This window comes from Brevibacillus sp. NSP2.1 (genome assembly GCF_000470975.2).
Classification (GTDB): domain Bacteria; phylum Bacillota; class Bacilli; order Brevibacillales; family Brevibacillaceae; genus Brevibacillus; species Brevibacillus agri.
Window position 1 is genome coordinate 4,642,444 of the sequence record NZ_CP048274.1, and the last position, 53,954, is coordinate 4,696,397.

Here is a 53,954-nt window from a genome sequence, read left to right on the forward strand (position 1 = left end):
ATCAGGACAAGCCTCTGTAAAAAGCAGAGAACCACACCAGGAAAACCATCAAGAAAGATGGTTTTTCTTTGTTTTTCAGCCCAAAAGGAGGGTGGATGATGCGCACCATTCTGTTTGATTTTGACGGAACCGTCGCCGATACGCTCCCGCTCATCTTCACGGCTTTTCGCTCGACTTTTCAGCGCTTTTTGCAGGAGCATTACACAGACGAGCAAATCGTCGCGCTGTTCGGGCCGACGGAGACAGGCATTTTGCAAAACAGGCTGCCCGCACACGAGCATGCCGCGGCACTGGATCATTTTTTTGCCATCTACACGAGCGAGCATGCCCGGGTGCAAAACCCCGGGGAAATCGCCCGCATGCTGGAGCAGTTGCACGCGGCTGGAGTCCAGATGGGAATCGTCACGGGAAAAGGACGGAGAAGCGCAGATATTTCCTTGCGCGAGTGGGGACTGGAAACGTATTTTTCCGTCGTGATTACAGGCGATGACGTGAGCCAGCCAAAGCCGCACCCGGAAGGCATTTTTACTGCGCTGAAAGAGCTTGGCGCAACGGCCGGGGAGACGATTTTTGTAGGCGACAGCGATGCCGACATCGTGGCCGGGCGTGCGGCAGGGCTTACGACGGTCGGGGTCGATTGGCTGCCCGTCACGCAAAAGGCCGGAAGCTTCGATCCGGAGCCGGACTACCGCTTTTCCGACGCACAGGTTTTTGCCGACTGGGTGCTCGGCCGCTAAGTTTTTCGCACAGGCAAAAAGGGAGTGCCCTCTTTTTCACGCGAGGGGCACTCCCTTGTTTTCGGTTCAAGCGTATGCGTTACCAGAACCGCCTAGTACGCCCGCCCGAACCAGACCGTATGCTTCGCCTCTTTGCCGCAGCAAATGCAGGCTGCTTTTTGGGCAGGCGGATCGAACGGAATGTTGCGGGAGGTAAATTTGGTTTCTTCCTTGACCTTGGCTTCGCAAGCGTCGTCTCCGCACCAGCCGGCCAGCACCCAGCCGCTTGGGCGGTTCTCGCTCTCGCAGTTGGCGATGTGCGCAGCCAACTGCTCCATCGTGTCGACGTCGAGATGAGAATGAGCTTCCCGGAAGGCCAGCGCTTTTTGGAACATGTTTTGCTGGATGTCTTCGAGCAGCTTCGCAATCGTCTGGGCAATTCCCGCCAGCGGCACGGTCACTTTTTCGCCCGTATCGCGGCGGGCCAGGATCGCCTGACCGTTTTCCACGTCGCGCGGCCCAAGCTCCAGGCGCAGCGGCACCCCGCGCATTTCCCATTCGTTGAACTTCCAGCCCGGCGTCTCTTCGCGCAAGTCGGCACGCACGCGAACCCCTGCCGCTTTGATCTCGTCGAAAAGCGGATCGAACGCCTCCATCACTTTTTCCCGCAGCTTCATCGGACCTACCGGAATCATGATGACTTGCGTAGGCGCCATCCGTGGCGGCAGCGCCAGGCCGCGGTCGTCGCCGTGCACCATAATCATCGAGCCGATGAGCCGCGTCGAGCTGCCCCACGAGGTCGTATGCACGTACTTGAACTGATTGTCGCGGTCCAAAAACTTGATCTCGAAGCCGCGCGCAAACTTGTCGCCCAAATAGTGCGAGGTACCTGCCTGCACGGCTTTTCCGTCCTTCATCATCGCTTCGATCGAGTACGTGTCAACCGCACCCGCGAAGCGCTCGCTCGGCGTCTTTTGCCCTTTCCATACCGGAATCGCCAGCTCCTGCTCGACTACTTCGCGATAAATTTCGAGCATCTGCATCGTTTCCTGGCGCGCCTCTTCTTCTGTCGCATGGGCGGTGTGGCCTTCCTGCCAGAGAAATTCCGATGTGCGCAAAAACGGCATCGTGCGCTTTTCCCAGCGGAACACGTTGGCCCACTGGTTAATCAGGATCGGCAAGTCGCGGTAGCTCTGAATCCACTGGCTGTACATGTGGCCGATGATCGTCTCCGAGGTCGGGCGCAGGGCGAGCTTTTCCTCCAACTGTTCGCCGCCCGCTTCGGTCACCCATGGCAGTTCTGGGTTGAAGCCCTCGATGTGCTCTTTTTCTTTTTGGAAAAACGACTCGGGAATCAGCATCGGGAAGTAGGCATTGCGATGTCCGGTTTCCTTGAACCGTTTGTCCATCGCCTCCTGAATCCGCTCCCACAGCTCGAAGCCGTCGGGCTTGAAGACGATGCAGCCGCGCACCGGGGTGTAGTCCATCAAGTCCGCCTTTTTGATCGCATCAATGTACCAGCGCGAAAAATCTTCCGACTGCGGTGTAATTTCTTTTACAAACGCTTTGTCCTCTTTCATCCTTCTACGCTCCTTTTTTATTCGCATGAAATGCAAAAAATCCCCCATCCCAAAAGGGACGGAGGATTGACTTCCGCGGTACCACCCTGATTGACCATGGCTTTTGCCACAGTCCTCTTTTCCAACCCGATAACGGCGGGGCGACCGGACCAGCTCGTCGCTGGCGGCTTCAGGATGGGGTGCAGGTATGCCTCGTATCAGCCTTCCAGACTAGGGCCGACTCTCTGGAACAAGGGAAATAGCTGCGGGTCCTTTCATAGCCTTTTTACAAAAACGGTTCGTTTAAGAACATATCTTAGCAAGTCGAAAGGCCGATGTCAATTTGTGGTACGCAGGGCCAGGCGAGCGCCCAGCTTGGCGTAAACAGGATAGGCGACCAAGGCGAGCACGACGCCTTTGAAAATGTTGAACGGCACAATGCCGACCAAGACGAGGGACCAGACGCTCGTCGCATTGAACATCGCGAGCAGCTCTGCCATCGGCATATGGTAGAGCACAGCGTAAGCCGGGAGCAGGACGTATGCGTTGGCGACAGCCATGACGACTGTCATCAGCAATGTTCCGAGCGCAAGCCCTGTCAGAAAACCTTTTTTGCCCTGGCCGCTGCGTTGCAGCAGGATAGCCGGCAAAATGAAGCTGGCGCCGGCAATCACATTGGCAATCTCGCCGATCACCAGTCCGTCTGCATTTTTAAACAGAAAGTGCAATGTATTTTTCAAAACTTCGATGATGATTCCGGCCACCGGACCGTACATAAGCCCGCCGATCAACGCTGGCAGCGTGCTGAAATCAAGCTTCAGAAAGCTCGGCATCAGCGGAACGGGAACCTCCAAAAATTGCAGGATAAAGGCAACGGCGGCCAGCATCGGAATCGTCACGATCCGCTGGGTTGCTCTGCGCGAAGAATGCAAGGCTGTTTCTTTCATGTGTACCATCTCCTCTTTGTTCTCCTTCTTTGAGGAATGGCAACAGTGGTCGTGCTACACGTGTTGCTACTCATACGCTTTGCCTGCGGAAACGCAAAAATACCCTGAGAAAGATTCTCAGGGCAGATTACAGGCGTATGACAAAGCATGTGCAGGAAACAGGTTCGCGAAACAAAAGGTGCTGATTTTGCATGCCCCTTTTGCAGCTTTTCCCGTTTGCACAGGCAAACAAGCACGTGCAGAAAACGTACTGTCGTCATCCTTCTCCCATCCAGACTGTACTGTCGGCTCTGGAATCTCACCAGATCCTGCACTCCGTCGCTTGCTGACAAGCTGGGGAGGCTCGCGGGCTTAACGTGCTCGTGGCACGCTCACCGCCGGTCGGGAATTGCACCCTGCCCCGAAGGAATTGTGTAGTTGTCTATTGCATATTATACTGCGCTTTTTTGATTTGACAATAGAGGAAACGGCTAAATCGACAATTTTTTATTGTTTTCCGATGAATTTAATAGGATATGCTCCTGGTCGCTTTGATCGGGTTGGTAGTTACCTTGACCAAAAAGAAATAGACCGCCCTTGAGTCCCAACTCCAGCGGTCTATTCTTCCAGAAATTTTGAGCCGAACCCCTTGAGGGAAGCTTCCATTGTACAGACCGCTCCGGTTGCCGCCGGACGGTCTTTTTTTCGCTTGTTACCTCTAATGTTACCATAACGAGCCGCAAATAAAAATATACATTCGGCCCCTCCAGCATCGAATCACGCCGCGACTGCTACGAACCCGCTCCCCGATATTTGCTGACTCCCCAGTTCCACACAAACAGGCCGAGGCCAAAGAAAACGACAGCCACGAGCGGAGTAAACGCCGCGTAGGTGTACCAGACTTCTTTGCGCAAAAAGTAGGCAGCCGGGTAGACGCCGACGAAGGCAAACGGCAGTACATAGGTCAGCACGAAGCGGATCGCTTTGTTGTACACATCCACCGGATAGCGGCCGTACTGCTGAATGTTGTAGATCATCGGGGCGATTCCCGTCCGCGAATCAGAGAAAAAGCTGACCGCCGCAATCGCTGTGTACACGCCGCCGTAGATGAGAGCGCCGCTTACGACCAGCCCGATGAAGATCAGCGGGTCGTACCAGTAAAACGACAGGTCGAGCTGGATCGCCGCATAGCCCATAATAATCAGGCCCGTGATGATGCCGAAAATGCGGTCCGGCGCAATCGATTCCAGACAAACCTGCGCCAGATTGTGAATCGGCCTGGTCAGGATGCGATCCATTTCGCCCCGGATAATGTAGCGCTCGTTGAAGTCCCAAAAGCCGAAAAACATCGAGAACAGCGCATACGGCACCAAAAAGAACCCGTAAATGAAAATGATTTCGTCCCGCGTCCAGTCTTTCATCATCGGAACGTGCGTGAACACGACGATAATGAACACGAGGTTAATCAACTCGGAAACGAGATTGGACACAAGCTCCCCGAGAAAGTCAGCCCGATAGGCAAGCCTCGTTTTGAAATACTGGCCCAGGTAGTCGGCAAAAATGCCGATAATATGTTTCACGTTTTGCATCGTCTACCCTCCTTGCACGACCAGCCGATTTCGGGCCATACGCCACAAAACCAGGATGGGGACCAGAATGACAACCATCCAGATCGCCTGAAAGCCGATCAATTCCCAGGCCCGTCCAGGGGTAATCGCTCCGGTGAAAATCAGACTCGGATAGTAGTTGACGGCCTGAAACGGCAGAAAGCCCATGACGGTCTGCGCCCAGCCCGGAAAAAAGCTGATCGGCAGCACGAGGCCGGACATCAGATCGACGACGACCCGCTTCGCCCGCATCATCCCGTCGTTGCGGAACAGGAAAAACGTGAACAGACCCGTCAGCAGGTTAATCTGCGTATTAATGAGAAAAGCGAACATCAGACTGAGCAGGTACAGCCCCCAGCCGGTCGCGGTCGCCGGGAAGTGAAAGGGAATAATCAGGCTGATGAGAAAAATCCCCGGCCCCGCGAAAAACAGAAAGCGGAAAATCCCTTCCCCGAACGCCTGCGCCGTTTTCACCGACAAGTAGTTGTAGGGACGGATCATTTCGATGGCGACCTTGCCCTCGCGAACGTCCTGGGCGATCTCCGTGTCAATGTTGTTAAAGTAAAAAGCGCGCGACATCCAGGCGATCGCCACGTAGGAGGTCATCTGCTCGACCGATAGCCCGCCAAGCTGCTGCTGGTCGCCGTAGATGGCGCCCCACAAAAAGTAGTAGGCCCCGATGTTGATCGCGTAAATGATGATGCCGCTGTAGTAGTTCACCCGGTAGGCGAGCATGGTCAAAAACCGCATGCGGATCAGTTCCATGTAGAGCCTATGCATGGTCCCGCACCTCTGTATCTACCTGGTAAATGTTGCGGACGATGTCCTCTGTGCTCGTCTCCATAATTTTCACGTCGCTGACCTCGAACGACGACATAACCGTGGACAGGACGAACGGCAGCATTTCCTGGCTTTGCGGCACCTTGACGCTCAGGGTGAAGTCGTTTTCCTGCGTGACTTCGCACGGCATTTCGCCGAGTGTCTGGCGCAGTTCGGCTGCGGAGGTGCGCTTTTTCATCTGGAAGGAAATCTCTGTGCCATTGCCCCACTTTTCCTTCAGGTCGCTGAGCAGGCCGTCGAAGATCAGCTTGCCTTTGTCCATGACCAGCACCCGTTTACAGAGCGCCTCGATGTCGGAAACGTCGTGCGTGGTCAGCAGGATGGTCATGTTTTCCGTCTCGTTCAGATTGCGCAAAAACTCGCGGATTTTTTGCTTCACCAGCACGTCCAGCCCGACTGTCGGCTCGTCGAGGAACAACAGCCGCGGCTTGTGGATCAAGGAAGCCGCTACCTCGCAGCGCATCCGCTGGCCGAGGCTCAGCTTGCGCACCGGCTGGCTGACGAACGGGCTGATTTCCAGCTCCTCGATCAAGCGCGCGAGCCACTTTTCGCCCTCTGTCTCGTCGACCTTGTAGACGCTTTTTAGCAGGCGAAACGACTCCAACGGGGACAAATCCCACCAAAGCTGTGAGCGCTGCCCGAAGACGACGCCGATGGAGCGCACGTATTCCTCGCGCTGTTTGAACGGGACGTAGCCGTTGATGACGATCTCGCCGTCGCTCGGGGTCAAAATGCCCGTCAGCATCTTGATGGTCGTCGATTTCCCGGCGCCGTTTTCCCCGATCAGGGCGAACATCTCGCCCTCTTCCACGGTGAAAGAAAGGTCATTCACCGCTTTGACTGTCTTGTACTCGCGGCTGAACAAGTCACGAAAAGCACCCCCGAGGCCGGATCTGGCCTGGTGGATGCGGAACTCCTTTTGCAAATGCTTCACTTGGATCATGGAAAACCGTCCTTTTTGGCTTGCTTCAAATAACAACTGTTAGTGTATACGAGCATGTGAAAATGTGCAAAAGGCAAACTGTAGCAAACTATCAGCGCAAAAACAGGACAATCCCTGTCTTGTCGTCCGACTTTTTGAAGCGGGGGTAGCGAATGCATTCCGGGTCGCTGTTTTCCAGCGCAATCAGTTCATCTGCATAGCGCTGCAGTCCTTTGCGGAAGATCGGCAGCGCCGTTTCCTCCCAGCCTGGCTCGTCACCGCCAAAAGCAGCCGGCATGAAAAGTCCATCGGTTGCCAGCACCAGCGCTTTTACCCCCGCCCGGTTAACCCTTCCATACTCCACAAAATCCGCGCAGGCGGGATCGCCGTTCAAAACACCGTAGCCTCCTGGTTCATTCGCCTGGTAGCGGTTATGAATCAGGATCTCCATACATCGCTCGCGCAACTCGGCGCGGGTGGACAGCCCCTCGCGAATCCCTGCTTCCCAGCTTGCCAGTGCCTGTTGCTCCAGCAAGCGGACTTGCGGGTAGGTCAGCGGCCGCACCGCATCGTCCTCGTAGACGGCAAAAATCATACAGTCTCCGCTCTGGGCGTATTCGAGGCAGTTGTCTTTCACGCGGACGACCGCGCACGCCGCTCCCCACAGCGCTTCTTTTTTCGCCAGATCGACGCCGCCTTCGCGCATCTGCTCGCGCAATTGCTCGTTTACGCGCGCCAGGTAATCGGGCAAAACCGCATCGTGGGGCATCGCCTCAAGCTGCCTTTTCACCAACTCTGCCGCAATCGCTCCTCCGGTTTGCCCGGCCCGGTTTTCGTACGGAACCAGCGACGACACGCCGTCAATCACCGCGTACACCTGCCCGGTCTGGGAAATCACATAGGCGTCCTCATTGGTATTGCCGCTTCCTTTGATGGAGATGCACTCAAGTTTCATGGTGAACTACCGCCTTTTATGTGTAGTGATTTGCTTGAAAATTGTATCATTTTTCCTTTTTTCCAGCTATAGCTCCCCATCCATATTCAGGTGTCTTTGGCTGTGTTAAGATAATGAAGGACTTTTTCGAAAAGAAAAGAGGGAAAAACGCATGAAACGTGAACGATCCGCGCTGCTGCACGAACAAGCCATGGATGTCATTCTCGGTGGGGTAAACAGCCCTTCCCGTTCTTTCAAGGCCGTAGGCGGGGGAGCGCCCGTGACGATGGAGCGTGCCCAGGGCGCGTATTTCTGGGACGTGGACGGCAACCGATATATTGACTATTTGGCGGCGTATGGCCCGATCATTACAGGCCACGCCCATCCGCATGTAACCAAAGCGATCTGCGAAGCGGCGGCGAACGGCACGCTGTACGGGACGCCGACTCCGTGGGAAGTAACTTTTGCCAACATGATCCGCGAAGCGATCCCGTCGATGGAGCGCATCCGCTTCAACAACTCCGGTACGGAATCCGTCATGACGTGCATTCGCGTGGCTCGTGCCTACACCGGACGCGTGAAAATCATCAAATTCGCGGGCTGCTACCACGGGCACTCCGATCTCGTGCTCGTCGCGGCAGGCTCTGGACCTTCCACGCTGGGCATCCCGGACAGCGCCGGCATTCCGCAAAGCATCGCCAACGAAGTGATTACCGTTCCGTTCAACGACATCGGCGCGTTTGCCGAAGCGATGAGCAAGTGGGGTAGCGAAACAGCGTGCGTGCTGGTCGAGCCGATCGTCGGCAACTTCGGTATCGTCACGCCGGAGCCAGGCTTTTTGGAAGAAGTAAACCGCATCGCGCACGAAGCAGGTGCGCTCGTTGTGTACGACGAGGTTATTACCGCATTCCGCTTCTGCTACGGCGGGGCGCAAAACTTGCTGGGTGTAACACCTGACCTGACCGCGCTCGGAAAAATCATCGGCGGCGGCTTGCCGATTGGCGCGTATGGCGGACGCCGCGATATTATGGAGCAGGTCGCGCCGCTCGGTCCAGCCTACCAGGCAGGGACAATGGCGGGCAATCCCGCTTCCATCCGCGCCGGAATCGCTTGCCTGGAAGTGCTGAAGCAGCCTGGCGTGTATGATGAGTTCGAGCGACTCGGTGCGCTTTTGGAAAAAGGCATTCGCGACGCGGCGAGCAAGCACGGCGTCACCATTCAGCTCAACCGCGTCAAAGGAGCTATGGCGGTTTACTTTACGGACGAGCCAGTCCGCGACTACGATGCCGCGCAAAAAGCCGATGGCGAGCTGTTCGCCCGCTTCTTCCGCCTCCTTTTGGACGAAGGCATCTGCCTCGCGCCTTCCAAATACGAGGCGTGGTTCATCACCACCGCTCACACGGAGGACGACATCCGGGAAACGATTGCGGCTGTCGACCGCGCCTTCGCCCAGTTGAACGCGTAGCTTGGCGAAAAATGTGTGCGCCTGACGGCAAGACAAGCATTGCCAAGCCCGCTCCCCTGCTTTTTGGAGATACTAACGACTGCACGAGAGTATCATCGCGAGGAGGCGATCTAGGTGTCAAAAGGCGAAAAGACGTACCCGCAAGCTCCGGAAAAGACGCTGGATTCCAAAGCGAGCAGCAAGATGCTCGAAGTCGTCGGCTTCCAAAATCCGCGCAAGACCGAGCATCACAAAACGCAAAACCACGATCGCTAGGCGTGCCAGGCAGACACATTCCCGCCAGAGGATGTGTCTGCTTGTTTTATGCTTTTGCCCGTTTGGTCCAGCACATATAAGTCGACGATGATATTGTCAAGATTGGTCAGAGATTGTACAATAAAAATAGTGAAACTGCCATGACACTTATTCGTATACATGGATATGGGACAAAATGTGTAAGGAACTGCTATTGTGCATATTTCGTAGATAAAAACGAGGAGTGAGTGCTCAATGTTTTTTCACCCGATGGATTTTCTGATTCTCATTGCATTCGGACTGTCGCTCTGGGCTCAATTCCGCGTAAAGGGAACCTTTAACAAGTACGCGGAGGTCCCTACTTCCTCCGGCCTTACCGGGGCGGAAGCGGCGCGGCGGATGCTCGATGCAAACGGCTTGACCAACGTTCCGGTCGAACATATTCCGGGCACGCTGACCGACCACTACGATCCGATGTCCCGTGTGGTTCGCCTGTCTGATCCTGTCTACTTCGGCAACTCCATCGCATCGTTGTCCGTTGCTTGTCACGAAGTCGGCCATGCCATCCAGCACAAAGTATCGTATCCGATGCTGGTAGCGCGCCACCGCATTTTCCCGGTGGTCAACCTGGTATCCGGTGTTGCGCCGCTCTTGCTGCTCGCTGGCTTCTTTTTCAAAATGACGGGTCTGCTGTTGATCGGGATTATTTTCTTCTCCGGCGCTGTTGCCTTCCAGCTCATCACGCTGCCAGTCGAGTTTAACGCGAGCAGCCGTGCCAAAGAGCTGATGCTGAAAATGGGCTTCATCCGCAACGAGGAAGAACGCGGAGCGAGCAAGGTGCTCGGCGCCGCCGCTCTGACCTACGTGGCAGCCGCTCTGATCTCTGTTCTCGAGCTTGCCAAGTACATCATGATCTTCAGAAGCTCCGACGACTAATCGCAGGTACAAAAAAACGTTTACTACGACAGACACAAGGTACAGCCTCTTCCACAGCGGGAGGCTGTACCTTTTTATGTGGACTTGCGTTACAATGGGACGGGAGGTTTTGTACATGCGCATCGGGATTATCGGATTAGGAAGTATGGGGCAAATGCTTGTGAAGTCGTTTTGCAAAAGCGAAGCGATCCAGCCGGAAAACGTGCTCGTCTTCAACCGGACGCAAGCAAAGGCAGACAAGCTGCAAGCGGAATACGGCGTGACCGTCGCGGCGACCGCGCAAGCGCTATGCGAGCAGGCGGAGCTGATTTTCCTCTGCACGAAGCCGCTCGACGTCTTGCCTGTTTTACGCGGGCTGTCGGTTGCTGCCGACAAGCATATCGTCTCGGTCGCTGCCGGGGTCAGTATCGCGGATGTGGAAACCGTCCACGCCGGGCCAGTCAGCAAAGTGATTCCGACCGTCACTTCCTCGGAGCTGCACGGGGTATCGCTGCTGACAAACAGCGGCAAAGTGAGCGCCGAACAGCGCGAGCATCTGCTTACTCTGCTGTCTGCCATCGGCACGGTACAGGTGGTTACCGATGCCGAAATCGAGACGGCGACGATTTTGAGCAGCAGTGCGCCGGGACTGATCGCGGGGATTCTCGATTCTTTCGCCCAGGCGGCTGTTCGCAAAACGCCGGAGCTGGGGATTGAGGCAGCCCGCAGCATCCTCGTGGAGACGATGCTGGGAACGGCTTTGCTTTTGAAAAACGAACAGCTTGGCTTCGACCAACTGATCGAGCGCGTCGCTACCAAAGGCGGAATTACCGAGGAAGGGCTGCGCGTCCTCGACAAAACCTTGCCGGGCGGCTTTGACGAGCTGTTTGCCATGACATCGTCCAAGCACGCCGCGCTGAAGGAGCTTGTACAAAAACAGGTCGGAGAACACAGCGACGAAAAGGAGTAATCAGACATGATCGTAGGTTGGATTGGCTTGGGCAATATGGGCGTACCGATGGCGGGCAATCTGCTGGCGGCAGGCTATGACGTGAGCGTCTGGAACCGCACCCCGGACAAGGCGGCTCCGCTGGTCGCCCTCGGTGCGAAGCAGGTGGCGTCCCTGCCCCGGCTCGTAGAGGAATGCGACGTACTGTTTACGATGGTCAGCGACGACGAGGCGGTAAAAGCGATCTACACGGGAGCAGACGGCGTGCTGTCCGCGCGTGTATCCGGCAAGCTGGCGATTGACATGAGCACGATTGCGCCGGAGACGTCCCGTTTTCTGGCGGAGCAGGCGAAAAAAGCCGGGCTGCGTTTTCTCGACGCCCCGGTCTCAGGCAGTGTCGGTCCGGCTAAAGAAGCTCAGCTCGTCATCATGGTTGGCGGCGAAAAAGCGGACTACGACGAAGCGAAGCCGCTCTTGGACAAGCTCGGCAAGGCCGCCATTTACCTGGGACCAAACGGCGCAGGCACCTCTGCCAAGCTGGCGATCAATCTCCTGCTCGGCATCACCGTTCAGGGCGTCTCGGAAACGCTGCTGTTCGCCCGCTCGCTCGGGATTGAGACGGAGCAAATGCTGGAGATTATTTCGCAAAGCGCTGTAGGCACTCCGCTGATTCGCGGCAAAGCGGCCTCGATTCTCGCAGACGACTATCCTGCGGCTTTTGCCTTGAAGCATATGGCCAAAGACCTGCGCCTGGCCCGCGAGGCTGGCGTGTCTACGCCGCTGGCGGAATCGGCGCAGGCAACCTATCGTCAAGCGCTGGAGGAAGGGCTGGGCGAGCTGGATCTGATGGCGATTCTGCGTCATCTGCAAGGCCCTTCCCTTACCAAATAGCCAAGCAAACGAAAAAACCGGAGTCGCTCCGGTCTTTTTTGTACAGATAAGAATTTGTAAGATTCTTATCCACTAAGGCTACGCCAAAGACTTGGCGCAGCCACGTTTTCTAACATCCAGCCGCTACAGCCTGGCCTTCAGCCATGCGTTGAGTTGTTGGGCCTCGGCCACGGCCCGCGCGTCTGCGAGCACATCCCCCGGCTTGTTGCCTTCGCCAATGATGTAGCCCGCATATGGCATCTCGACAAAGGAAAAGACGTACTGGAACTGCTGAATCAGCGGCAGCCCTTTCAGCCGCGGCTGGTCGCCGCCCGTCGCGATGACGTAGGCTTGTTTTTGTCCGAGCGATTCCTTGAACGCATAGCGTTTGTCGCGCAAACTTTGCGACCAGCGATCGACGTAGTTTTTCATATGGCCGGACATGCCGTACCAGTAAATCGGCGTGGCGAAAATCAAAAAGTCATGGGCGAGCACCGCTTCCGTGACCTCGTCGTAGTCGTCTGCCACCGCCGTAAAGCCGCCTTCCGCATGCCGCTGATCGTGAATCGGGAGAATGTTTTTTCCCGCAGGCGAATGCTGGTGTGTTCGATCATTGTAGCAAAAAACCCTCCAGCTTTCGCCAGAGGGTATCGCCTTTTAAAAAGTTTGCCCCTGCTCCTGCTCACCTGCATGCGCGGGCCACTTTTGCCACAGCCGCCATGCCAAGCCAACTGCCACCGCCAGCAACAGACCAGAGAGCAAATAAACGGCACGCGTGCCGAGCCACTGGGCCAAAGCTCCCATCACCAGCGAGGACAGCCCGAAAACAAGCGCGTCGAGCGTGCCTTTTGCAGACAAGACGTACGGCAATGCCGCTTGCTCTGTCTCCTGCTGCAACATCGTCTGCTTGCTCACCAGCGCAATCTCCAGAAACGGACCAAGCGCAAAGGAAAACAGCAAAGCCGCCAAAGGGTAAGGCGTGCTGCCAAACAGCAAGGTCATGAGCGCGGAACCGCTAACTCCCGCCACCAGCCAGCGCGGCAACTGCCGGTTCATCCGCCCGGCGTACTTCAAAAGCAAAGTGCCGCCGATGATCGAGCCAAGCAGGTAGCCCGCATTGATGTATCCCCACCACTCTTCGCCCTGCCCCAGCACTTCCAGGACATAAGGCAACAAAATCGCCGCGATCCAGACTGCGCCCGCGATGCCCATGACGACATCCAGCGCCACCAGTTGCCGCAGTAGCGGCACATTGCGGATCGTTTTCCAGCCCGTAAGCCAATCTCCCTGCGGCTGCTGGGGAGAGACACGCAAGCCCGCTTCGCCTTCGGCATTAGCCAGCTTGGGCTTGACTCCCAGCATGGCGAGCGTTGCCAAGACGTAGGCGGCCACTGTGCCCCAGAGAACGGTGCTCGCTCCCAGCCAGGCCACGAGCAAGCCCCCTGCCGCCCATCCGGCAAAATGAACCGTCTGATCGGAAGTCGCGAGCAGGCCGTTTGCTCGCATCAGCTCTTGGCGGAGCACAAGCTGCGGCACCAGCGCATTGCGCGCCGGGTTTGCCCAGCCGTCCATGAAGGCGATCATCGCCCCGAGACTGTAGAGCAGCCAGAGCCATTGCGTCCCCGTCTCCCTGTCCACGCAAACAGCCGCTGCCGCCAGCAATGCCGTTTTCAGCGCTTGCGACAAGACGAGCATGCGCGAAAGCGTCCATCTGCGAAAAAAGAGCGGCGCGGTCAAGCCGCTGACAGACTGCGCCGACAAAATCACTACGGGCACAAACGCCGTGTACATCACCGAGCCGGACGCCGCGTAGATGACCGAAATGAACGCCACAATGTAAAAAACATCCCCCAGATTGGCCAATGTCTGACCCGCCCAGAGGCAAACGAATCGTCTATGCCACACGATGCACAACCTCCTGTCGGTTCAGGACCGTTCCCGACGTCCTGACGGAATATGCAATTATTCCTGCCGACTTTTCATCACAATGGAGGTGCACCTCTTTTCGTCAACTATGTTTTATTCTATTCCAGATTCTGTAGACTGTACAGATTTGTTGCGGAAAAAGCTGTAGTACACCCAGCCCGCGTTGATGAACAAAAAAGCGCTCGTCATGAAAAACACGCCGTTGATGCTCACGTACCCGGCCATAAAGCCGCCGATCATCGGCCCGAGCATGCTCCCGATGCTGACGAAGCTGTTGTTGTAGCCGTAGACGCGGCTGACCATATGCGCAGGGGTTGCGCGGCGCAGCAGCGCGTTGACAGAAGGCAGCAAGCCGCCGAGCGACAGCCCGAGCAAAAAGCGCAGGACCACCAGTTGCCACACCGTCCAGACCAGCCCTTGCGGAATGAACAGGAAGGCCGCCGCGAGCAAGGCGAACAACAGCACTTTTTGCGAGCCGAACCGATCTCCCAGCCGTCCCAACTGCGGAGAAGCGAACACGTTGGCAATCCCCATCGCCGCCTGGACAATTCCCGCCCACAGCGCTACCTTCGCCCCTTCCGAGCTGACCAACTGCGAGATGTAGATCGGCAAGACAGGCACGATGCTGAACAGCGCAAACTGGATCATCACGGTTACAAAAAAGAGCGCCGGCAGCTCTTTGGACGAAAAGATCATCTGAAAATCTTCCTTCAGGCTGGAGCGGTCCTTTTTTTCTGGTGGAACAAACGTCTCTTTTACCGTAAACGTAATGACCAAAGTAGCGAGCAAAAGCAGGCTGCCTGTCACCACGAAGATCATCCGAAAGCCGATCTGATTCGCCAGCACACCGCCAAAAAGCGGTCCCATGATCGTGCCCGCCGTAATAAACGATTGCAGTAACCCCTGCGCCCAGCCGATCCGTTCTTTCGGCACAGACGAAGCTACGAGCGCCGTGCTGGCCGGAATGATCCCGCCCACAAGCCCGTTAATCAGCCGCAGCGCCAAAAGCTGCCACAAGCTTCCGGCAAAGCCCGTCAGCGCAACCGTGATCGACATGAAGTAGCCGGAGCGCAAAATCATGATCTTGCGCCCGTGCTTGTCAGCCAGATTGCCCCAGATCGGGGACACCAGCCCTGCGGTCAAAAAGTTGGCCCCAAAAATGATCCCCGCCCACGCCGTTACCTGGTGCGGATCGTCAATTCCGAAGTCTTGCTGAATGTAGAGCGGCAAAAACGGCATAATCATGCTCATAGCGACCATGACGACAAACAGCGATCCACATAGCACGTATAAATTGCGTCGCCATATCTCCATCTAACTCCCTCCATTCCCCCCTGGTCAATCAATCACTTTGCGCCTGTCTCAGACGCTGTTCCAAAATCCTGGACGCTCCACAGGCTATGGTACACTCCTTTTTGCGCAAGCAGCTCCTCGTGCTTGCCTTGCTCGACAATTTGCCCCTCGCGCATGACCACGATCTTGTCCGCATGCGTGATCGTAGACAGGCGATGCGCCACGATCAGCGTCGTCCGGCCTTTGGTCAGGCGAGCCAGCGACTCCTGAATCATGTGCTCCGACTCCAGATCAAGGGCAGAGGTCGCCTCGTCCAAAATGAGAATGCCCGGATTGCGCAAGAAAACCCGCGCGATGGCAATTCGCTGCTTTTGACCCCCGGACAGCTTCACGCCGCGCTCGCCCAGCTCGGTGTCGTAGCCTTGGGGCAGCTCGCTGATAAAATCATGCGCGTTGGCCGCGCGCGCCGCTTCCTCGACAGCCTGCTGATCCGCCGCCGGATTCCCCATCAGGATATTGATTTTGGCAGATTCACTAAACAAAATATTATCCTGCTGCACCAAGCCGATATGATGGCGCAAGTTTTGCTGCTTCAGCTCGCGAATGTCGATGCCATCTATCGTAATCCGCCCTTCTGTCACATCCCAAAAACGCGGCAACAGGCTAATCAGAGACGATTTTCCGCCGCCGGACATCCCGACGATCGCCACGGTCTCGCCTGGTTTAATTGTCAGGTTCACGTCCTGCAAAACGAGCGGCCCGTCTTCCCGGTAGCGGAACGAAACGTGCTCAAAGCGAATTTCTCCCCGGATGCGCCCCGTCGCAGGATCAACAGGCAGCTCGCTCGCGTGGGGACTGTCCACGATGTCGTAGGACTCGTCGAGAAACTCGAACATCCGGTCCATCGAGGCGATCGCTTGCGTCAAAACGGTGCTGGAGTTGACCAGACGCCGCAACGGCGTGTACAGACGCTCCAAATAGGCGTAAAACGCCACCAGCGTCCCTACGCTCATGCTGCCGCCGATCACCTGATAGCCCGCGTAGGCGATGACGAAAAGCGGCCCGATATCGGTGACCGTATTGACGACAGAAAACGTCCGCGCGTTCCAGCGCGTATGCTCCAGCGCCTTGTCCAGAAACTGGTTGTTTTCCTTGGCAAATCCTTTGCTCTCGTGGCTCTCCAGCGCAAAGCTGCGGATCAGCGCCATGCCGTTCACGCGCTCGTACAAATAGCCTTGCAGCCGGGCCAGCGCGGCAGAGCGCTCCCTCGTCAACTGGCGCAGTTTTTTGTAAAAGTATTTGACGGAAAAACTGTACAACGGAAAGACGACGATAGCGACAAGCGTCAGCTCGACGTCCATGGAAAACATAATCAACAGCGTCAGGCCGATCGTAATCAGATCGAGCCACAAATTCATCAGGCCCGTCTCCACAAAGCTTTTCGTGGACTCCACGTCGTTAATGACCCGGGAAATGACCTCGCCCGTCTTCGTGTTGTTGTAGTAGCGCATCGAGAGCCGCTGCAAATGGGCATAAAGCTGATTGCGAATGTCAAACAAAATTTTGCTGGACACCCACTGCGCGTAATATTGGCGAATGTACTCGACAGGCGCACGCACCACCGTAAACACCAAAAACGCGGCGAGCATCAGCCAGAACAGTTGCGTCAGCTTTTCCTCGCGGGGAATCGGGCTTGGCAGCAGATCGTCAATCACGTATTTGATGAGAAGCGGCAGAGCAAGCGGAATGGAAAATTTGATGATGCCTATGAATATGGTCCCCAATATTTGTTTCCAATAGGGCATGACATATGCCAAATAGCGGCGTATGCTCAACCAGCATACCTCCCTTACATAGAAACTTGGCTGTGCCCGATTCGTTCAGGCACAGCCAAATTTGCACGTATGTGATCGTGCTTCGCCTTTTTCAAGTTTAGGACAGTACAAGGAAATCCCTCCCCCGGATTTACGGGAAAGGGATTATTCCTCATCGTCTCGCACTAAAAGATACCGCTCGTACCAGCGTTGAACAAAGCCGTTCTGAAAAGGGCCGCGGCGCGCGCTTACCCAGTCCAGCACTTCTCGCAGCGCTGTCTGTACTTTTTCCACGACAAACGGAGGGTAGTTCATCTGTTTGCTGTGCAACAGAAACTCCTCTTCATCGAGAATCGAATACGTCATGTCGGGAAACACCTTTACATCGAGATCATAGTCTATGTAGCTAAGAAGCTGACCCTTCATGCTGAAGGGCGAACCAATGTTGCAGTAATAGTAGATGCCGTCGTCGCGAATCATAGCAATGGTATTGAACCACTGGCCCCGACCAAAAGTACAAATGGCCGGCTCACGCGTGCGCCACTCCCGCCCGTCTGCTTCTGTCACCTTGACCCGATCGTTTCCCCCAATCACCACCGCATCACTGGTGTGAATCAGCGTGGATTTGTCCCATATGCGGTGCAGCGAATGATCGTGTTTATAGCTTTCAATGCGGATATTGGAGCCCGGAGTTGGTGACATGACTCTCCCCTTTCTTCTCTTCTCTATTTGAATGGGGACAAGCCTCCTTTAGGAAGAGAGCTTTTTGGAAAGCGTAACAAATTTTTGTACTTCGTAGCCAAGCGAAAGGTAAAACGGAAGGACTTCCGGATTCGCCTGATTGACCATAATCAGGACGTTGTTGACGCCTCGTTGTTTGAAGCGCTTTTCGATGGCAGACACGAGTTCGCGGCCAATGCCGGAACCTTGCATCTCGGGGAGAACAGCCAGCCGGTAAAAATAGGCGCGCGCTCCGTCGATCGTGCCGACCACGACCCCAACAACTCTGCCGTCTTTTTCCGCAACCATAACCAAATCGCTGTCCCATGCCAACTGTTGGGCCAAATCGTTCAACGACTCCGTGTCCGATTGGTCCAAACCCGTCTGTTGCCAGATACTTGTGATAGCCGAATAGTCACCGAGCCGAAACGGACGAATCAGCATACGTTGCCTCCTTCGTAACCTTCTTCCTCTATTGTACAACACATGGACAACTTTGTCTTGTGTAGTGAGACGTCAAAGTCGCCAACTCCTGGTCACCGCAAAAGCACAAACTAGGTCAAAAGGGAAATGCCGCCGTCGACAATCAAGGTTTGTCCGCGCACCATCCAGGCCTTGTCCGAAACCAAAAACATCACGGCATTCGCCAGGTCTTCCGGCTCTACAATCCGCCCTGCCGGCGTGCGTTGCGCGGAGCTGCCGAGCAGTTCTTCGCGATTCGGGAAGTGCTTGAGCGCATCGGTGTCCACAGCGCCGCCGGAAACTGCATTGACAACGATATTGTGCGGTGCCAGCTCGACAGCCAGGTAGCGCGTGATCGCTTCTACAGCCGCTTTGGATACGCCAACCGCCGTATAGTTGTCCAGCACGCGGATGGAGCCAAGGCTGGAGAGGCTGACGATCTTCCCGCCATTGCCGCCTTTAATCATTAGTTTTGCCGCTTCTTGCGCACAGAACAACAGCGCTTTGCTGTTAATTTCCATCGTCCAGTCCCAATGGCTCTCTTCCAGTTCCATCAACGGGCGCAAAACGCCGGAAGCCGCGTTGTTGATCAACACGTCCAGACGACCAAATTCCTGGTCGATCTCCGCGAACAGTTCCTTGATTTTCGCTACGTCACCTACGTTTGCTTTGACCAGGTGCACGCGCGCTCCTTTTGCTTCCAGCTCAGCAGCCGCTTCGCGCGCTGCGGAACGGTTGCGCAAATAGTTCAAGACCAGATCGTAGCCCTGTTCGGCCAACTGCAGCGCAATCGCCTTACCGATGCCGCGCGTCCCGCCAGTCACCAATGCCACTTTTTTTGTCGTATTCATAAAAGCAATGCCCCCTACTCACCAACTATTAACAGCAGGTACTAATAAGTCAAAATCACTTTTTCATTATACAACTCCACTCCTGCTTTTGCTACCGCGAGCAAAAATCTCCTCTGACTAAAGCCATGCCGCAAACAGCCATACTAAACACGCCAAAAGCCAGCCGAGCGGCTACAGACAAAGGAGGAACGAAGCGATGTACATAGGACGCGACTTGTCCGAGTTGACCATGGTCCCGCTGGCACAGTGGGAACTCAACGAGCTGTTGCACTACCACGATTCGTTTTCGCAGCTCGCCCCTTATTTGAGTGCAGAGGGCGCTTCGCTGCATGTAAAAGTGATTCGCGAGCTGGAATCACGCGGTCCGGTCGGCGGCGACAGCGGAGGCTGGGATCATGCTTCCAAGCCGATTTACGACTGATCGCACTTCGCAAAAAAAACCGGCTGCCAAACAGACGAGGCTGTCTGCTGCACCGGGTTTTTGCTTTTAAATCTTGAATTTGCCGATCTGCTCCTGGAGATCTTCTGCCAATCGCTCCAGTGACATTGCGGAGGACGCGATCTCTTCCATGGAAGCGAGCTGCTCCTCTGCTGCTGCGGATACGCTCTGCGTGCCGTCCGAAGCTTTCAAGGTCACATCGGAAATATGGTTGATTAGCTCGACGACCAACTGGGTCTGCTCGGAAATATCTTGCGAAGCCTGGGAGACTCGGCCAATTTTCAGCGCCACATCATCGACCGCAGACTGGATTTGCTCAAACGAACGCCCAGCCTCGTACACTTTGTCAATCCCTTCCGTCACTTCCCGCTTGCTCTTTTCCATGACGTCAACGGCATTGTCTGTCTCCTGCTGGATCGCCGCAATCAAATGGCTGATCTGCTCGGCCGACGCCGATGACTGCTCGGCCAGCTTTCGCACCTCGTCTGCTACTACCGCAAATCCGCGGCCGGACTCGCCCGCCCGCGCCGCTTCGATGGCTGCGTTCAACGCGAGCAAATTGGTCTGGCTAGCAATGGCGGTAATGACATCGACAATTTTGCCGATTTCTTGCGAGCGCACTCCGAGATTGTCCACGACTTTTGCCAGACTCAGGATTGATTCGCTGGAGGCGGTCATTTGCTGCACTGCCGATTGGACGGAGCGGTTTCCTTCCGCCGCAACGGTTGCAGTCTGCTTTGCCGTGTCGGACACTTCCGCCGTGTAGTTGGCGATTTGGCTGATCCGCTGCGACATTTGCTCGACGGCTGCGGTACTCTTTTGCGTATGCGATACTTGCTGCTCTGTGCCTGTCGCCATGTCCTGCATCGTCGTCGCGATCTGCTCGGTCGCCTTGCTCGTCTGGTCTGCGCTTGCCGAGAGTTCCTCTGCGGATGCCGCCAGTTGCTGGACAGAATCGTTTACGGAGTAAAGCAAGGAACGGAGCGATTCAGCCATATGGTTGAATGTTTTCGCCAGCACGCCCAACTCGTCGTCGCTTTTGACTTCCACCTGCTGGGTCACGTCGCCCTGGCTCATTTTTTCCGCCGCATCTGTCAACTGTTGCAGCGGACGCAGCAACGAGCGCAAAATGCTGTACACGATTCCCGCTCCAATGACGATCGTAATCGCGACGACCAGCAATGTTCTGTAAAAGATCGGGCTGGCCGCAACCTCTGCTTCGGTGCGGTACATGACGCCCATCAGTTTCCAGCCTGTTTGCTCGTTGGTGACAAAAGTCGCCTTCGCGTCATTTCCTTCATCCGTAAAGCCAAACTTCCCTTCGGTTTGGGCGTAAAGGTCTTCCACCCACGGCTGTGTCGCGTCAGCGCCTGGCGTTCCGGTCGGATGGATGAGCAGCTTGCGGTTTGCATCGAAAATAGACATGTATCCTTTGCTGCCGATTTTCGCTTGTTTCACGGTTTCGTTGAGCGCGGTCAACTGAATGTCGATTCCAAGCACGCCCGAACGGTCAGACAAAGCTTTGGCCAAACCTACAACTACATTCCCTGTAATTGCATCAATGTACGGGTCCGTAATGATCGTCTTGTCAGGCTCGGCCATTGCCGCCTGGTACCAGGGGCGTTTGCGCGGATCGTAATCGGCAGACAGCTTGGCGTCTGTCGCCGTCAGCATCTTGCCATTTTCCTCGCCGATGTAGACCTCGCCAATGTCCGGATGCAGTTTGTGGAAGGTTTGCAGCTTTTTACGGGCAGAGCTTCTCATCTGCTCCGTCAGTTCTTCTTTCCCGATCTCGGAAGCGATCAGCTCCAAATCGCGGGATTGCGCCTCCAGTGTACGGTCCAACAGCTCGTCCACCAAGCGAACGTTCTCGGCGGCCGTCATCAACAGTTGTTCCTCCAGCCGATCCTTGGCACTCTGATAAGAGAGCAAACCAAGAGTGAGCACGGGAACAATCAAGATGAGGGAGAACGAAGCAATCAGCTTGGCTCGAACGGTCAATCTTGGCATTTTCATCCGACTTCATCACCTTTTCGCATAGTCTCGTTGTCTGATATACTTACCCGCTATATCAAGCTGGCTAAACCAATAATCGCACATCCTTTTACTTTTTATTATATTTTATTATTTTCAGAATTAACTTTCTTCAGAATTTAGGTAAAAAGTGCTTTACAACAAGAAAAAAATGCCATATTCTAAGGTTACGTTTTACGACACTACTACTCGAAGGAAGGAGGCTGCAACATGATGACTGTACTCGCTTTTGCACCTGCATTCACTGATCGTCTAATCGTTGCCAAAACTGCATATAACAGCGCCTCCTGGACCGACGAATTGTAGATGGATTCGTATCTTCAGCATTCTCATTCGTCAATTACCAGACCATGGGCGTTGTAGCTTGTGGTCTTTCGTTTGCTTTGTGACGCCAAGAGACCGCAGGCATTAGCCCGTGGTCTTTTTCTTGGCGACAACCATCCATTTTCTTCCATATTGAGAGGAGGTGATTTGACATGGTACTGAACTTCTTGCTGTTCACTGTCAAGATCGAGCGCAAACAAGTGAAACCCGAAGAGCGCATGGCCGCTTACGCCCGCGCCCGCTATCTGGAGGAACGCGCCGAGGCGCACGCTTTTGAAGCCGCACAATTTGTTAGCCGCATCTAATTTTTGGTTTTGCATTTTACATTGGGAGGGATTTTGTATGAAAAACAGACAAAGACGTCAGATGATGAGATTTACAGGAGTCAAAGCGATAGACGGCGGCTGACTGCACTACACACCAGGGATGGGAGGTGGACCTTCATGTACATTCCAATGATTTTCTTCACCATTATTATTGAGAAGCGGAAATTGACCCCTGAGCAGCGCGAAACACGGTATTTGCAGCAAAAAGCGATCGCTGAGTGGGAAGAGCGGAAGCATCAGATTGCGATGCAGTTTCCGGAATTTCTCTACCGATAAGACAAACAAGCACATTCAGGAAGATCATGCCCGTTACGGCGTGATCTTCTTTTTTTGCCGATTGGCGACACAGGCGTGACGGACAGACCGCGCAGCAGCCACAACTGCAACAACGAAAAAAGCTGCCGAGAGAACCCTCGACAGCTTTTTGCCAGTGAGCAGCTTATTTGCTTTTTTGCCCGAGCAGCTCGCGGATTTTGTGGTGGGCCATCGGGAACGTGTACGCATCCAGCTCGCTCCAGGCGGCAAAACGCGCATGGCCCGGCAACTCGCCCCCCTCGATCCAGTCACAGGACCAGACCTGCATGTTCCACTGCAAATGGGAAAAAACGTGCTGCACCGCGCCGAGCGGCTCCAGAACCTCGATGTCGATTCCGAATCGTTCGCTGATTCCACGCGCGAGCGCCTCTCTTTTGGCGGCATCCTTTTGCTGCTCCGTCTCCACCATGGGAAACTCCCACATGCCTGCCAACAGCCCTTGATCGGGGCGTTTGTTAATCAGCACCTTGCCGTCGCGTTCGATGATCGCCACTTGCAGATCGACAGGGCGTGGCGGTTTCGCTTTGCCCTTGATTGGCAACTCCTCCTGCACACCCTCCTGCCGCGCCATACAGTAATCAAACACCGGACAGGTCAGGCACTGCGGCGTGCGCGGCAGGCAGACCATCGCCCCCAGCTCCATCAGCGCCTGGTTAAAATCGCCTGCCCGGCCTTCCGGGATCACCTGGCGCACGAGATGCTCGATCTTGATGCGGGTAGCGGGCTTCGCGATGTCATCCGTCAAGTACAGCAGCCGGGAAAAAACGCGCATGACGTTCCCGTCGACAGCAGGCTCCGGCTTTTCGTAGGCAATGCTTAAAATCGCCCCCGCCGTGTACGGCCCTACGCCTTTCAAAGTGGCGATCTCCTCCGGCGTGTCCGGCACGACTCCTCCGTAGCGGGCCGTCACCTCGCGCGCTGCCGCCTGCAGATTGCGAGCGCGGGAATAGTAGCCAAGTCCTTCCCATGCTTTTAACACTTCGTCTTCTGGTGCATTTGCCAAATCGACAACCGTCGGAAATTTTTCCATGAAATTCGCATAATAAGGCTTAACGGTCTCTACTCTTGTCTGCTGCAGCATGATTTCCGACACCCACACCCGATACGGATCGCGGTTGATCCGCCACGGCAGATCCCGCTTTTGCGAGTCGTACCAGGCAAGTAAATCGTGCGAAAAGCCGAAGACGTGAAATTCCTCCGGGAGAGTGTACCGCAAGCCGGTTTCTTTTTTCCTTGCCATTTCTTCGTCGTCTGCTCCTTCTATTGTGGTAACGCGGCCGGACGAAACGCCCAAACGTGCAGCTTGTCCGCTCCGCCCGCTACACAGTCGCAAAACGCGCGGTCTGCCAAGCGGTGTGCCTTGATCTGTTCGTATTCGTGCACAGTCTCAACTTCAAAGGCTTCGACAAACAAGCCCGGCTGATCCAGTCCTTCCATACAGCGGTACTGGCGCGCGCCCAACGCCTCCATGCTCTCAGCCATGGATGCGAGCAGCCGCAGAGCCTGATCGCGTTTTTCCGATTGCAGCTTGTATTCGATAAACACGGTTAGCATGCGACATGTCCCTCCTTGATCTATTCATCATACCCTTTTTGCAAAAGCGGGAACAAGCTCACAATTTTTTTCAGCGGAGGAGGGAATTATGTCGCCTCACACGCTATAATAAACAATAACAACAGCCTGGAAGGAAAGGAGGAAGACAACGATTCCATGGATACTGCCACACACTTTGCCATGGGCTTCGGATTGGCCGGGCTCGCCTACCTCGATCCTGTCGTAGCTTCTTCTCCCTCGCTTGCGGCTGCCGTTATGATCGGCACGGTCATCGGTTCGCAAGCACCCGATCTGGATGGGTTGGTCCGCCTCCGCGGCACGGCTGCCTATATACGCAACCATCGGGGCGTTTCTCACTCTGTACCGGCCTTGTTTTTATGGACAGGAGCCATTTTTGGGCTCATTCAGGCATTGATGCCACAGACCTCCTGGCTGCATCTGCTGGGCTGGATCTTTCTGGCCGTCTGCCTGCACGTCTTCGTCGATTTGTTCAATTCCTATGGCACAAAGGGCTTGTATCCGTTTCGCGACAAATGGGTCGCCCTCAACGCCATTTTCATTTTTGACCCGTTCATTTTTGCCGCTCATCTCGTCGGCTTCATGCTCTGGGCAGCGGGCGCTCACCCTGGGCGAAGCTTTCTCTTGATTTACCTCGTGATCGCCGTGTACTACTACTGGCGCTGCCAGGTGCAAAAGCGGACGACAGAGCTTGTTCGCGCGCGCATCGGCAAGCCTGGCATGTACACGATCATCCCTACCCTTTCCTGGACGCACTGGACGTTTGTCGCCAAAACCGAGCAGCACTGGTACGTGGGCGAAGTGCACTCCGGCGACGTGGCGATTTTGGACACTTTCTCCATCAAGCCTGAAAACGAAGTGATCGCCGCTGCCAAAAAAAGCTTCAAGGTCCAGTCCTTCCTCGCCTTCACGCACCACGTTCACGTAGAAACGAAGGAACGCCCCTTCGGCTACGAGGTAAAATGGATTGACCTGCGCTACCGCTCCCGTTTTCAAGGAAAAAGCCACTACATGTTCGTCGCCGTTGTCCATCTCGACTACGAATTGAATATCCGGGACTCCTTCGTCGGCTGGATTCACCGCGGAGAGGAACAGCTCGCCAAAAAGCTCGACTCCAAGCGCCAGCTCGGGTAGCCCGCAAGACAAGACCGCCAACCGCTCTTTTGGGAAAAGGGCGGTTTTTTTGCATCTGACCTGCTCAACTTGATGAAAATTGCACCTTTTTCCCAAGTCAAAAACCGACTACGATCAGGCTACACCCAAAAAACGTTGAGCTGTCAGACGGGAGGACTTTACATGATACCGATTCGCTATTCCAAACGCACGATTACGGACCAGGAACAGATCGCACAGTTTTTGCAGCAGGCCAAGGTCGGCCATCTCGGGCTGTCCAATGAGCGCGAGCCGTATGTGTTGCCGCTCAATTTCGCCTGGTGGAACGGCTGTATTTACTTTCACGGCGCGGACTCCGGTCGCAAGGTCGAGATGATAAACGCCAACAGCCGGGTATGCTTCAGCGTCTGCGAAGAGTACGGCACGATTGCCTCGCCTGTGCCTGCCCATGTGGATACGGCGTACATGAGCGTCTTTTTGGCGGGGACGATTGAACGCGTGCAGGAGCCATCCGAAATGCGCGAGGCGATGCAGGCGCTGCTGGACAAATACGTGCCGGGCTACTTTTCCGAGCCGCTGCCTTTGCAACATGTGCTCAAATACCGCTCGTCCGTGGGCAGCGCGACCGCCATCTTCCGCATCACGCCGGAGACGCTTACAGCCAAGGGCAATCCGCTGGCCGAAGAAAAGCAATTTTATCCGGGGCGAAAAGTGGAGATGGACGTGTAGCACGGCTGAAAGCATAAGCAAAGCAAAACGACACGCCCCTTTTCGTGGGAACGTGTCGTTTTCGCTTCGGTGGTCACCTGACAAGCCAGACGCCTGCTTTAGCGGTTGTACGGAGCAGACATGCCTGTAGTAATCGCGAGCCGGTTCCAGCTATTGATCGTGTTGATCGCCATAATCAGCGCGACGTACTGGCTCTCGTCAAAATGCTTTCGCACTTGCTCGTAGATGGCATCGGAAACGCCATTTTGCGCGATCTGCGTCACCGCCTCGGTCAAGGCCAGAACCGCACGTTCCGCATCGGTATAGACAGCGGCTTCGCGCCAGGCGTTCAGCAGGTAAATGCGCTGCTCCGTCTCGCCGAGCTTGCGCGCATCCTGCGTATGCATATCCAGACAAAAGGCGCAGCCGTTGATTTGCGAAGCGCGAATTTTAATCAGCTCGACCAGCTTCTTGTCGAGCCCGCTCTCGTTCACGAATTTTTCAAGCTGCAGCATGGCTTGGTACGCCTGGGGGTTGGCTTGGTGGTAGTTGAATCTCGCTTGCATGTTCATCTTCCCTCTCCACTCGAATTTGACCTTTCAGTCTCAAAGACGAGCGACCTCCCCCGTTTGTGACCGATTGCCGCCATTTATTTTTTGCAGATGCGCCAATTTGTCCGGATTGACGATCAGGTACATCCGTTCGATCCGGTCTTCCTGCTGGTTCAGACTGATCTGTACGATTATTTTCAGCTCGCCTTGCGAAAAGACCGCGATGCCATCCTGCCCATTGATGGAGCGAATTTCCATCGCGGAATGATTCGCCCATCTCGGCCAGATGCCCAGCCAGAACGACGCCACCCGTCTGCCGGAAAAATCGGGCGCAGTGTGCACCAATAGCTTTTCACGTGCCGGATCTCGTTGAGGTCTGCCCCGGCCAGCGCCGCAAACGTTTCCTGCACGATGTCCTCTGCCTCTGCCGCAGAGCCCGTCATCCGGTAGGCGAGCGAAAACAGCAAGCCCTTGTACTCCATGTAAACTTGCTCGATGCTCGCACTCATTTATTTGGCATGACCAAATTGCCAGATCGTATGGCTCAGGCTGCCGTAGCGAAAGCTCATGTGCAGCCGCTGCGCCGCCCGCTCGTCGTCTGCTGCTCCCATCGCGTAAACGAGCGGCACAAAATGCTCGCTGCCGTAGACCGGGACCGCTTTTTCCGCATGCGGCGCAAGCTCGCGATAGCGCGCCAACTCATCGACCTTCCAGCCGGTCAGCGTCTGCTGCAGCCACTCTTCGAACTGCAAGGCCCAGTCGAAGGCGCCTTCCGACGTTTCGAGCATATTCAGGTAGGAAAAGTTGTGAATCGTGCCGCCAGAACCGACAATCAGCACGTCTTTTTGCCGCAGAGGGCTGAGCGCTTTGCCGATCGCGTACTGCTGCACAACCGTCAGATTCGGGTTGACGGACAGAGCCACGACAGGCACATCCGCTTGCGGGAATATATGGCGCAGCACGACCCAGTGGCCGTGGTCAAGCCCTCTTGTCGTGTTCAAGCCGACAGGCACGCCTGCGTCGCGCAGCAGTTGCACTGTCTCTTGCGCGATAGCTTCGTCGCCTTTTGCCGGGTACTGAATCTCGTACAGCTCTTGCGGAAAGCCGCCAAAGTCGTGAATCGTCGGAAACGTCTCCATCGTCCCCACCATCTGGTCAAAAGCTTCCCAGTGAGCGGAAAACATCACGATCGCGCGCGGGCGGCGCGGCAGTTGGCTGGACAGTTGTTGCAACGCTTGTGTATAGGAATTGTTTTCAATCGCAAGCAGTGGAGCGCCATGTGCAACGAACAAAGATGGCATCATGAGAAACACTCTCCTCTATATTTTTAAAACCAGGTTACTTTTCGTAAGTATTATAACCGATCTTTGTTCGCCTGACTATCCTCTGGAAAAAATAAAGCACGGCCCGCCCGAGGCGCTGCGCTGATGCACTAACCCCTACGGCAGCATTGCGCTTTTTTGACACGATAAAAAAGGCTTGTCGCCCATACAGATGCGACAAGCCCTTTATGATTGCTCAAAAACCAAGATTACTTCGCAGCAGCAAAGCGTTTGCTTACTTCATCCCAGTTTACTACGTTCCAGAACGCGCTGATGTAGTCAGGGCGTTTGTTTTGGTAGCGCAGGTAGTAAGCATGCTCCCAAACGTCCAGGCCGAGGATAGGTGTTTTGCCTTCCATGATCGGGCTGTCTTGGTTAGGAGTGGAGGTGATTGCCACTTTGCCGCCTTCAGCAGTCAGCCAAGCCCAGCCGGAACCGAAGCGAGTAGTTGCTGCTTTTGCAAATTCAGCCTTGAAGTTGTCGAAGCTGCCAAAAGCCGCGTTGATCGCGTCAGCCAGTTCGCCAGTTGGGGCGCCGCCGCCGTTCGGGCTGAGGATTTCCCAGAACAGAGTGTGGTTAGCATGTCCACCACCGTTGTTGCGAACAGCAGTGCGGATCGACTCAGGCAGAGCGTCCAGGTTGCTAATCAGCTCTTCCACGCTTTTTTGTTGCAGGTCAGGATGAGCTTCCAGAGCTGCGTTCAGGTTGTTCACATAAGTAGCATGGTGGCGTCCGTGGTGGATTTCCATGGTTTGTGCGTCGATATGAGGTTCCAGTGCGTCATGTGCGTAAGGCAATGCAGGAAGTTGATGTGCCATTGTAACATTCCTCCTCAAAATATGTATGGGTCAAGCTACGACCTTATTATACTGCAAGACAACTACTTTTACAACAAATCGGTATGCAAAGTATATTAATCTAGCAATTCTTTTTAAACATTTCCAACTTGCAATCAAAAAGGAGAGTGCTAGACTTGGTTTATTACATACTTAGAGAATCAGGTGATTTCAATGGAAATGGACTTACTCACGGTATTGTTTCTCGCATTCTTCGGATTTGTCGCCGCTTTCATCGACAGCACGGTCGGCGGCGGCGGTCTTATCTCCCTGCCTGCGCTGCTCGGTCTCGGCCTGCCTCCCTATCTGGCGCTCGGCACCAACAAGCTCGCAGGCACGATCTCTTCTGCGACCAGCTCCTTCACTTTTATCCGCTCGGGCAAATACGACAAGAAACTGATGTTCATTCTTTTCCCGGTTTCGCTCGTAGGCGCTTATTTCGGAGCAAAGACGGTGCTGTTCGTTCCCCAGGAGCTGTTGAAGGTGCTCGTCATCGTGATGATGGCGCTGATTTTTGTCTATACCTTGTTCAACAAACGGTTCGGGCAAGACTCCAACTACAAAGGGATGACCAAGTTTACCCTTGGCATCGGCATTCCTTTTACCTTTTTGATCGGATTTTACGACGGCTTCTTCGGACCGGGCACCGGTTCTTTTTTCGTTTTTTTGATGGTGCTGCTGTTCGGCTATGACTTCGTGATCGCGGCAGGAAACGGGCGGATTTTGAATCTGGCCAGCAACCTCTCTGCGCTGTTCGTCTTCTGTCTGGAGGGCAAGGTCATTTTCCTGACCGGGCTTGTCATGGGGATCGCCATGCTGCTCGGCGCGAGCATCGGCGCCAAGGTCGCTATCAAAACCGGGGTTCGCTACGTCCGGCCGCTGTTTTTGATCGTCTCGATCACCTTGATTACGAAAATGATCTACGAGCTGATTTTTACCCAATAAGCAAAACCGCTATCGAGGCATGTTCAAGAATGAGCGTCCGCGGGCAGTTTCCTCCCGCAAGTTTAGCCGGATTGCCGTATGGCGATCCGGCTTTGTCATGCCCAAAATAAAAAGCCTGGCCAAAGCCAAGCTCCCCTACTCTTCTTTCCCTTTTCGTTGCTTCATGCGCAATATGATGCCGTCGATGAGAAGACCAATGCCCGCTCCGTAAAAAGGTGCTGCGAATCGGGTCCCTTCCCCCATCGGCAGATCTTTTAAATACACGACCAATACACCTGCAATAAAACCGATCATCGTGTAACGCAGACGGGTCGGTCCCATAACGACACCCCCTCCGCACTACTTCCCGAATTTATTTGGCATTTTCATATTTTTCATGGTACGGCTCATTTGTTTGAGCTGCTTTTGATTGAGGTTCATCCCCATAGAACGGGCCATGGCTTGCAGTTGTTTTTCGTCCATCTGCATGTTGGACATTTGTTTTTTCAAGTAATAAGTGCCTCCGGCAAAACCGCCCACGAGGCCGAGTAACAGTGTAACGATCGGGATTACCCAGTTGTACCAAGCCATCAATACATTACCATCCTCTTTGCGTAGTTACGAACTCTTTTATTGTACCATAGATGGGCATTCTGTACATTGCAACCCGCGAAATTGGTGAGACTGCCCCAAGCCATCTCGGCCATTCCAAGCATATCCTAATGGCAAGAGGTGATGCACAAATGGCTCCTATCCTGATTGTGGACGCCGGGCACGGTGGAGTCGATCCTGGCGGCGGCAACAACGCCCAGTTTCTCGAAAAAGATATGACTCTGCAAATTTCTTTGTATCAGTTCAATCGCTTCAAGGAACTGAACATTCCGGTCGCGATGACGCGAACAAACGATACTACGCTTTCCAGCGATGCACGGACGACTCTTGTGCGAAACAGCGGCGCGCGCTACTGCATATCCAACCATATCAACGCAGGTGGCGGCCGAGGCTCCGAGGTCATCTACTCGATCTATGGCTCCGCCGCCTTTCCCCGCATAATCCAGGAGGAGCTGGAAGCGGAGGGAATGCCCAATCGCCGGATTTTCACCCGGACGCTCCCGAACAATTCCAACCGGGACTACTACTACATGCACAGGGAAACCGGCAGCGTCGAAACCGTGATTATTGAGTACGGCTTCGCCGACAACCCGCTGGACGCCGACAAGCTCGCCAGGGATTGGAAACGGCTCGCCGAAGCGGTCGTCCGCGCTTTTTGCGAATACGCCAAGCTGCCTTACCGTCCTCCGGCCACACCAACCCCCGCTCCGACTCCAGCCCCTACTCCCGCTCCCACGCCGTCGCCAACGACTACTCCCAGCCCAGGAAACGGAGGTGGAGGAACGTTGCCAGATTGGAAACAGGAAGCAATCGACTGGATGTTTGACCAGGGTCTTTTGACCAACGAAGATTGGCGCAGCCAGGCTGACAAGCCTTTGCCGCTCTGGGCGGAGGCGATCATCTTGAAGCGCCTGTATGAGCTATTGAAAAAATAAGAAATGGAGGCAGTGTCCCGTGGGCTTCGATCTCGGCTTAATCATCGCCTTTGCCCTGGCAGGCACCGCTACCTTGTCTGATGTGCTTCGCATCCCCAAAAAGCTGCGCAGTTGGGTAGCCGTTGTCTTGATTGTCGGGCTGTACATGGTCAACCAATGGCTGTACTCGCCGGGCTTTGACTGGAAAACAGCGCTGATGGAAGGCGTAACAGCGGGCTTGGCCAGTGTCGGTATTCACTCGTCCGCGAAGAATACGATCGAGCAAGTCAGCAACAGAAAAAACCAGAAAAACGATTCTCAATCCGCCGTATAGCGCGTCAGCGGCGTATCTGCCAGACCTGAATAATTTTTCTTGGCCGGCACACTCAACACCTCGTCCTCCGGAAAGCGATAGGCGGTCAGCATTCCGCCAAACACGCACCCTTGGTCGATGTTGATTGTGCCGTTTTTTCGTTTCGGCTCCGGGTGGGGATCGTGTCCCCAGACGATAATCGGGCTTGTCACTTTTCGTTCCTTTGCCCACTCCCGGCGAATCGGACGGCCATCAGGCCCGGTCCCGGCTACGTCCCCGTAACGGCAAAACGTATAGACAGCCGGCGATTCCATGCCGATGTAGTCATCCTTAATGCCTGCGTGCACGGCAACGGCTTCCAGCTTGTCATGGCGGCGAATCATCATGTGCGATGGCGAGGAGAACAAGAGGCGCCGACTCTGCTCCCGCAAAAGAGACGCTTTTTTCGGCCCGAACTCTTGCTGGTAGAGCCGCAGCTCCTCCTCCACCTTTTCATCGCCATGTGCCAGTGTAACAGGTCTTCCGTCCAGCCAGCGGGCGATTTTCCAGCCGTGATTGCTGTCGACCATCTCCGCCAGCCCGGCTGTGACGTGGAGGTGGAAAAATTGCAGCATCTTGATGGAGTACGGCCCGCGACTTGTAATGTCTCCGAGGGAAAGGAGCTTTCGGCCCTGGGGGTGACGATAGGTGCCGTCCTGGCTCCGTTCGTACCCCAGACGCTGGATCAATTCCATAAACTCGTCGTAACAGCCGTGAACATCTCCGATAATGTCCACGCCATTGTCCGCCGAAAGCACCTTGGAGCGTGTCTGAGGTTTGTGCCTCATAGCCCGTCCCCTCCTTTCCCAATCTGTTACTTACTATCTTTACCACATCCGCAAAAAAAACTCAAAAAAGCCCCTCATAACGAGAAGCATTTTCGCTTTTTTCACGCTGTTAGCCAAGATTATGCGTGTGCACGTAAATGGCCGCCTGTGTGCGGTCCTCGACATTCAGCTTGGCGAGGATATTGCTGACGTGCGTCTTTACCGTTTTGATCCCGATAATCAGCTCGTCGGCAATTTCCTGGTTGGACTTGCCCTGGCCGATCAGCTTTAAAACTTCAAGCTCGCGCGGGGTCAACTGCTCGTGCGGGTGCGATTCCTGTCCGTGCCGGAAACGGGCCATGATTTTTCCTGCCACTCGCGACTCCAGTACAGGCTCTCCTGCTGCAGCCGAGCGGATCGCCTTGGCGATTTCGGCCGCACGCGAAGTCTTGAGCAAGTAACTGAAGGCCCCCGCTTCGATGACCGGATATACTTTTTCGTCGTCGATAAAGCTGGTGAGGACGATGACTTTGCTCGCTGGACAAGCTTCACGAATGCGCCGGGTCGCTTCCACACCGCCAATGCCCTCCATGACCAGATCCATGAGCACGACATCCGGTCGCAGCTCTACCGCCATCCGCACTCCTTCTTCTCCGCTGCCCGCTTCTGCCACCACCTCGATATCATCCTCGGTTGACAAGTAAGCAGCCAGCCCCATCCGCACCATCTCATGATCGTCTACCAGTAATACGCGAATCACAGAAATTTCACCCTTCCCGTTCCGGCTGTGACATCAAGGGAATCCGCACCTCGATTTGCGTCCCCTTGCCGATCGCTGAATAAATCTCCATCGAGCCGCCTACCTCGGCCACCCGCTCCTGCATGCTGCGCAGGCCGTACGACGTCATTTTTTCTCCATCCGGATCAAAGCCGACGCCGTCATCGGTTACCCTGAGCCGCACCTGCTCCTGCAAGGTAAACAACTTGACCGCAATCTGGCTGGCTTTGGCGTGCCGCAGCGTATTGGACAACGACTCCTGCAAAATCCGGAACAGATGATCCTCAATGCCGCTCGGCAAGCCTTCGACGTCTTCAATCTCCCACGTCAGCTCCATCGTATTTTTACGTTCCAGTTCATCCAAAAGTTCCAAGATCGCTTCTTTCAGCGACTTGTTTTGCAGCGTGGCGGGGCGAAGATGCAAGAGCAATGCCCGCATCTCCGCCTGGGCGGCCGCTGCCATTTCTTCCACCAGCTCAATCTGCTGGGCGGCGCGCTGCGGATTTTTCTCCACCAGCCGCCGCATCGCTGCCGTCGTCATGGCGATCGCAAACAACTGCTGACTGACCGCATCGTGCAGTTCGCGTGCCAAGCGCTGCCGCTCCTCGGTGACGGCTGCCTGCTTGACCTGCTCTGCCAGGGCCGCATTGTGATTGGACAGACGCTGCAAGGACGCGACCTGCTCCTCCCACTGCGAGGCCAGCCGATTCAACTGCCAGCCCAGCTCGCCGACTTCATCGACGCCCAAATCCGGCACGCGGTAGGAGAGCATCCCCCGCCCGAGCTTCATGGCGGCTTCCCACAACACGCTGAGCCTTTTCTTGAGCAGGTTCCCGACGATGTAGGAGATAATCAGCGCCACCAGCACACCGACCGGAAGCGACACGACAAACGCCGCCAGTTGCACCAGCCCGTCAGGCTGCGCGGGCAAGGTCACTCCCAAGTAATCTTCCATCCACAAAACGACCTTCGGATCGCCAATCAGGCTGTTGTACCAGCGATGAACCTCCGGCATATCTTTCCACACAAAATAGAGCCAAAAGAAACAAATAAACGAAACGACCACTGCACTTCCGGCAAGCAGGACGCCGTAGCGCACATATTGCCACTGAATACTCGCTAATCGCTGTCGACGCATCCGCCAGTACCTCCTAGATGTACTTGACTTTTATATCGCCGACGAGCAGCGAGATATGCACATTCACTTTTTGAGCCGCCTCTTCGTATTGATCGGAGCGAATCATGACGCTGCGGTTGATTCCGCCCTGACGGTGGCTCAGCACTTCCAGATCGCCCAGACTCAGCTCTGCGTTGACAGAAACCGGGAGATCGACGGGAACGTATATCGTGACATCCCCCACCCAGCCTTCCACAACCAGCACCGCTTCATCCTGCATCAGCACCGCGCGGGACAGGTCTATGACCACATCCCCGATCCCGTGCCACACATGCAGGGCGCTCAGTTCAAAACGTCCCGAGGTCAGATGGTAATCCCCGATCAGGGAGCTGCGAGAATCTTTGGGCAAAATCCGTTCACGGTAGGCAGATTCTCCCTCCTGCTCAGGCAGCTTGCCGCGTGAAGGCTTCCATTTGTTCAAGCTGTCCAGCCATTGGGCAGCTTCCTGGCGAATCCCGCTCGGCTGAGCCGTTTGACTCCCGCCGCCCATGGCGGAAGCTGGCGTCTCATCCGGAGCTGAAAACGGCGGAAGGGGCGGACGATTTCCTCTTTCTTTGGTCTTGCCGCGAATCAATCGAAAGCCAAAATAAATAAACAGGACAGGCACAGCGAGTTGGAACAAATCGTCCACGCCGATGCCAAACCACATATCCAGCGCGATAATGAATCCTAAACAAAACAGAATGCCGCCGCCAATCCGCTTGTTCTGTCCCCACAGGCGAACGCCGAAGTAGACGAGCACCATGGGCCACAGGTCAAACAGACCGAACGAAATAATATGCAAACTGTCTAATAAAAGGCCGATTCCTGTCAAAATAATCAGGACGCCGGCCAACATTGTGTGCAAGCGGGACAGTTTCACAAAAGTCTCCTCTCTTACGCCCCATGCCGATCTTTTTCACTTTGTCCGTTACGACATGTATAAATGAATGCAGGTGGGATATTCAGCAAGGTGAAGTCTGTCTCTACCAAGGAAAAACGCGCCTGCAGCTCAGCCTGGAGTTGTAGCGAATATTGGAATGTAATGAACAGACCGCCTGGTTTCAATACCTTTTGCACTTCGTCCAGGATCGCTGTTCGCAACTCTTGCGGAAAATTGGCAAACGGCAGGCCGGAAATAATGACATCTGCCTTGCCAAGCTCCAGCTCCTCCAAATATTGTCCGAGTCTCGTCGCTTCTTCCCTGACAGGAAGATCAGGAAAGCGTGATTGAAGGATGGATCGAAACTGGCTGTCACGCTCCACAAGCACATAGTCGGTATCAGGATTGATTTTTTGATAAATGGTTTGGGTAAAAGCGCCCGTGCCAGGTCCCAGCTCAAGAATGACATCTGTTGAAGCCCAATTGACGTGGCTCAACATTCGCTCACATAAATACCGAGAGCTGGGGATCACGCTGCCTACACGTCCAGGCTCAGCGATGAACCTTCGCAAAAAGACCATGAAGTCTGCCAAGAATCGTACCTCCTAGGGGAAAAGCAGCCTGCTATACAGGCTGCCTGATTGACACACTCTATTCTACAACCAATCCCCCAGTTCCTGTCCAATCAAGATTGTTCCGGCTGGGCGGACGCTGGTTTTTTCTCCTTCAACGACGCCTTGATGCTGGCAAGCTCCGCATCCAGATCGTCTTTTTCCAGGTCAGACAACGCGCTCTCCCAGGCGAGGTTCGTTTGGCGCCATTGGCCGCTCATTTGTGCCTCCGCCTCCATACGCATCACTTTTTCTTCCATACGAGCGAACCCGCGGCCTGCGGACTGATTGCCAATCCCTGCTACCGCATGATTCACCTGCTTTTGCGTGCGGGCTACTTGTGCCCGTGCCATCAGCGTGAATTTTTTTGCGCGCATTTTATAGAACTCTTCCTTCAGTTCGGCCAGCTTTTCACGCATTTGCGTAGCGGCCTCGGAAGCTGCCAGATAGAGTGTTTCGTACTCGGCTGCACGAGCTTCATACTGCTTTTTGTCCGCAAGAGCGCGGCGGGCAAGCTCGTCTTCCCCTTCTGTCAACGCGAGCTTTACTTGACGGTCGCGCTTTTCGATCAAAGCGTTCGCTTCGTCCAGTTGCTGGCGGAATTTCTTTTCCAATGCTACCTGGCGGGCGACAGCCACTTCGACCTGTCCGATTTCCACTTCCATATCCCGCATGTATTGATTCAGCATAACTACCGGATCTTCCATCGAATCCAGGGCGTCATTTACCGAAGCTACTGTCAGGTCACGCAAACGTTTGAAAATACTCATTTTCAATTCCTCCTCATCATATCACATCGTGTCATTTCATCCAAAAGCTCTCGCGACATGGCTGCTTATGGCTGGCGGCGGGTCATTTCTCTTTCCCACGCGTCCAGCGTGTCTTCTTTTAATACTTTTTGTGCCCACTGACGTTCCCAGGCTGGCGGCGCTTCTTTGGGGACATGGCCGGGGCGCAGTAAGCGATACCCCAGATAAATCACACCAATGGCCAGTAAGCCGTGAAACAGCAGATGGAGCTTGCCGATCAGCATCAGGAACCCGAACAGGAAGATCACGATTCCCCAAAAACGCGAACCGGATTGTCCCATGATTTTTCGAGCGCCGTACAGCATGATGATCGCCGGAATCAAAAGCCCGATCAGATCACCAAAGTCGATTCCTACTTGATCCAGGAGAACCAACCCGCCGATCAGCAAGAGAACTAGCCCGAGCAAAACCTTTCCAGACCGTTCACTCATTGCTCGCTTACCTCCTATCATCTTTTGCGTGTGTGGTGCTTGTTGAACCTTATGGCCTTATTGTAGCCCCCCGCATAGGCTCCCCATAACGGGCGTGCGGTTGGTTTTTCCCTCCGTCCTTGGACGGAGAGCATTTCCTGCCATAATCGGACGAGCCTGCTCCTGCCCTTTTCTCGACCCGGCACTTGCATTGTCGAAGCAAATCGTTACAGCATCAGACAAAATTTTGTGACAAAAAGGTGAACAAGCGGTTACAAAAGAGGGAAAACGGGAAAAGCGTAGAATCTTCGTAAAGTGCGTGTAAAAAAACATCGAAAATAGCCGAATTCCGCATGTCGGAAACGGGGGAACCAGTTTTTTGGGGTGAATGATTGCATGTTGGCAATCTAGGGCGTCCTTTCGACCGAACCCTTCAGCTAACTTCGTAGGCTCACGAAAGGAGCAGTTTCTTTTGCGCAAGGTGGTACTGTCTTTACTTATGGCCGGAATGCTGGCTATGGGAGCCGGCGCTGCACACGCGGCCGAGGGTGCAACACTCGAAGACGTGGTCAGCGAACTGTATGGCGTCCCTTACAAATCATCCGGTACGTCCAAAAAGGGCTTTGACTGCTCCGGTTTCACACGCTACGTATTTGATGCGTTAGGTGTAGACCTGCCTCACAATTCTGCCGCCCAATACGAACTGGGGACAGAGGTTGCCAAGAAAGACTTGCAGCCTGGAGATCTTGTGTTCTTCAATACAAACGGACGAAGCATCTCACACGTAGGCATCTACATCGGGAACGGCACATTCGTGCATTCGGAATCTGGCCGCGGCGTCGTCAACACCAAGTTGAACGACCCGTACTACTGGAGCAAGCGTTATGTTGGCGCCAAGCGCATCAGCACACCTGTTCTGGAAGCGGCAGCTCCGAAAAAGGAAAACGCGGTGCAAGCTGCATCGTTGTCGGAAAATCAAGCACAAAAGAAGTAGTTCGGCAAAAAATAAGAGCCAGGGACATTGCGTCTCTGGCTTTTTCTGACGAAATTTAGGACCAGGTCTAAAGAGGTGCCCCTACCTATAAGTAAAGATGCATGAATGGACGGATACTTGCCCTTATCATGTGAAAGCATGTTATGATAGACAGGATTAGTTCTTTGTGCCATAGCACCTCATCCACCTATTAATAGAAGTAACTGGGGGTAATTCCGGTGAAAGATCACATTTTGATCGTTGATGACAACCAGGAGATTATTGAACTGCTTGAAGATATTTTGGAAAACGAAGGCTTCCAGGTTTCCTCGGCGGAAAATGGCGAGGATGCGCTTGCTCTTCTGAGCCAGGGCGAGCGGCCCAACCTCATTTTGCTCGATATCATGATGCCGAATATGAGCGGCTACGAGCTGTGCTCGCAAATTCGCCGCGAATGGGATTTGCCGATCCTGTTTCTCAGCGCGAAAAGCAAGGCGGTCGACAAAGTCGTCGGCTTCGAAATCGGCGCCGATGACTACATTACGAAGCCGTTTGACACCGAAGAGCTGCTGGCTCGCATCCGCGCTCATCTGCGACGCTACGAGCGCATTCGCAAGCATACCGAGGAGCAGCCGGAAAAAGAGACGCCCAGCTCCCCGATCACCGTCCTGAAGTTCAAGGACTTGGAGATCCACAAGGAAACGTACTCTGTCTACGTCAACGGCCAGAAGATTGAGCTGTCCACAAAAGAGTTTCAACTACTGACGTTCCTCGCCGAAAATGCCGGGATCGTGTTCACGCGGGAACAAATTTACGACCGCGTCTGGGGGTACGGCTACGGCTCCCTCAACACCGTGACGGTCCACATCAAAAACTTGCGCGAGAAGCTGGAAACAGAACGGCAATTCATCAAAACACAATGGGGGACAGGCTACGTATTCATCGGGGAGAAACTGTAGATGAGTCTTCGCAACAAGCTTTTTCTCTCCTTTATCGCCTTGATTACCCTCAACATCCTGCTGTTCAAATTCGTCTTCCAGGACATCATCATCGACCAGTTGAAAAACGACCGTCACAACCAGTACCAGGCGGAAAAGGATGCGGCAGAAAAGGTCCGGCTCAACCAACTACTGCGCTCCAGCAACTTCAAGGACCCGATCGAGCGCCAGGAACTGGAGAAGCAGTTGCCGGAAGACGTCATGTACCGGATGGTCGTGAAGGACGCGAGCGGCAACACGATTTACCACAGGCCGTCACAAGCCTACTCCTTGAAGCTGTCCCTCCCTTCCACCACGAAAAGCGACCTGAAAGTCGTGGCAGAGTACCATTTTCAGCAGGAGCCTCCCCGTGCGGGAGAGATCGTCGTCTACTTCTACACGGACGATTACGACATGATGGCTACAACCGGAGTCTCCATGATGCTCTGGTTTATTTACGGAAGCCTCGTCCTCGTCGGCCTGCTGCTGCTCGCCCTGTTCCTCCGCTGGATTTTGCGCCCGGTCAATGAGCTGGCCCGCGTCACGCAGGAAATTCGCGAGGGCAAACGGCTTGTGACGTTTACGTACCGCTCGCACGACGAGTTCGGACAGCTTTTTCGCTACTTTGGCGACATGGTCGACGAGCTGCGCTTTTCCGAAGAGAGACAGTCGGAAATGATCGCCTCCATCGCCCATGATTTTCGCACGCCGCTGACCACGATCAAAGGCTACGCCTCCTACATCGGCTCCGGGCGGGTCACGGACCTGACGCGGATTCAGAAGCAAATGGGCAAAATCGAAGTGAAGACGAGCGATCTGGAAAAGCTGCTGGACGAGTTGCAGGACTTCACGGTGCAAAGTACGGAGGTGCGGCTCAACATTAGCCGCATTCACGTGAAAGGATTTTTGAAAGGAATTATCGAGGACTATTTGGCGCGGGTAAAAGAAGCCGGCCTGACGTTTCAATGGAAGTTGCGCGTATCCAATGAGCTGCACATCGAAGCCGATGAAACAAAGCTGCGTCGCGTCATGGAAAACTTGCTGAACAACGCGATTCACTAAAACAAGCCAAATGGCTCGATTTTGGTTACATGCGACCAGCGGGAAGGCCACGTGCTGTTTTCCGTCATAGACAAAGGGGAAGGAATCGCAGCCGAGGATTTGCCCAAAATCTTCAACAAGTTTTACCGCGCAGAGAAGTCCCGCAACCGCAACAACGGCGGCACAGGGCTTGGGCTGACCATCTGCCAGAGCATCGTGCGCCGCCACGGCGGAGAACTCACGGTAAACAGCGAACAGGGAATAGGAAGCAGCTTCTCCTTCACCATTCCCTTTTATCACAGTTAGTTTATATAGATTTATTAGCAGTTAATTTATTTTTTATATTTCTCTGCTAAAGTATTTCTTGTAAGCATGTTGCTTTCAGTGATAAATAACCCCCAGTTCGGTATCTGACACATCACGGCGAAACCGTAGTGCAAAGATGCCTCTTTTTTTTGCCTTACTCCCGCTTTTCCAGGCGCATCGGCAGGCCGTTTTTCGGACGCAGCGTAACGAGCGGCTCCGGCTCCACTACTTGACCAGGCTCTGCCAGCCGCAGGCGGTAGCGCTGCGCGATCGTCGCCAAAAGCAGGGCAGCTTCCATCAGAGCGAAGTTGTTCCCGATACAAACCCTCGGCCCTCCCCCGAACGGAAAATAGGCATACGTCGGGTTGCGTTTCAGCAGATCGCCCGCGAATCGCTCCGGAATAAACTCATCCGGCTTCTCGTAGTAGCGCTCCAGACGATGCATGACAAACTGGCTCATCATCAGCGTATCGCCAGGCTGATACGTTTGATCGCCAATCTGTACCTCTTCGACCACTTCCCGATTAATCGTCCAGGCAGCCGGATACAGGCGCAGCGTTTCCGAAACGATGAGGCTCGTGTAGGTAAGCTTAGGCAAATCGTCGACCGTAGGCAGCCTGCCGTCCAATACAGTCGCCAGTTCCTCGTGCAGCTTGGCCTCGACATGCGGATGAGTCGCCAGCAAATAAAAGATCCACGACATCGTATTGGCTGTCGTCTCGTGACCGGCAACGAAAATCGTCATGACCTCGTCTCTCACCTGCTCGTCTGTCATCCCCTGGCCGTCGTCCTCATCCCGCGCCGCAAGAAGCATCCCCAACAGATCGTCCTGTCTGTCGTCTTGGCTGTTTCGCCGTTCTTCGATCAAGGAATAAATCGTTTGATCCAGCGTTTCATTCGACTCCAGAAACTGTCGATTGCTTTTTGTCGGAACCGACAACGGAATGTCGATAAAGGAGGAAGCTTTGTTCGCCACATATTTCAGTCCGACGTCGATCGCATGTCCGATTTTGTCGGCGCCCTCCTTGATGCTTTTGCCAAACATCGTTTCCGTAATGATCGCCAGCGTCACCCGCATCATATCGTCGTGGATGTCGCGGACTTCCCCTGCTTTCCAGTCCTCCAACAGCTCGACAGCCTGGCGCACCATCGCCTGGCCGTAGCCGGCAATCCGCTCCCGGTGAAAAGCCGGCTGCATCAGTCTGCGCTGGCGCATGTGCTTCTTGCCTTCGCTGGTGAGAATCCCGTCGCCGACGACGGCTCTGGCGACCTGCAAGCCTTTTCCTTTTTTGAAATGGTCTTGCTTGGTCACGAGCACTTCTTTGATCTGGTCGGGATTGGTCAGCAAATAGACATGCCTTTTCGGCCCAAAACGAAAGTGAACGACATCGCCATGCTCGGCAACAGCGTCGCGGATAAACTGCAGCGGGTCTTTGCGAAAAGCAAGCAAATTGCCGGAAATCGGCAAGCCGCGTGGTCCTGAGATTGTCACACCCATGGAAATCCCCCTCATGTGCTTCGATTGGATTACCGATAGTATCCGGCAAGAAAAGGAGTTTATGCGAAAAAAAAGCCACCTGAAAATTTCAGGTGGCGAAAAAGGCGTACCGTTGTTAGCGTGCGACAGGCTGCTCTGCGCGCAGCAGGCGAGAAGCGATCAAACGCTCCCGCACTTTGATGCCGATCAGCGCGGCGAGCACCGCTTTGATAACGCCTACGACCAAAAACGGCGTAGCGCCGAAGGCAATGGCTTTGTCCCACGGGATATCCAGCACGTATTTGAGCTGAACGCAACCGAAGGCGAGCGTCACGAACATGCCGATCACGTTGGCGACGACCGCATGCTTCAAGGTGAATCCGAATTTTTCCAAATAAAGGCCCGTCACAAAGGCAGTGGCGATGAAGCCGAAAATGTACCCGCCTGTTTTGCCTGCCAATACTTGCAGCCCGCCGCTCGCTTCAGAAAAGACAGGCAAGCCGACCGCTCCAAGCAGCACGTAAATCAAAAGAGCGAGTGTACCGTAGCGGCTGCCCAGGATCGTCGCGGTCAAGCCTACCGCAAGCGTCTGTCCGGTGATCGGAATGAGCGGCAGCGGAATCGTCAACTGGGACAGCACAGCCGTGACAGCGGCAAAAATGGCGGACAACAAAAGCCATCTCAAACGTTCGTTTCTCATGCGTAATAGCCTCCAATGTTAACTAAAAATATAATAAGGTTAACAAAATGATAATACGCATGCTTGAAAATGTAAATCCCTATGTTTGATCGACGTAGTTTTGCAGACCGACCAGCGATTGAATCGTGTGCTCGATCAGCAGCCGCAGGTCGTCGATGTTGCCCTCGTCGATCTTGCGGTGAAAGTCCAGCGTCACGCGGTTTTCCCAACTTGGCGGCGGCCATTCGATCCGGTGCTCCGGCAGCTTCGCCGACAGCGTCTGGGTAATGTACGGGCGCTCTCCCCAAATGTCGTTGAGGATCGCCGTAATCTCTTTTGCGCTGTTCGGAATGTCGCCGGGCTTTTCAAGCTGCATGTAAAAATGAATGCAAATCGTGCAGCCGATATGCTCCACGAGCGGCGTTTCCAGTTGCTCCGCGGCTATGTCGCCCAGGCTCGTGCGCAGTTGCATTTGCGCCCGCACGCCCTGGTCATTTTCCGCGTACTCGGCCAGCTTGAAGTCGATCTGGAACAAGCGTTGGAACGTCGCCATATCCATGACGTCCGACCGATTGGTAATCGTGATCGCCCCGTCAAAATCGCGGTCGTACACCGCGCCTTCCAGCACCACTCTGATATTGTCAAATACCAGCGGATGAAACATGGGGTGCCCTCCTTTTGTTCTCACTGCCTGGACCTGTGTTACAGGCCCCGTTTGGTTTTCTGTCACTAGCATGCCTGCTTTTTTGCGCATTTGCAAGCAAGAACAGACTTCCCCATAGCGAAAAGCGCTCCGGGAGTGGTACCATGGGAGGGAACCAACGTCAGAGGTGACAAACATGTTTCTCATCGGAATTTTAGTCGTTGTTGCGATTTTCGGTGAAATTTTTCACCGCTTGAACCCGTGGAAAAAGCCCGAGCCGGCCTATGAGGAGCTGGTCGCGCAAATCAAGGAGGCGGACTGGTACAGAGAGCTTTCTCGCGACGAGGCATGCCGCCGCGTGCTGGAAAACGATCCGCACGTCCAAGCCTACTATGCCAGCACCTACGAAGCCCAGCGCTTGCTGACACAGGAGGGCTTCCAGCTCGGCCTGATCGACTACGTAAAGGAACAGGCCGCCAAGTCCCAGGCCAAACCGCATTGAATGGCAAAGTGCCGCTGCCAGACAAGCAGCGGCTTTTTTGTGGAAAAAGCTTCCGGCGCTTTTCATAAAAGTAGGAGAGAAGCGCATGCGGCACGGTTTGCCCAAATGAGAAAACTTAGGCTATTGGCGCAGCCCTGGGTGCACTGATACCGGATAAGAAGCTGATCGCACAAAAAAGGCATACCCTCTGGCTCCAGCCGTTCGGTACACCTGATCTATGCTGTATTCATCTGCTTACCGTTTTTGGTGGTAGTGCTTGTAGGCGTCGTAGGATGCCTGCTCCTGGCAAGTGAAGCATTCGTTCGCGTAAGACTCAGCCTGCTCGTTGATGGTCTGGCCGCAAGCTGCGCAGCATTTTGCTTCGAGGTTTCGGAAAAACGTAGTGATTGGCGTCATGATTATAACCCCCCGTGTGTTGTTATCTGTATTGTATTACAACAGCACCTGTTTTATAAAAGTTTGTTATAATACATTACGCCACAATACCTTCTTCTCTCGCTCAAATGCTCCCGTTTGCTCCATTTTTCGCTGTATTCATACATTTTCGCAAATTCGGCATCTGTTGTAACACAATGTTCTTAAATCAACAGGTTAAACAAATACGGATCGTTGGTGATCTCGACATAGCGGATGCCGTGCTGCTTCATCCGGCTAATCAGCGGCTGGTAGTCCTCCTGGCACTTCATCTCGATGCCGACCAGCGCCGGGCCGTTTTCCTTGTTGTTTTTCTTCGTGTACTCAAAGCGCGTGATGTCGTCGTGCGGACCGAGCACCTTTTCCATGAACTCGCGCAAAGCCCCGGCGCGCTGCGGGAAATTGATGATGAAATAATGCTTCAAGCCTTCATGCAGCAAGGAGCGCTCCTTGATTTCCTGCATCCGGTCGATATCGTTGTTTCCGCCGCTAATGATGCAGACGACGTTTTTGCCCGCGATCTGCTCCTTGTAGTAGTCGAGCGCGGCAATCGACAAGGCCCCGGCAGGCTCGACCACGATCGCGCTGCTGTTGTACAGCTCCAGAATCGTCGTGCATACTTTGCCCTCTGGCACGAGCACGATATCGCTCAGCACCTCGCGGCAAATGCTCATCGTCAACTGTCCGACCTGTTTGACTGCCGCTCCATCCACGAACTTGTCGATCTCATCGAGCGTCACGACGTCGTCTCTCTCCAGCGCCGCTTTCATGGATGCCGCTCCCGCAGGCTCCACCCCGATGATTTGCGTATCCGGGCTGATGCCTTTTACATACGTGCCGACCCCTGCCGCCAGGCCGCCGCCGCCGATGCTCATGAAAACGAAGTCAGCAGGCTCCTCCAGATCGTTCATGATCTCCAGCCCCACCGTGCCTTGCCCTGCCACCACCAGCGGATCGTCGAACGGATGGACAAACGTCCGGTCTTCCTGCAGGCAATATTTCATCGCTTCTGCGAACGAGTCGTCAAAAGTGTCCCCGATCAGCACGACCTCCACATACGAGCCGCCGAACCGTTTGACCTGGGAAATTTTTTGGCGCGGGGTCGTCGTCGGCATGAAAATCGTGCCCTGGATTTGCAGATTCTGGCACGAGTACGCGACTCCTTGCGCGTGGTTACCCGCACTGGCGCACACTACTCCGCGCTCGCGCTCCTCTGCGGACAGGCTGCGCATGAAATGGTACGCTCCGCGAATTTTAAAGGAGCGGACGACCTGCAAATCTTCCCGCTTCAAATAGACGTTGCAGCCGTAGCGCTCGGACAGCACGTTGTTTTTTTGCAGCGGTGTCTTCTCCACTACGTCTTTCAATCCGTGGTTTGCCACCACAATTTCTTCCACTCTCACTGTATGCATGACTCTCTGGCCCCTCCCAAACGTTGGTTGTCTCTTTTTTTCATAGAAAAAGCCTCCGCCTCGCCAGCAGCGCTTGGTTTGCGCACGGCTGGCTGAGGCGAAGGCATCGCGGTACCACTCAGCTTCTCTGTCTTCCTCACGAAAAACAGACTTGTAGAAGTTCCACGTGGGGAACTCCCGTCCGGTAACGGAGACGAATCCGTTGTCCTCTACTCACCGCCCGATTGCGGCGGCTTTCCAGAACACTGCTCCAAGGTGATTTTCAAAACAGGCTAGGCGGCCATTCTTTCAGCACGGGGAACGGCTCTCTGCACGCTGCTCTCTGTTCCTACTCTTCCTTTTCTACGCAACTGATAACGAACTATTCAAATTATTAGTTACAAATTATAATGCGACTCTGTTTTCTTGTCAAACAAAACCGCATCCTGCTTTGGATCGCGCACAAAAAAAGAGAGCTCACACCCGGGTGGCTCTCTCTTGCTTTATGCTATCGTCGGCTGTTACACCGCTTCGTAGATGGCTTCGTAGCGCTTGCCGATCTCTTCGTCGGTCAAACCGGCTTCACGCAGACGGCCGATCAGCGCATTTGCCCAAATCTCGGTGCGTTGCGCCATTTTCGCGTATTTTTTCGCTTCCTTCACTTTGCGCTTGGCGCGATCTTCGCCGTTCGATTTGAGGTTGTCGAGGATGAACAGCATGTGCATCGTATCTTCCTCGTTCAACTCTTTCCAGTTATCGTTCAGAAACGCGACTACTTTTTTGTAGTAGCCATCAAACTCTTCAAAGGAAATTTCGGTATCCATGTTGAGGTATTCTTTCATTTTGTCAAATAGCTCTTGCATCTAGCGTCACAACTCCCTCAGTATTCTCCGCACTATTATAACAAAAACAAGGCTGCACAGGAAGTTGCCATTATTTGTGAGCACAGCGCCCGGATGCGTGTGCACCCTCCCCATGCAACAAGTCTCGCAATCAACTATAATGAAAGGATACTGAATCGTCCTGAGGAGAACAAAGATGCCAACACACAAAAAGGAACAAGAGACAACGATACGCGTCGGCCAGCAAATGACGCTCACCATAAAAAGTCTGGGAATCAACGGCGAAGGGATCGGCTACTTCAAACGGAAGATCGTCTTCGTCGAAGGCGCTCTCCCCGGAGAGGTCGTGCATGCCGAAGTGACGGAAGCGCGGGAAAAGTACGCAACGGCCCGGCTGCTGCGTGTCGTGGAGAAGTCTTCCGCGCGCACAGTCCCGCCCTGTCCGGTCTACAAGGAATGCGGCGGCTGTAGCCTGCAACACATGGACTATGCGGCACAGCTTGCGAGCAAGCAGGAAATCGTCATCGAGTCTCTGCGCAAATACGCCCGCCTGTCCGATCCCCCCGTCGCCCCGACCATCGGGATGGACAACCCGTGGTCGTACCGCAACAAGGCGCAGTTCCAGGTGGGCAAGCAAAACGGCAAGCTCATCGCCGGACTGTACCAGACAGGCAGCCACAAGCTCGTCGATCTGGAAGGCTGCCAGGTGCAGCACGAGGCGACGACCAAAATCGTGCAAGCCGCAAAACAAATCATCGAGGAACTCGGCATCCCCGTCTACGACGAGCGCAAGCGGACAGGCGTCATCCGCACGATCGTGGCGCGAGTAGCTTTTGCCACAGGCGAAACGCAGCTAACGCTGGTGACAGCCACCAAGGAAATTCCCCGCGTCAAGGAGCTGATCCTGGAGCTGCGCACGCGCCTGCCCGAGCTTGTCAGCATCGCGCAAAACGTTAATCCGCAAAAAACGTCGCTTGTCTTCGGCGACCAGACGTTCTCCCTGTGGGGCAGGCCCGCTATCGCGGAAAAGCTCGGGGAGCTGTCGTTTGACTTGTCGGCGCGCGCCTTTTTCCAACTGAATCCGGAGCAGACGCAAAAGCTGTACGACCAGGTGAAAAAAGCCGCCGCCTTGACTGGCAAGGAGCTTGTGCTCGACCTGTACTGCGGCACGGGCACGATCGGCTTGTGGCTCGCTCCGCATGCCCGCGAGGTGCGCGGCATCGAGCTGATCCCGGAAGCCGTCGAGGACGCCAACCGCAACGCGGCGCGCAACCAGGCGACAAACGCAAGCTTCCACGTAGGCCGCGCCGAGGTACTGATGCCAAAATGGGCCAAACAAGGCACGCGCCCGGACGTCGTCGTCGTCGACCCGCCGCGCACCGGGCTGGATGATGCGTTGATTCGTTCGCTGCTGGATGTGCAGCCAAAGCGGATTGTGTACGTGTCCTGCAACCCGTCGACATTGGCGAAGGACGTGGCGAAGCTGCTGCAGCGGTACGAGCTGGCGAGCGTGCAGCCGGTGGATATGTTTCCGCATACGGCGCATGTGGAGGTGACAGTGAGACTTGAAAGAAAAGATACAGCCAAGTAAACTGTACCTAATTTGAGGGGAGAGGGTGGGAAAGATTGTAGTGAATCTTAATCTTTCCGCCCTCGAACACTTCTATTTGGTGGATAAGCCTTTGTAGAACCTGCTTCAAAACTTGTTCATCTTCAATGTCAAGGTTAATGAAGCGTTCTACTTCTTTTTTAAAGGCTTGTAGCTGTTCATTGAGGTCTTTTCTTACTTCTAAACTGGATTGCAGTTCAGCCTTTTTGTTTGCAAGGTTTTGCTGTTGTTGGGTGATACGCTCATTTTGCTGTTTGAATTGTTCTGTTGTTATCGCCCCCTCAACGTGAAGGCTTAGTAACTTGTCACTTTTAAGCCCCAAAATTGGATTTGAGTCATACCCCCTTATCTTGTTAAGCTGATATCAGAAGAACAGAGGGGGATATTTTTATGCAACGGAGACGCTATTCAATCGAGTTCAAACAACAATTGATCCAGGAAGCCCACGAAGTAGGAAACGCTAGCCAAGTAGCCAGACGGCATGGGATAGACCCTAAAATGCTGTATCGATGGATACGTGACTCCAAACACGCAGATTGGCAGAATACGTCTTCCGAAGCTAAAGCTGTAACAAGCTATACACCAAGTCCAGGAGAGTTTCGGGAACTGGAAACGGAGAATGATAAACTGAAGAAATTACTGGGAGAAAAGGACTTGGAAATCGCGATCCTTCGTGATCTTGAGCCTTTTGCAGATTTCTGAGCCCTTTCGTATCAAGCACTTGAAAAGCATAAAAAAGGACTTCACCCCAAGAAGGAGAAGTTTTCAAGCAACCACACACGAAAACTTCTCCTTCTTGGGGTGAAGTCCTTTTTTATGCTTTTCAAGTGCTTGATACGAAAGGGCTCAGAAATCTGCAAAAGGCTCATATACAAAATCGTTACTTGTAGTAATTGATCTGAATTCAAATCGGGGAGACCTGCCAAGCACAAACTTTTTTACTATTTCACCATTCAAATTTACTTTTAATATTTGCTCCTCTTTTACTGTTGGGTCAAATGTCAATACATATATATGATTGTTAAAAAAGGTTCCGCTTGTGAAAAAACCATTATTTAGAACAAATTCGACAGGTTCACTCTTATCGTTAAGTAAATATATTCCACTCGTATAAGAAATAGTTCCCTTCTCGTTTTTTTGTCCCCAGTTAGTGATAAATGTAATTTTATCATTGTTATAGAATGTATTTGTAACTCCTTTTCCTGATTCAATTCTTTTTTTTGTTAATCGACTGTTTTTAGGGAGAATGTAGTAATCGCCTTTATATCTAGAAGAAATATAATAAATATCCTTATGCATAGTAAGACTATTTAATGCTCCTTGGTCAATATTCTCTTCATTTATTTTTTTGCCTTCGGAATCATTAGCGTTGCATAAAAAATGAATCCATCTATTGTCAAATTATTCTGAATGACATTTTCAACTTCACAACCAAAAACGAGAACAGCAAAGCACAAGGTAGCCACTATCCATTTGGTAGTTTTATACATTTATTACAACATCGACAACAACAAACAACACTTACTTCCTTTTCTGTCGCCCTCTGGATGTTCGTTTGGATTGGTAATCCATTCTGCCTATCCATTGTTCAAAGGTCTGCCAGAGAAACACTTTGAGCCATCTACTGATTTGCAGCAGACTGTGCTGACTGTTTCTTTCCAGCTTTACAAGAAGCAACAAGCAGTAAGCAATGAGAGCGAGAAAAACTTGATTCCAGACCGCATTTTCACTTGTTCCATAGAACGTCTTAATCTTTGCGTGTTGTTTCATCCATTTGAAAAACAGTTCTATTTGCCAACGCCAACGGTAGATGTCGCTCAATTATTCTGCTTCTAAGTCGAACCGATTGGTGATGACTCGAATACGATTTCCTTTCGAATCATGCGTCTCAATCAGTCGTAACACATTATCCACACGTTTTTGTGGCGTTCCAAGAAGGATAATGGAGTCAGATAAAACGGAGCTTTCTGGTGGTACTTTGAAAGTAAACAAATGACGAGTTTCCGCGTTATCCTTGAGACGTGAAGCAAAAAAGATGCCCTGATCGGTATACTCATCAAATTTTTCATAATCCACATACCCTCGATCAAAGACGTACATCATACCGATCTCATCAATCAAATGGAATCGTTGATTGATGGTGATCATCGGATTAAGAAAAGTAAACGTGGTATTAGGAGATAAGGACAGATTCTTTGTTTTCTGTGTATACGGCAAAATAAAAGTGCATAGTTTGGCAACCGTTTTTGATACAGTTGCCATTCATTTGGTTTTACATGGAGAGGCGGGCATAATAGGCTCCCATGTCTTGTAAAATACTGTTGTCTCGCTCTTTTGCAAGAAATTGTGCCTGTAGAGGCTCCATGTCAAACCATGTATATCCGTGAATGTCGTTCGTTGCCAAACTCTGCATTTTCCGTTTGCCAAATACAGTTCTACTACTGTTGGAGAGATCTCTAAATAGTATTTCTATTCACTAGCGTTGCATTAATCTTTTCATACCATTCAAAATCATCATAACTTTCAGCGTTCAAGTGTTCTCAGGCATAAAAAAATCCTTTACACTGGAAAGGTCAGGTAGTTCCTGTCCAAATCCAACGCAAAGGATAGACCATGGACAAGAATACCCTATTTTCTTCATTTGGTAAATACATTTCACCCATTAATATTGTGAAATTTCAACAACGGATAGACGAAACGGATCAGGACAAGTACGTGAAAAAGTTAACGACCAAAGCATATCTACTCCTGTTTTTGCATGCTCAACTTCAGCAACGAGAAGGACTCCGAGCCATTGCAGATGATGTTTTATCAAAGAAATTCCAGCGAGAGTTAGGACTGTCGTCGATTAGTCCCGCTCAGCTTAGTCGCAAAAACAATCGAGTAGATCCAGCTTTGCTTGAAGAAATATTTGTTGACCTTGTAGGGCAAATTCAGAGACACTCGGGCAACACGTATTCCCTTCGAAAAGACATGAAAATCATTGATTCTACAACGATTGGGCTGTGTTTGCAGAAGTACAAATGGGCAACTTTCCGTAAAACCAAGGCTGGCATCAAACTTCATCTTCGTCTCGTCTTTGCCGACCAGGGGGATGTGTATCCTGAAAAAATAACCATCACGGGTGCCAAGTCCAATGACCGCACTCAAATGGAATCGTTGATTGATGAGATCGGTATGATGTACGTCTTTGATCGAGGGTATGTGGATTATGAAAAATTTGATGAATACACGGACAAAGGCATCTTTTTCGCTTCTCGTCTAAAAGATAACGCCGAAATCCGTCATCTTTATGAATTCAAAATCCCCTTGGAAAGCTCCGTTTTATCGGATTCCATGATCCTTCTTGGAACGCCTCAAAAGCGGGTAGATAACGTGCTGCGACTCATTGAAACGCTTGATTCGAAGGGAAATCTCATTCGAATCATTACGAATCGGTTCGACCTGGAAGCAGAAGAACTCAGCGACATCTATCGTTGGCGTTGGCAAATTGAGCTGTTTTTCAAGTGGATAAAGCAGCATGTAAAGATCAAGAACTTCTATGGAACGAGTGAAAATGCGGTACGAAACCAAGTATTACTCGCACTCATTGCCTACTGCCTGTTGCTCCTTGTCAAACTGGAACAAAACAGTCAGCACAGCTTGTTGCAGATCAGGAGATGGCTAAAAGTGTTTCTTTGGCAAACGTTCGAACAATGGATAGGTAGAATGAATTACCAGTCCAAACGAACATCCAGAGGGCGACAGAAAAGGAATTAGGTATTGGTTGCTGTTATCACGATTGTAATAAATGTATAAAACTACCAAATGGACAGTGGCTACCTTTTGCTTGGTTGCTGCCGTTTTTGGTTGTGTAGCTGAAAATGTCATTCAGAATACTTTGACAAATTACGAACGCATTTTTTATGCAACGCTAGTGATAAAAAATGATCCATTTATGAAGCATATATACGATGTATGCAAAGAACACGACTAGTGTAACGTGATATATCCTGCTCCCTCTGCTCTCTCCTGCGCTTCCAAAGAAAAGGAAGCACAAAGACGGTAAACAACTGAATTTAAAACACAGTGCCGTCATGCTCGCCATCGTAAAAAACGGAAAAACAACTAGTTAGTTAGGGCAAAAAAGCCAAGCAAGGCAGCAGCGTTTCGTACGATCGCAACGACAAAGGCAACCAGTTCACCCGTTTATACCCCTCATTTCACGTCGGTTGTGCCACTTACGATTACGAATCAGCCCGACACCTCCGTTTCATCACTTATCGTCCGCATTGGACAAGCCAGCGTTGAGATTCGTTCAGGCTTCGCTCCTCACTTGCTCCGCAAAATCGTGCACGTCCTCGAAGCGCCATGCTGACGCTACCAAGCGTTGGTGCTTCTTGGGCATGCCCGAGCATTCACGGCTCTGGAGTAGTGTTTACAGTCGATTCTGCCGTTAAAAAACAGGTGTTTTTGATCGAATGCTTGATGTTTTCCATTGCACCTGTTTTGATTGAATTACTTGCTCTATACGAAGGAGGGTGTTTTTGTCCAAGTTGGCTGGTTTGCTGTTCAAAAATTGACATATCCCGCAAACTGATCTATCCTAAAATTAACAGTAGCTGTATATACTACAAAGAAGACCGCCCCGGCGGCAACCGGAACGGTCCATGCAATAGCATATCCCCTGCCAAGGGGTGCGGCTCCATTCGTTACATGAGAAGTAACCGCCAGAGTTGGTAGCTCAAGGGGCGGTTACTTCTTTTTTCTGTCGAAGGACAAGATCAACACGATCAACGTTGCAAATGAAATCATCAACGTCAGTGCTTGATAGACCTCCATATTCTCACCCCCTCCCTGTTCGGGATAGAGAGTGAGCCGCCGCCCCTCGGGAGCCTATGCTATTGCAGGAAGATTATACCACATGTTTTCAGAACTTTTCTACAACTACAACCTTTCTCCAGATGCGTCGCTCACGCACGGCGAGAGAGCATTGCGACAACTGCCCCCCCCATAATACACCGTTACCCCTCCCCCGCCTCCTATGGTACTATGTGAGGTATATTCGCACTTCACAATAGGACAACTGGAATGGGGACAATATTTTGAAAACGTTTAAAAAAGTTTATATAGAAATTACGAGCATCTGCAATCTCGCCTGTACGTTTTGCCCGCCGACGGAGCGCAAGGCTACGTTTATCTCGGTGGACAGCTTCGCGAAGCGGCTGGATGAGATCAGGCCGCACACCCGGCACATTTACTTGCACGTAAAAGGAGAGCCGCTGCTCCATCCGAAAATCGACGAGCTGCTCGACATCAGCCATGAAAAAGGCTTCAAGGTCAACATTACGACCAACGGCACATTGATTGCGAAAAATCGGCATAAGCTGCTGGGGAAGCCAGCGCTAAGGCAGATGAACTTTTCGCTGCACAGCTTTGACGGCCACCTTGGCTCGACCGACCGTGAAGGTTACTTGCGGGAGATTCTCTCCTTCGTCCGCGACGCTGCGGAGCACAAAGTCATCTTTTCCTTCCGCCTGTGGAATTTGACCCAAAACAACATCACGAACATTCAAAAGAGCAGAAACCGCCAGACGCTTGCAATCATCGAAAAAGAATTTGCGCTCGATTACCAGATCGAAGAAAAGGTCGAGCCGGGTAGCGGCGTAAAAATCGCCGAGCGCGTCTACTTGAACCAGGACCATGAGTTTCAGTGGCCGAGCATGACAGCTCCACGCGACGAGGGCCGGGGCTTTTGCCACGCCTTGCGCAGCCAGGCGGCGATTCTGGTCGACGGGACAGTCGTTCCGTGCTGTCTGGACGGGGAGGGCGTCATCAACCTGGGCAATATTCAGCAAGCGTCGTTTACGGACATCGTGGAAGGCGAGCGGGCCAATGCCATCGTCGAAGGGTTTTCTCGCAGGGAGGCTGTCGAGGAACTGTGCAGAAGATGTGGATATCGCCAACGTTTTGGCGCGTAGTGGATCAACCTGAATCGGACAAGGGGGCGTTTTGATGAATTTCAGCATGCATGAAGCTGTCGAGGTGTTGGAGCGTACGCCGTTGCTGCTGCAACAATTTTTATCCGGTCTATCGACGGGGTGGCTGACCTGTAACGAGGGCGAGGACACGTGGAACGCCGTGGAAGTGCTGGAGCATTTGATCGAGGCAGAGCGAACGAACTGGATACCGCGGCTGGAACTGATTTTGCAGGAAGGCGACAGCAAGCCGTTTCCCCCTTTTGATCGCTTTTCGCACCTGAACCGACGCACGGAGCAGTCGCTGGCGGAAAAGTTGCGCGAATTTACAGCGATTCGCCAGCAAAATATCGCCAGGCTGACGGAGCTGATCGATCCAGCGCT

General features: G+C 53.4%; 63 protein-coding genes, 2 pseudogenes and 2 riboswitches (2 of these 67 only partly in view). Of the genes and pseudogenes, 24 read left to right on the forward strand and 41 right to left on the reverse strand.

From position 1 onward, the window contains the following. Both M655_RS22555 and M655_RS22560 read left to right on the forward strand, forming a co-directional pair. Positions 1-20 carry the 3' portion of a winged helix-turn-helix domain-containing protein gene (locus M655_RS22555; protein WP_005827728.1) on the forward strand. Its footprint begins 613 nt before the window's first position, so 20 of the gene's 633 nt are visible here — the last part of the coding sequence; its start codon lies beyond the left edge, outside the window; the stop codon is at positions 18-20. Between the two features lie 78 nt (positions 21-98). Beyond that, on the forward strand, positions 99-737 hold the full coding sequence (locus tag M655_RS22560; protein WP_026558257.1) for an HAD family hydrolase: 639 nt from the start codon (positions 99-101) through the stop codon (positions 735-737). A 92-nt stretch (positions 738-829) separates the two neighbouring features. Here the strand turns inward: M655_RS22560 and proS are convergent, their stop codons facing one another. The 6 genes from proS to M655_RS22590 form a co-directional block, all read right to left on the reverse strand. Continuing rightward, the gene (gene proS / locus M655_RS22565; RefSeq protein WP_026558256.1) at positions 830-2,296 is read right to left on the reverse strand and encodes a proline--tRNA ligase; all 1,467 of its coding nucleotides are present in this window, start codon (positions 2,294-2,296) and stop codon (positions 830-832) included. Between the two features lie 317 nt (positions 2,297-2,613). Next, on the reverse strand, positions 2,614-3,222 hold the full coding sequence (locus M655_RS22570) for an ECF transporter S component (protein ID WP_005827723.1): 609 nt from the start codon (positions 3,220-3,222) through the stop codon (positions 2,614-2,616). A gap of 255 nt (positions 3,223-3,477) precedes the next feature. Continuing rightward, a riboswitch (FMN riboswitch) is annotated at positions 3,478-3,634 on the reverse strand. Positions 3,635-3,992: 358 nt separating this feature from the next. Next, entirely contained in the window at positions 3,993-4,790 is a 798-nt protein-coding gene (locus tag M655_RS22575; RefSeq protein ID WP_005827719.1) for an ABC transporter permease, read from the reverse strand. A 3-nt stretch (positions 4,791-4,793) separates the two neighbouring features. Beyond that, positions 4,794-5,588 carry an ABC transporter permease gene (locus tag M655_RS22580; RefSeq protein WP_005827717.1) on the reverse strand — a complete coding sequence of 265 codons (795 nt, stop codon included), beginning with the start codon at positions 5,586-5,588 and terminating at the stop codon, positions 4,794-4,796. Next, positions 5,581-6,591 carry an ABC transporter ATP-binding protein gene (locus M655_RS22585; RefSeq protein ID WP_005827715.1) on the reverse strand — a complete coding sequence of 337 codons (1,011 nt, stop codon included), beginning with the start codon at positions 6,589-6,591 and terminating at the stop codon, positions 5,581-5,583. Before M655_RS22585 ends, M655_RS22580 begins: the two co-directional genes overlap by 8 nt. A gap of 91 nt (positions 6,592-6,682) precedes the next feature. Next, on the reverse strand, positions 6,683-7,525 hold the full coding sequence (locus M655_RS22590; protein WP_026558255.1) for a protein phosphatase 2C domain-containing protein: 843 nt from the start codon (positions 7,523-7,525) through the stop codon (positions 6,683-6,685). A 151-nt stretch (positions 7,526-7,676) separates the two neighbouring features. Between M655_RS22590 and M655_RS22595 the strand changes: the two genes are divergently transcribed. The 5 genes from M655_RS22595 (at position 7,677) to M655_RS22615 (ending at position 11,958) form a co-directional block, all read left to right on the forward strand. Further along, positions 7,677-8,969: a glutamate-1-semialdehyde 2,1-aminomutase gene (locus M655_RS22595; protein WP_005827711.1), complete on the forward strand. Its 1,293-nt coding sequence runs from the start codon at positions 7,677-7,679 to the stop codon at positions 8,967-8,969. 114 nt (positions 8,970-9,083) lie between these two features. Then, a complete protein-coding gene (locus M655_RS22600) occupies positions 9,084-9,224 on the forward strand; it encodes a hypothetical protein (protein ID WP_005827709.1) in 141 nt (46 codons plus the stop codon). A gap of 234 nt (positions 9,225-9,458) precedes the next feature. Next, complete coding sequence (locus M655_RS22605) at positions 9,459-10,139, forward strand: zinc metallopeptidase (RefSeq protein WP_005827707.1); 681 nt, start codon at positions 9,459-9,461, stop codon at positions 10,137-10,139. A gap of 115 nt (positions 10,140-10,254) precedes the next feature. Beyond that, positions 10,255-11,088 (forward strand): pyrroline-5-carboxylate reductase family protein, encoded by an 834-nt coding sequence (locus tag M655_RS22610; RefSeq protein WP_005827706.1) that lies wholly within the window; start codon positions 10,255-10,257, stop codon positions 11,086-11,088. Between the two features lie 6 nt (positions 11,089-11,094). Then, a complete protein-coding gene (locus M655_RS22615) occupies positions 11,095-11,958 on the forward strand; it encodes an NAD(P)-dependent oxidoreductase (protein ID WP_005827704.1) in 864 nt (287 codons plus the stop codon). Positions 11,959-12,081: 123 nt separating this feature from the next. Here M655_RS22615 and M655_RS22620 read toward each other — a convergent pair whose 3' ends face one another. The 7 genes from M655_RS22620 to fabL all read right to left on the reverse strand — a co-directional run bounded on the left by M655_RS22620 (position 12,082) and on the right by fabL (position 19,003). Next, positions 12,082-12,465, reverse strand: coding sequence for a flavodoxin family protein (locus M655_RS22620; protein ID WP_353505607.1), 384 nt, complete (start codon positions 12,463-12,465; stop codon positions 12,082-12,084). A 129-nt stretch (positions 12,466-12,594) separates the two neighbouring features. Beyond that, positions 12,595-13,842, reverse strand: a complete 1,248-nt coding sequence (locus M655_RS22625) for an MFS transporter (protein ID WP_026558254.1) — start codon at positions 13,840-13,842, stop codon at positions 12,595-12,597. Positions 13,843-13,956: 114 nt separating this feature from the next. Next, a complete protein-coding gene (locus M655_RS22630; protein ID WP_005827698.1) occupies positions 13,957-15,177 on the reverse strand; it encodes an MFS transporter in 1,221 nt (406 codons plus the stop codon). A 32-nt stretch (positions 15,178-15,209) separates the two neighbouring features. Then, positions 15,210-16,991, reverse strand: coding sequence for an ABC transporter ATP-binding protein (locus M655_RS22635; protein WP_026558253.1), 1,782 nt, complete (start codon positions 16,989-16,991; stop codon positions 15,210-15,212). Positions 16,992-17,135: 144 nt separating this feature from the next. Then, complete coding sequence (locus tag M655_RS22640; protein ID WP_005827695.1) at positions 17,136-17,672, reverse strand: DUF402 domain-containing protein; 537 nt, start codon at positions 17,670-17,672, stop codon at positions 17,136-17,138. A gap of 48 nt (positions 17,673-17,720) precedes the next feature. Beyond that, positions 17,721-18,134, reverse strand: a complete 414-nt coding sequence (locus tag M655_RS22645; protein WP_005827693.1) for a GNAT family N-acetyltransferase — start codon at positions 18,132-18,134, stop codon at positions 17,721-17,723. Positions 18,135-18,244: 110 nt separating this feature from the next. Next, positions 18,245-19,003, reverse strand: a complete 759-nt coding sequence (gene fabL, locus M655_RS22650; RefSeq protein ID WP_005827692.1) for an enoyl-[acyl-carrier-protein] reductase FabL — start codon at positions 19,001-19,003, stop codon at positions 18,245-18,247. 196 nt (positions 19,004-19,199) lie between these two features. On the opposite strand from fabL, the gene yfhS reads away from it, so the two are divergent. Next, positions 19,200-19,424, forward strand: coding sequence for a mother cell protein YfhS (yfhS, locus tag M655_RS22655; RefSeq protein ID WP_005827690.1), 225 nt, complete (start codon positions 19,200-19,202; stop codon positions 19,422-19,424). A gap of 66 nt (positions 19,425-19,490) precedes the next feature. Here yfhS and M655_RS22660 read toward each other — a convergent pair whose 3' ends face one another. Continuing rightward, entirely contained in the window at positions 19,491-21,458 is a 1,968-nt protein-coding gene (locus tag M655_RS22660; RefSeq protein WP_026558252.1) for a methyl-accepting chemotaxis protein, read from the reverse strand. Positions 21,459-21,952: 494 nt separating this feature from the next. On the opposite strand from M655_RS22660, the gene M655_RS22665 reads away from it, so the two are divergent. Next, positions 21,953-22,105 (forward strand): hypothetical protein, encoded by a 153-nt coding sequence (locus tag M655_RS22665; protein WP_005827684.1) that lies wholly within the window; start codon positions 21,953-21,955, stop codon positions 22,103-22,105. 138 nt (positions 22,106-22,243) lie between these two features. Beyond that, positions 22,244-22,402, forward strand: a complete 159-nt coding sequence (locus M655_RS22670; RefSeq protein WP_005827682.1) for a hypothetical protein — start codon at positions 22,244-22,246, stop codon at positions 22,400-22,402. A 163-nt stretch (positions 22,403-22,565) separates the two neighbouring features. Here M655_RS22670 and mutY read toward each other — a convergent pair whose 3' ends face one another. Further along, positions 22,566-23,681: an A/G-specific adenine glycosylase gene (mutY, locus tag M655_RS22675; protein ID WP_005827681.1), complete on the reverse strand. Its 1,116-nt coding sequence runs from the start codon at positions 23,679-23,681 to the stop codon at positions 22,566-22,568. Positions 23,682-23,701: 20 nt separating this feature from the next. Next, the gene (locus M655_RS22680) at positions 23,702-23,995 is read right to left on the reverse strand and encodes an MFS transporter (protein ID WP_005827679.1); all 294 of its coding nucleotides are present in this window, start codon (positions 23,993-23,995) and stop codon (positions 23,702-23,704) included. A 156-nt stretch (positions 23,996-24,151) separates the two neighbouring features. On the opposite strand from M655_RS22680, the gene M655_RS22685 reads away from it, so the two are divergent. Together M655_RS22685 and M655_RS22690 are read left to right on the forward strand one after the other, a co-directional pair. Next, entirely contained in the window at positions 24,152-25,147 is a 996-nt protein-coding gene (locus tag M655_RS22685; protein ID WP_005827677.1) for a metal-dependent hydrolase, read from the forward strand. Between the two features lie 162 nt (positions 25,148-25,309). After that, positions 25,310-25,855 carry a pyridoxamine 5'-phosphate oxidase family protein gene (locus M655_RS22690; protein ID WP_005827675.1) on the forward strand — a complete coding sequence of 182 codons (546 nt, stop codon included), beginning with the start codon at positions 25,310-25,312 and terminating at the stop codon, positions 25,853-25,855. A 98-nt stretch (positions 25,856-25,953) separates the two neighbouring features. On the opposite strand, the gene M655_RS22695 is transcribed toward M655_RS22690, so the two are convergent. The 5 genes and pseudogenes from M655_RS22695 to M655_RS22710 form a co-directional block, all read right to left on the reverse strand. Further along, positions 25,954-26,400 carry a carboxymuconolactone decarboxylase family protein gene (locus M655_RS22695; RefSeq protein ID WP_026558251.1) on the reverse strand — a complete coding sequence of 149 codons (447 nt, stop codon included), beginning with the start codon at positions 26,398-26,400 and terminating at the stop codon, positions 25,954-25,956. A 39-nt stretch (positions 26,401-26,439) separates the two neighbouring features. Beyond that, the gene (locus M655_RS22700; RefSeq protein ID WP_005827671.1) at positions 26,440-26,730 is read right to left on the reverse strand and encodes a sigma-70 family RNA polymerase sigma factor family protein; all 291 of its coding nucleotides are present in this window, start codon (positions 26,728-26,730) and stop codon (positions 26,440-26,442) included. 86 nt (positions 26,731-26,816) lie between these two features. Further along, positions 26,817-26,894, reverse strand: a pseudogene (locus tag M655_RS28150) (hypothetical protein); the annotation flags it as partial. Continuing rightward, entirely contained in the window at positions 26,895-27,689 is a 795-nt protein-coding gene (locus tag M655_RS22705) for a dioxygenase family protein (RefSeq protein ID WP_026558250.1), read from the reverse strand. Positions 27,690-27,916: 227 nt separating this feature from the next. Further along, positions 27,917-28,525 carry a superoxide dismutase gene (locus M655_RS22710; RefSeq protein WP_005827667.1) on the reverse strand — a complete coding sequence of 203 codons (609 nt, stop codon included), beginning with the start codon at positions 28,523-28,525 and terminating at the stop codon, positions 27,917-27,919. Positions 28,526-28,717: 192 nt separating this feature from the next. Here M655_RS22710 and M655_RS22715 point away from each other — a divergent pair, with 192 nt between their 5' ends. Next, on the forward strand, positions 28,718-29,488 hold the full coding sequence (locus M655_RS22715) for a TSUP family transporter (RefSeq protein WP_005827665.1): 771 nt from the start codon (positions 28,718-28,720) through the stop codon (positions 29,486-29,488). Positions 29,489-29,623: 135 nt separating this feature from the next. Here the strand turns inward: M655_RS22715 and M655_RS22720 are convergent, their stop codons facing one another. Together M655_RS22720 and M655_RS22725 are read right to left on the reverse strand one after the other, a co-directional pair. Next, positions 29,624-29,809 carry a hypothetical protein gene (locus M655_RS22720; protein WP_005827663.1) on the reverse strand — a complete coding sequence of 62 codons (186 nt, stop codon included), beginning with the start codon at positions 29,807-29,809 and terminating at the stop codon, positions 29,624-29,626. A gap of 18 nt (positions 29,810-29,827) precedes the next feature. Beyond that, positions 29,828-30,058: a YneF family protein gene (locus tag M655_RS22725; protein WP_005827661.1), complete on the reverse strand. Its 231-nt coding sequence runs from the start codon at positions 30,056-30,058 to the stop codon at positions 29,828-29,830. A 152-nt stretch (positions 30,059-30,210) separates the two neighbouring features. On the opposite strand from M655_RS22725, the gene M655_RS22730 reads away from it, so the two are divergent. Both M655_RS22730 and M655_RS22735 read left to right on the forward strand, forming a co-directional pair. Beyond that, positions 30,211-31,014, forward strand: coding sequence for an N-acetylmuramoyl-L-alanine amidase family protein (locus M655_RS22730; protein ID WP_005827659.1), 804 nt, complete (start codon positions 30,211-30,213; stop codon positions 31,012-31,014). A 19-nt stretch (positions 31,015-31,033) separates the two neighbouring features. Beyond that, positions 31,034-31,327 carry a hypothetical protein gene (locus M655_RS22735; RefSeq protein ID WP_005827657.1) on the forward strand — a complete coding sequence of 98 codons (294 nt, stop codon included), beginning with the start codon at positions 31,034-31,036 and terminating at the stop codon, positions 31,325-31,327. Here the strand turns inward: M655_RS22735 and prpE are convergent. From prpE to M655_RS22770, 7 genes are all read right to left on the reverse strand, one after another. After that, positions 31,312-32,133 (reverse strand): bis(5'-nucleosyl)-tetraphosphatase PrpE, encoded by an 822-nt coding sequence (gene prpE / locus M655_RS22740; RefSeq protein WP_005827655.1) that lies wholly within the window; start codon positions 32,131-32,133, stop codon positions 31,312-31,314. The genes M655_RS22735 and prpE overlap by 16 nt on opposite strands. A 109-nt stretch (positions 32,134-32,242) precedes the next feature. Further along, complete coding sequence (locus M655_RS22745; protein WP_005827653.1) at positions 32,243-32,872, reverse strand: response regulator; 630 nt, start codon at positions 32,870-32,872, stop codon at positions 32,243-32,245. A gap of 7 nt (positions 32,873-32,879) precedes the next feature. Further along, positions 32,880-34,028 (reverse strand): HAMP domain-containing sensor histidine kinase, encoded by a 1,149-nt coding sequence (locus tag M655_RS22750; protein ID WP_005827651.1) that lies wholly within the window; start codon positions 34,026-34,028, stop codon positions 32,880-32,882. Between the two features lie 13 nt (positions 34,029-34,041). Continuing rightward, the gene (liaF, locus tag M655_RS22755; RefSeq protein WP_005827649.1) at positions 34,042-34,929 is read right to left on the reverse strand and encodes a cell wall-active antibiotics response protein LiaF; all 888 of its coding nucleotides are present in this window, start codon (positions 34,927-34,929) and stop codon (positions 34,042-34,044) included. A gap of 14 nt (positions 34,930-34,943) precedes the next feature. Next, entirely contained in the window at positions 34,944-35,522 is a 579-nt protein-coding gene (locus M655_RS22760; RefSeq protein WP_005827648.1) for a class I SAM-dependent methyltransferase, read from the reverse strand. 92 nt (positions 35,523-35,614) lie between these two features. Further along, positions 35,615-36,310, reverse strand: a complete 696-nt coding sequence (locus M655_RS22765; RefSeq protein WP_005827645.1) for a PspA/IM30 family protein — start codon at positions 36,308-36,310, stop codon at positions 35,615-35,617. Positions 36,311-36,375: 65 nt separating this feature from the next. Beyond that, positions 36,376-36,780: a LiaF transmembrane domain-containing protein gene (locus M655_RS22770; protein ID WP_005827643.1), complete on the reverse strand. Its 405-nt coding sequence runs from the start codon at positions 36,778-36,780 to the stop codon at positions 36,376-36,378. 309 nt (positions 36,781-37,089) lie between these two features. After that, positions 37,090-37,227, forward strand: a riboswitch (cyclic di-AMP (ydaO/yuaA leader). Positions 37,228-37,231: 4 nt separating this feature from the next. Here M655_RS22770 and M655_RS22775 point away from each other — a divergent pair. The 3 genes and pseudogenes from M655_RS22775 to M655_RS22785 all read left to right on the forward strand — a co-directional run bounded on the left by M655_RS22775 (position 37,232) and on the right by M655_RS22785 (position 40,056). Continuing rightward, complete coding sequence (locus M655_RS22775) at positions 37,232-37,753, forward strand: C40 family peptidase (protein WP_007777201.1); 522 nt, start codon at positions 37,232-37,234, stop codon at positions 37,751-37,753. 218 nt (positions 37,754-37,971) lie between these two features. Then, positions 37,972-38,691 carry a response regulator transcription factor gene (locus M655_RS22780; protein WP_005827638.1) on the forward strand — a complete coding sequence of 240 codons (720 nt, stop codon included), beginning with the start codon at positions 37,972-37,974 and terminating at the stop codon, positions 38,689-38,691. Further along, positions 38,692-40,056: pseudogene (locus M655_RS22785) on the forward strand (sensor histidine kinase). Between the two features lie 154 nt (positions 40,057-40,210). On the opposite strand, the gene M655_RS22795 reads toward M655_RS22785, so the two are convergent. The 3 genes from M655_RS22795 to M655_RS22805 form a co-directional block, all read right to left on the reverse strand. Continuing rightward, positions 40,211-41,554, reverse strand: coding sequence for a cytochrome P450 (locus tag M655_RS22795; RefSeq protein ID WP_026558249.1), 1,344 nt, complete (start codon positions 41,552-41,554; stop codon positions 40,211-40,213). 115 nt (positions 41,555-41,669) lie between these two features. After that, positions 41,670-42,233 (reverse strand): biotin transporter BioY, encoded by a 564-nt coding sequence (locus M655_RS22800; RefSeq protein WP_005827631.1) that lies wholly within the window; start codon positions 42,231-42,233, stop codon positions 41,670-41,672. Between the two features lie 79 nt (positions 42,234-42,312). Next, entirely contained in the window at positions 42,313-42,876 is a 564-nt protein-coding gene (locus M655_RS22805; RefSeq protein WP_005827629.1) for a hypothetical protein, read from the reverse strand. A 175-nt stretch (positions 42,877-43,051) separates the two neighbouring features. Here M655_RS22805 and M655_RS22810 point away from each other — a divergent pair, with 175 nt between their 5' ends. Then, positions 43,052-43,357, forward strand: coding sequence for a hypothetical protein (locus M655_RS22810; protein ID WP_007777213.1), 306 nt, complete (start codon positions 43,052-43,054; stop codon positions 43,355-43,357). 234 nt (positions 43,358-43,591) lie between these two features. Here the strand turns inward: M655_RS22810 and yhfH are convergent, their stop codons facing one another. From yhfH to M655_RS22825, 3 genes are all read right to left on the reverse strand, one after another. Next, positions 43,592-43,753, reverse strand: coding sequence for a protein YhfH (yhfH, locus tag M655_RS22815; RefSeq protein WP_005827625.1), 162 nt, complete (start codon positions 43,751-43,753; stop codon positions 43,592-43,594). Positions 43,754-43,935: 182 nt separating this feature from the next. Beyond that, positions 43,936-45,183, reverse strand: coding sequence for a threonine ammonia-lyase IlvA (gene ilvA / locus M655_RS22820; RefSeq protein WP_007777217.1), 1,248 nt, complete (start codon positions 45,181-45,183; stop codon positions 43,936-43,938). Positions 45,184-45,683: 500 nt separating this feature from the next. Beyond that, positions 45,684-46,025: a hypothetical protein gene (locus tag M655_RS22825; RefSeq protein WP_005827620.1), complete on the reverse strand. Its 342-nt coding sequence runs from the start codon at positions 46,023-46,025 to the stop codon at positions 45,684-45,686. Positions 46,026-46,200: 175 nt separating this feature from the next. On the opposite strand from M655_RS22825, the gene rlmD reads away from it, so the two are divergent. Next, positions 46,201-47,595 (forward strand): 23S rRNA (uracil(1939)-C(5))-methyltransferase RlmD, encoded by a 1,395-nt coding sequence (rlmD, locus tag M655_RS22830; RefSeq protein ID WP_026558248.1) that lies wholly within the window; start codon positions 46,201-46,203, stop codon positions 47,593-47,595. A 7-nt stretch (positions 47,596-47,602) separates the two neighbouring features. Here rlmD and M655_RS22835 read toward each other — a convergent pair whose 3' ends face one another. Next, positions 47,603-47,935 (reverse strand): hypothetical protein, encoded by a 333-nt coding sequence (locus tag M655_RS22835; protein WP_241752903.1) that lies wholly within the window; start codon positions 47,933-47,935, stop codon positions 47,603-47,605. 68 nt (positions 47,936-48,003) lie between these two features. Between M655_RS22835 and M655_RS22840 the strand changes: the two genes are divergently transcribed. Next, positions 48,004-48,315 carry a transposase gene (locus M655_RS22840; protein ID WP_129552239.1) on the forward strand — a complete coding sequence of 104 codons (312 nt, stop codon included), beginning with the start codon at positions 48,004-48,006 and terminating at the stop codon, positions 48,313-48,315. 144 nt (positions 48,316-48,459) lie between these two features. On the opposite strand, the gene M655_RS22845 is transcribed toward M655_RS22840, so the two are convergent. The 3 genes from M655_RS22845 to M655_RS22855 all read right to left on the reverse strand — a co-directional run bounded on the left by M655_RS22845 (position 48,460) and on the right by M655_RS22855 (position 49,875). After that, a complete protein-coding gene (locus M655_RS22845; protein ID WP_286085883.1) occupies positions 48,460-48,912 on the reverse strand; it encodes a hypothetical protein in 453 nt (150 codons plus the stop codon). A gap of 222 nt (positions 48,913-49,134) precedes the next feature. Beyond that, complete coding sequence (locus M655_RS22850; protein ID WP_286085884.1) at positions 49,135-49,383, reverse strand: hypothetical protein; 249 nt, start codon at positions 49,381-49,383, stop codon at positions 49,135-49,137. Positions 49,384-49,434: 51 nt separating this feature from the next. After that, positions 49,435-49,875, reverse strand: coding sequence for a hypothetical protein (locus M655_RS22855; RefSeq protein ID WP_286085896.1), 441 nt, complete (start codon positions 49,873-49,875; stop codon positions 49,435-49,437). A 351-nt stretch (positions 49,876-50,226) separates the two neighbouring features. On the opposite strand from M655_RS22855, the gene M655_RS22860 reads away from it, so the two are divergent. Continuing rightward, a complete protein-coding gene (locus tag M655_RS22860; RefSeq protein ID WP_005837477.1) occupies positions 50,227-51,372 on the forward strand; it encodes an IS4 family transposase in 1,146 nt (381 codons plus the stop codon). A 975-nt stretch (positions 51,373-52,347) separates the two neighbouring features. Here the strand turns inward: M655_RS22860 and M655_RS28155 are convergent. Next, entirely contained in the window at positions 52,348-52,434 is an 87-nt protein-coding gene (locus M655_RS28155; RefSeq protein WP_221175368.1) for a putative holin-like toxin, read from the reverse strand. A 263-nt stretch (positions 52,435-52,697) separates the two neighbouring features. Between M655_RS28155 and M655_RS22865 the strand changes: the two genes are divergently transcribed. Beyond that, positions 52,698-53,573 (forward strand): radical SAM/SPASM domain-containing protein, encoded by an 876-nt coding sequence (locus M655_RS22865; protein ID WP_005830093.1) that lies wholly within the window; start codon positions 52,698-52,700, stop codon positions 53,571-53,573. 34 nt (positions 53,574-53,607) lie between these two features. Continuing rightward, positions 53,608-53,954, forward strand: the 5' portion of a protein-coding gene (locus M655_RS22870) for a DinB family protein (RefSeq protein WP_005830091.1). The gene runs 181 nt beyond the window's last position; 347 of the gene's 528 nt are visible here — the first part of the coding sequence; the start codon lies at positions 53,608-53,610; the stop codon falls past the right edge of the window.

What these genes read in the sequence shown, in the direction of transcription:
- M655_RS22610 (WP_005827706.1), top strand. Translation starts at nt 10,255, where the DNA reads ATGCGCATCGGGATTATCGGATTAGGAAGTATGGGGCAAATGCTTGTG.
- M655_RS22810 (WP_007777213.1), top strand. Translation starts at nt 43,052, where the DNA reads ATGTTTCTCATCGGAATTTTAGTCGTTGTTGCGATTTTCGGTGAAATT.
- M655_RS22690 (WP_005827675.1), top strand. Translation starts at nt 25,310, where the DNA reads ATGATACCGATTCGCTATTCCAAACGCACGATTACGGACCAGGAACAG.
- M655_RS22585 (WP_005827715.1), bottom strand. Translation starts at nt 6,591, where the DNA reads ATGATCCAAGTGAAGCATTTGCAAAAGGAGTTCCGCATCCACCAGGCC.
- M655_RS22800 (WP_005827631.1), bottom strand. Translation starts at nt 42,233, where the DNA reads ATGAGAAACGAACGTTTGAGATGGCTTTTGTTGTCCGCCATTTTTGCC.
- prpE (WP_005827655.1), bottom strand. Translation starts at nt 32,133, where the DNA reads ATGAGGCACAAACCTCAGACACGCTCCAAGGTGCTTTCGGCGGACAAT.
- M655_RS22630 (WP_005827698.1), bottom strand. Translation starts at nt 15,177, where the DNA reads ATGGAGATATGGCGACGCAATTTATACGTGCTATGTGGATCGCTGTTT.
- fabL (WP_005827692.1), bottom strand. Translation starts at nt 19,003, where the DNA reads ATGAATACGACAAAAAAAGTGGCATTGGTGACTGGCGGGACGCGCGGC.
- M655_RS22805 (WP_005827629.1), bottom strand. Translation starts at nt 42,876, where the DNA reads ATGTTTCATCCGCTGGTATTTGACAATATCAGAGTGGTGCTGGAAGGC.
- M655_RS22580 (WP_005827717.1), bottom strand. Translation starts at nt 5,588, where the DNA reads ATGCATAGGCTCTACATGGAACTGATCCGCATGCGGTTTTTGACCATG.
- M655_RS22560 (WP_026558257.1), top strand. Translation starts at nt 99, where the DNA reads ATGCGCACCATTCTGTTTGATTTTGACGGAACCGTCGCCGATACGCTC.
- ilvA (WP_007777217.1), bottom strand. Translation starts at nt 45,183, where the DNA reads ATGCATACAGTGAGAGTGGAAGAAATTGTGGTGGCAAACCACGGATTG.
- proS (WP_026558256.1), bottom strand. Translation starts at nt 2,296, where the DNA reads ATGAAAGAGGACAAAGCGTTTGTAAAAGAAATTACACCGCAGTCGGAA.
- M655_RS22615 (WP_005827704.1), top strand. Translation starts at nt 11,095, where the DNA reads ATGATCGTAGGTTGGATTGGCTTGGGCAATATGGGCGTACCGATGGCG.
- M655_RS22840 (WP_129552239.1), top strand. Translation starts at nt 48,004, where the DNA reads ATGCAACGGAGACGCTATTCAATCGAGTTCAAACAACAATTGATCCAG.
- M655_RS22695 (WP_026558251.1), bottom strand. Translation starts at nt 26,400, where the DNA reads ATGCAAGCGAGATTCAACTACCACCAAGCCAACCCCCAGGCGTACCAA.
- M655_RS28155 (WP_221175368.1), bottom strand. Translation starts at nt 52,434, where the DNA reads ATGGAGGTCTATCAAGCACTGACGTTGATGATTTCATTTGCAACGTTG.
- M655_RS22730 (WP_005827659.1), top strand. Translation starts at nt 30,211, where the DNA reads ATGGCTCCTATCCTGATTGTGGACGCCGGGCACGGTGGAGTCGATCCT.
- M655_RS22725 (WP_005827661.1), bottom strand. Translation starts at nt 30,058, where the DNA reads ATGGCTTGGTACAACTGGGTAATCCCGATCGTTACACTGTTACTCGGC.
- M655_RS22590 (WP_026558255.1), bottom strand. Translation starts at nt 7,525, where the DNA reads ATGAAACTTGAGTGCATCTCCATCAAAGGAAGCGGCAATACCAATGAG.
- M655_RS22845 (WP_286085883.1), bottom strand. Translation starts at nt 48,912, where the DNA reads ATGCATAAGGATATTTATTATATTTCTTCTAGATATAAAGGCGATTAC.
- M655_RS22850 (WP_286085884.1), bottom strand. Translation starts at nt 49,383, where the DNA reads ATGAAACAACACGCAAAGATTAAGACGTTCTATGGAACAAGTGAAAAT.
- M655_RS22705 (WP_026558250.1), bottom strand. Translation starts at nt 27,689, where the DNA reads ATGATGCCATCTTTGTTCGTTGCACATGGCGCTCCACTGCTTGCGATT.
- M655_RS22605 (WP_005827707.1), top strand. Translation starts at nt 9,459, where the DNA reads ATGTTTTTTCACCCGATGGATTTTCTGATTCTCATTGCATTCGGACTG.
- M655_RS22660 (WP_026558252.1), bottom strand. Translation starts at nt 21,458, where the DNA reads ATGAAAATGCCAAGATTGACCGTTCGAGCCAAGCTGATTGCTTCGTTC.
- M655_RS22595 (WP_005827711.1), top strand. Translation starts at nt 7,677, where the DNA reads ATGAAACGTGAACGATCCGCGCTGCTGCACGAACAAGCCATGGATGTC.
- M655_RS22855 (WP_286085896.1), bottom strand. Translation starts at nt 49,875, where the DNA reads ATGGCAACTGTATCAAAAACGGTTGCCAAACTATGCACTTTTATTTTG.
- M655_RS22710 (WP_005827667.1), bottom strand. Translation starts at nt 28,525, where the DNA reads ATGGCACATCAACTTCCTGCATTGCCTTACGCACATGACGCACTGGAA.
- M655_RS22685 (WP_005827677.1), top strand. Translation starts at nt 24,152, where the DNA reads ATGGATACTGCCACACACTTTGCCATGGGCTTCGGATTGGCCGGGCTC.
- M655_RS22825 (WP_005827620.1), bottom strand. Translation starts at nt 46,025, where the DNA reads ATGCAAGAGCTATTTGACAAAATGAAAGAATACCTCAACATGGATACC.
- M655_RS22670 (WP_005827682.1), top strand. Translation starts at nt 22,244, where the DNA reads ATGTACATTCCAATGATTTTCTTCACCATTATTATTGAGAAGCGGAAA.
- mutY (WP_005827681.1), bottom strand. Translation starts at nt 23,681, where the DNA reads ATGGCAAGGAAAAAAGAAACCGGCTTGCGGTACACTCTCCCGGAGGAA.
- M655_RS22665 (WP_005827684.1), top strand. Translation starts at nt 21,953, where the DNA reads ATGGTACTGAACTTCTTGCTGTTCACTGTCAAGATCGAGCGCAAACAA.
- M655_RS22765 (WP_005827645.1), bottom strand. Translation starts at nt 36,310, where the DNA reads ATGAGTATTTTCAAACGTTTGCGTGACCTGACAGTAGCTTCGGTAAAT.
- M655_RS22860 (WP_005837477.1), top strand. Translation starts at nt 50,227, where the DNA reads ATGGACAAGAATACCCTATTTTCTTCATTTGGTAAATACATTTCACCC.
- M655_RS22680 (WP_005827679.1), bottom strand. Translation starts at nt 23,995, where the DNA reads ATGCTAACCGTGTTTATCGAATACAAGCTGCAATCGGAAAAACGCGAT.
- yfhS (WP_005827690.1), top strand. Translation starts at nt 19,200, where the DNA reads ATGTACATAGGACGCGACTTGTCCGAGTTGACCATGGTCCCGCTGGCA.
- M655_RS22795 (WP_026558249.1), bottom strand. Translation starts at nt 41,554, where the DNA reads ATGGGTGTGACAATCTCAGGACCACGCGGCTTGCCGATTTCCGGCAAT.
- M655_RS22770 (WP_005827643.1), bottom strand. Translation starts at nt 36,780, where the DNA reads ATGAGTGAACGGTCTGGAAAGGTTTTGCTCGGGCTAGTTCTCTTGCTG.
- M655_RS22640 (WP_005827695.1), bottom strand. Translation starts at nt 17,672, where the DNA reads ATGTCACCAACTCCGGGCTCCAATATCCGCATTGAAAGCTATAAACAC.
- M655_RS22645 (WP_005827693.1), bottom strand. Translation starts at nt 18,134, where the DNA reads ATGCTGATTCGTCCGTTTCGGCTCGGTGACTATTCGGCTATCACAAGT.
- M655_RS22750 (WP_005827651.1), bottom strand. Translation starts at nt 34,028, where the DNA reads ATGCGTCGACAGCGATTAGCGAGTATTCAGTGGCAATATGTGCGCTAC.
- M655_RS22570 (WP_005827723.1), bottom strand. Translation starts at nt 3,222, where the DNA reads ATGAAAGAAACAGCCTTGCATTCTTCGCGCAGAGCAACCCAGCGGATC.
- rlmD (WP_026558248.1), top strand. Translation starts at nt 46,201, where the DNA reads ATGCCAACACACAAAAAGGAACAAGAGACAACGATACGCGTCGGCCAG.
- M655_RS22715 (WP_005827665.1), top strand. Translation starts at nt 28,718, where the DNA reads ATGGAAATGGACTTACTCACGGTATTGTTTCTCGCATTCTTCGGATTT.
- yhfH (WP_005827625.1), bottom strand. Translation starts at nt 43,753, where the DNA reads ATGACGCCAATCACTACGTTTTTCCGAAACCTCGAAGCAAAATGCTGC.
- M655_RS22720 (WP_005827663.1), bottom strand. Translation starts at nt 29,809, where the DNA reads ATGGGACCGACCCGTCTGCGTTACACGATGATCGGTTTTATTGCAGGT.
- M655_RS22575 (WP_005827719.1), bottom strand. Translation starts at nt 4,790, where the DNA reads ATGCAAAACGTGAAACATATTATCGGCATTTTTGCCGACTACCTGGGC.